Annotated in this window: 49 protein-coding genes, 1 tRNA gene, 1 other RNA gene and 1 pseudogene; 24 read left to right on the plus strand and 28 right to left on the minus strand. The window is 43.3% G+C overall.

The features are described 5' to 3' along the window. A partial coding sequence (locus IE130_RS07635) for a beta strand repeat-containing protein (RefSeq protein ID WP_189584154.1) occupies positions 1-1,634 on the plus strand: 1,634 nt, incomplete at its 5' end. Positions 1,635-1,983: 349 nt separating this feature from the next. Here the strand turns inward: IE130_RS07635 and IE130_RS07640 are convergent. Continuing rightward, entirely contained in the window at positions 1,984-2,262 is a 279-nt protein-coding gene (locus tag IE130_RS07640) for a peptidylprolyl isomerase (protein WP_010199082.1), read from the minus strand. A gap of 610 nt (positions 2,263-2,872) precedes the next feature. Then, positions 2,873-3,304, minus strand: coding sequence for an Lrp/AsnC family transcriptional regulator (locus IE130_RS07645; protein ID WP_110923720.1), 432 nt, complete (start codon positions 3,302-3,304; stop codon positions 2,873-2,875). Positions 3,305-3,472: 168 nt separating this feature from the next. Between IE130_RS07645 and ocd the strand changes: the two genes are divergently transcribed. The 3 genes from ocd to IE130_RS07660 all read left to right on the plus strand — a co-directional run bounded on the left by ocd (position 3,473) and on the right by IE130_RS07660 (position 7,275). Further along, on the plus strand, positions 3,473-4,573 hold the full coding sequence (gene ocd / locus IE130_RS07650) for an ornithine cyclodeaminase (protein WP_189584157.1): 1,101 nt from the start codon (positions 3,473-3,475) through the stop codon (positions 4,571-4,573). A gap of 243 nt (positions 4,574-4,816) precedes the next feature. Beyond that, the gene (locus tag IE130_RS07655; RefSeq protein ID WP_189584160.1) at positions 4,817-5,776 is read left to right on the plus strand and encodes an arginase; all 960 of its coding nucleotides are present in this window, start codon (positions 4,817-4,819) and stop codon (positions 5,774-5,776) included. A 95-nt stretch (positions 5,777-5,871) separates the two neighbouring features. Beyond that, positions 5,872-7,275, plus strand: a complete 1,404-nt coding sequence (locus tag IE130_RS07660) for a YjiH family protein (RefSeq protein WP_189584163.1) — start codon at positions 5,872-5,874, stop codon at positions 7,273-7,275. A 364-nt stretch (positions 7,276-7,639) separates the two neighbouring features. On the opposite strand, the gene IE130_RS07665 is transcribed toward IE130_RS07660, so the two are convergent. Then, positions 7,640-8,557 (minus strand): EamA family transporter, encoded by a 918-nt coding sequence (locus IE130_RS07665; protein ID WP_227676166.1) that lies wholly within the window; start codon positions 8,555-8,557, stop codon positions 7,640-7,642. Between the two features lie 148 nt (positions 8,558-8,705). Between IE130_RS07665 and IE130_RS07670 the strand changes: the two genes are divergently transcribed. After that, positions 8,706-9,161 (plus strand): Lrp/AsnC family transcriptional regulator, encoded by a 456-nt coding sequence (locus IE130_RS07670; RefSeq protein WP_189584166.1) that lies wholly within the window; start codon positions 8,706-8,708, stop codon positions 9,159-9,161. 89 nt (positions 9,162-9,250) lie between these two features. Here IE130_RS07670 and IE130_RS14395 read toward each other — a convergent pair whose 3' ends face one another. From IE130_RS14395 to IE130_RS07690, 4 genes and pseudogenes are all read right to left on the minus strand, one after another. Then, positions 9,251-9,673 carry a transposase gene (locus tag IE130_RS14395; RefSeq protein WP_373299642.1) on the minus strand — a complete coding sequence of 141 codons (423 nt, stop codon included), beginning with the start codon at positions 9,671-9,673 and terminating at the stop codon, positions 9,251-9,253. 38 nt (positions 9,674-9,711) lie between these two features. Further along, entirely contained in the window at positions 9,712-10,491 is a 780-nt protein-coding gene (locus IE130_RS07680) for a transglutaminase-like domain-containing protein (RefSeq protein WP_189584172.1), read from the minus strand. Positions 10,492-10,719: 228 nt separating this feature from the next. Next, positions 10,720-10,860 (minus strand): annotated as a pseudogene (locus tag IE130_RS14400) (IS3 family transposase); the annotation flags it as partial. A gap of 229 nt (positions 10,861-11,089) precedes the next feature. Next, positions 11,090-11,166: transfer RNA gene (locus IE130_RS07690), tRNA-Val, on the minus strand. A gap of 300 nt (positions 11,167-11,466) precedes the next feature. Here IE130_RS07690 and IE130_RS07695 point away from each other — a divergent pair. Continuing rightward, positions 11,467-12,444 (plus strand): glutathione S-transferase family protein, encoded by a 978-nt coding sequence (locus IE130_RS07695; protein WP_189584175.1) that lies wholly within the window; start codon positions 11,467-11,469, stop codon positions 12,442-12,444. A gap of 127 nt (positions 12,445-12,571) precedes the next feature. Here the strand turns inward: IE130_RS07695 and hemB are convergent, their stop codons facing one another. The 5 genes from hemB to IE130_RS07720 all read right to left on the minus strand — a co-directional run bounded on the left by hemB (position 12,572) and on the right by IE130_RS07720 (position 22,311). Beyond that, entirely contained in the window at positions 12,572-13,579 is a 1,008-nt protein-coding gene (gene hemB, locus IE130_RS07700; protein ID WP_189584178.1) for a porphobilinogen synthase, read from the minus strand. A gap of 551 nt (positions 13,580-14,130) precedes the next feature. Continuing rightward, complete coding sequence (locus IE130_RS07705; protein ID WP_189584181.1) at positions 14,131-15,945, minus strand: efflux transporter outer membrane subunit; 1,815 nt, start codon at positions 15,943-15,945, stop codon at positions 14,131-14,133. Next, positions 15,945-19,175 carry an efflux RND transporter permease subunit gene (locus tag IE130_RS07710; RefSeq protein WP_189584184.1) on the minus strand — a complete coding sequence of 1,077 codons (3,231 nt, stop codon included), beginning with the start codon at positions 19,173-19,175 and terminating at the stop codon, positions 15,945-15,947. The genes IE130_RS07705 and IE130_RS07710 overlap by 1 nt, the downstream gene beginning before the upstream one ends. A gap of 35 nt (positions 19,176-19,210) precedes the next feature. Then, entirely contained in the window at positions 19,211-20,614 is a 1,404-nt protein-coding gene (locus IE130_RS07715) for an efflux RND transporter periplasmic adaptor subunit (protein WP_189584186.1), read from the minus strand. A gap of 671 nt (positions 20,615-21,285) precedes the next feature. Beyond that, positions 21,286-22,311, minus strand: a complete 1,026-nt coding sequence (locus IE130_RS07720) for a polyprenyl synthetase family protein (protein ID WP_189584189.1) — start codon at positions 22,309-22,311, stop codon at positions 21,286-21,288. A gap of 568 nt (positions 22,312-22,879) precedes the next feature. Between IE130_RS07720 and rplU the strand changes: the two genes are divergently transcribed. From rplU to lolA, 3 genes are all read left to right on the plus strand, one after another. Further along, the gene (rplU, locus tag IE130_RS07725; protein ID WP_010199185.1) at positions 22,880-23,191 is read left to right on the plus strand and encodes a 50S ribosomal protein L21; all 312 of its coding nucleotides are present in this window, start codon (positions 22,880-22,882) and stop codon (positions 23,189-23,191) included. 91 nt (positions 23,192-23,282) lie between these two features. After that, positions 23,283-23,540: a 50S ribosomal protein L27 gene (gene rpmA, locus IE130_RS07730; protein ID WP_010199200.1), complete on the plus strand. Its 258-nt coding sequence runs from the start codon at positions 23,283-23,285 to the stop codon at positions 23,538-23,540. A gap of 373 nt (positions 23,541-23,913) precedes the next feature. Further along, the gene (gene lolA / locus IE130_RS07735) at positions 23,914-24,615 is read left to right on the plus strand and encodes an outer membrane lipoprotein periplasmic chaperone LolA (protein WP_189584191.1); all 702 of its coding nucleotides are present in this window, start codon (positions 23,914-23,916) and stop codon (positions 24,613-24,615) included. Between the two features lie 175 nt (positions 24,616-24,790). On the opposite strand, the gene scpB is transcribed toward lolA, so the two are convergent. The 8 genes from scpB to mrdA form a co-directional block, all read right to left on the minus strand. Further along, entirely contained in the window at positions 24,791-25,336 is a 546-nt protein-coding gene (gene scpB / locus IE130_RS07740) for an SMC-Scp complex subunit ScpB (protein ID WP_189584194.1), read from the minus strand. Positions 25,337-25,361: 25 nt separating this feature from the next. Then, on the minus strand, positions 25,362-26,240 hold the full coding sequence (locus tag IE130_RS07745) for a segregation and condensation protein A (RefSeq protein WP_373299656.1): 879 nt from the start codon (positions 26,238-26,240) through the stop codon (positions 25,362-25,364). A gap of 104 nt (positions 26,241-26,344) precedes the next feature. Then, positions 26,345-27,445 carry a tryptophan--tRNA ligase gene (locus IE130_RS07750; RefSeq protein ID WP_189584197.1) on the minus strand — a complete coding sequence of 367 codons (1,101 nt, stop codon included), beginning with the start codon at positions 27,443-27,445 and terminating at the stop codon, positions 26,345-26,347. Between the two features lie 121 nt (positions 27,446-27,566). After that, positions 27,567-28,658 carry an LpxL/LpxP family acyltransferase gene (locus tag IE130_RS07755; RefSeq protein WP_189584200.1) on the minus strand — a complete coding sequence of 364 codons (1,092 nt, stop codon included), beginning with the start codon at positions 28,656-28,658 and terminating at the stop codon, positions 27,567-27,569. 238 nt (positions 28,659-28,896) lie between these two features. Beyond that, positions 28,897-29,283, minus strand: coding sequence for a 30S ribosomal protein S9 (gene rpsI, locus IE130_RS07760; RefSeq protein WP_010199221.1), 387 nt, complete (start codon positions 29,281-29,283; stop codon positions 28,897-28,899). 10 nt (positions 29,284-29,293) lie between these two features. Then, on the minus strand, positions 29,294-29,722 hold the full coding sequence (gene rplM / locus IE130_RS07765) for a 50S ribosomal protein L13 (RefSeq protein WP_010199223.1): 429 nt from the start codon (positions 29,720-29,722) through the stop codon (positions 29,294-29,296). Between the two features lie 213 nt (positions 29,723-29,935). Beyond that, complete coding sequence (gene rsmD, locus IE130_RS07770) at positions 29,936-30,628, minus strand: 16S rRNA (guanine(966)-N(2))-methyltransferase RsmD (RefSeq protein ID WP_189584203.1); 693 nt, start codon at positions 30,626-30,628, stop codon at positions 29,936-29,938. A gap of 28 nt (positions 30,629-30,656) precedes the next feature. After that, positions 30,657-32,648 (minus strand): penicillin-binding protein 2, encoded by a 1,992-nt coding sequence (gene mrdA, locus IE130_RS07775; RefSeq protein ID WP_189584206.1) that lies wholly within the window; start codon positions 32,646-32,648, stop codon positions 30,657-30,659. A gap of 673 nt (positions 32,649-33,321) precedes the next feature. On the opposite strand from mrdA, the gene IE130_RS07780 reads away from it, so the two are divergent. From IE130_RS07780 to adk, 6 genes are all read left to right on the plus strand, one after another. Continuing rightward, the gene (locus IE130_RS07780; RefSeq protein ID WP_189584209.1) at positions 33,322-34,656 is read left to right on the plus strand and encodes a DUF445 domain-containing protein; all 1,335 of its coding nucleotides are present in this window, start codon (positions 33,322-33,324) and stop codon (positions 34,654-34,656) included. Between the two features lie 254 nt (positions 34,657-34,910). Then, a complete protein-coding gene (locus tag IE130_RS07785) occupies positions 34,911-36,941 on the plus strand; it encodes a heme lyase CcmF/NrfE family subunit (RefSeq protein WP_189584212.1) in 2,031 nt (676 codons plus the stop codon). 1 nt (position 36,942) lies between these two features. Continuing rightward, complete coding sequence (locus IE130_RS07790) at positions 36,943-37,581, plus strand: DsbE family thiol:disulfide interchange protein (protein WP_189584215.1); 639 nt, start codon at positions 36,943-36,945, stop codon at positions 37,579-37,581. A 35-nt stretch (positions 37,582-37,616) separates the two neighbouring features. Next, entirely contained in the window at positions 37,617-38,198 is a 582-nt protein-coding gene (locus IE130_RS07795; protein ID WP_373299657.1) for a cytochrome c-type biogenesis protein, read from the plus strand. Next, complete coding sequence (ccmI, locus tag IE130_RS07800) at positions 38,195-39,475, plus strand: c-type cytochrome biogenesis protein CcmI (RefSeq protein ID WP_189584218.1); 1,281 nt, start codon at positions 38,195-38,197, stop codon at positions 39,473-39,475. Before IE130_RS07795 ends, ccmI begins: the two co-directional genes overlap by 4 nt. 217 nt (positions 39,476-39,692) lie before the next feature. Continuing rightward, positions 39,693-40,361: an adenylate kinase gene (adk, locus tag IE130_RS07805; RefSeq protein ID WP_189584221.1), complete on the plus strand. Its 669-nt coding sequence runs from the start codon at positions 39,693-39,695 to the stop codon at positions 40,359-40,361. A 202-nt stretch (positions 40,362-40,563) separates the two neighbouring features. Here adk and secB read toward each other — a convergent pair whose 3' ends face one another. The 4 genes from secB to rsgA form a co-directional block, all read right to left on the minus strand. Beyond that, complete coding sequence (gene secB, locus IE130_RS07810; RefSeq protein WP_010199239.1) at positions 40,564-41,016, minus strand: protein-export chaperone SecB; 453 nt, start codon at positions 41,014-41,016, stop codon at positions 40,564-40,566. Between the two features lie 215 nt (positions 41,017-41,231). Beyond that, positions 41,232-41,495 (minus strand): glutaredoxin 3, encoded by a 264-nt coding sequence (grxC, locus tag IE130_RS07815; protein WP_010199242.1) that lies wholly within the window; start codon positions 41,493-41,495, stop codon positions 41,232-41,234. 302 nt (positions 41,496-41,797) lie between these two features. Then, positions 41,798-42,253: a rhodanese-like domain-containing protein gene (locus IE130_RS07820; protein WP_010199245.1), complete on the minus strand. Its 456-nt coding sequence runs from the start codon at positions 42,251-42,253 to the stop codon at positions 41,798-41,800. Between the two features lie 141 nt (positions 42,254-42,394). After that, positions 42,395-43,498, minus strand: a complete 1,104-nt coding sequence (rsgA, locus tag IE130_RS07825; protein ID WP_189584224.1) for a ribosome small subunit-dependent GTPase A — start codon at positions 43,496-43,498, stop codon at positions 42,395-42,397. 228 nt (positions 43,499-43,726) lie between these two features. Between rsgA and orn the strand changes: the two genes are divergently transcribed. Next, complete coding sequence (gene orn / locus IE130_RS07830) at positions 43,727-44,314, plus strand: oligoribonuclease (protein WP_037033272.1); 588 nt, start codon at positions 43,727-43,729, stop codon at positions 44,312-44,314. A 115-nt stretch (positions 44,315-44,429) separates the two neighbouring features. Here the strand turns inward: orn and IE130_RS07835 are convergent, their stop codons facing one another. Both IE130_RS07835 and IE130_RS07840 read right to left on the minus strand, forming a co-directional pair. Then, positions 44,430-45,272 (minus strand): UDP-2,3-diacylglucosamine diphosphatase, encoded by an 843-nt coding sequence (locus IE130_RS07835; protein ID WP_189584227.1) that lies wholly within the window; start codon positions 45,270-45,272, stop codon positions 44,430-44,432. 115 nt (positions 45,273-45,387) lie between these two features. Beyond that, positions 45,388-45,903, minus strand: a complete 516-nt coding sequence (locus IE130_RS07840; RefSeq protein WP_189584230.1) for a peptidylprolyl isomerase — start codon at positions 45,901-45,903, stop codon at positions 45,388-45,390. Positions 45,904-46,243: 340 nt separating this feature from the next. On the opposite strand from IE130_RS07840, the gene IE130_RS07845 reads away from it, so the two are divergent. The 5 genes from IE130_RS07845 to IE130_RS07865 all read left to right on the plus strand — a co-directional run bounded on the left by IE130_RS07845 (position 46,244) and on the right by IE130_RS07865 (position 51,939). After that, entirely contained in the window at positions 46,244-47,983 is a 1,740-nt protein-coding gene (locus IE130_RS07845; RefSeq protein WP_189584233.1) for a glutamine--tRNA ligase/YqeY domain fusion protein, read from the plus strand. 146 nt (positions 47,984-48,129) lie between these two features. Continuing rightward, positions 48,130-48,876: a phospholipase D family protein gene (locus tag IE130_RS07850; protein WP_189584236.1), complete on the plus strand. Its 747-nt coding sequence runs from the start codon at positions 48,130-48,132 to the stop codon at positions 48,874-48,876. A gap of 247 nt (positions 48,877-49,123) precedes the next feature. Beyond that, positions 49,124-49,762 (plus strand): peroxiredoxin, encoded by a 639-nt coding sequence (locus IE130_RS07855; protein WP_010199256.1) that lies wholly within the window; start codon positions 49,124-49,126, stop codon positions 49,760-49,762. Positions 49,763-49,992: 230 nt separating this feature from the next. Next, complete coding sequence (locus IE130_RS07860; RefSeq protein WP_189584238.1) at positions 49,993-50,655, plus strand: glutathione S-transferase family protein; 663 nt, start codon at positions 49,993-49,995, stop codon at positions 50,653-50,655. Between the two features lie 369 nt (positions 50,656-51,024). Next, positions 51,025-51,939 (plus strand): META domain-containing protein, encoded by a 915-nt coding sequence (locus IE130_RS07865; protein ID WP_189584241.1) that lies wholly within the window; start codon positions 51,025-51,027, stop codon positions 51,937-51,939. Between the two features lie 118 nt (positions 51,940-52,057). Here IE130_RS07865 and ruvC read toward each other — a convergent pair whose 3' ends face one another. Then, positions 52,058-52,642, minus strand: coding sequence for a crossover junction endodeoxyribonuclease RuvC (gene ruvC, locus IE130_RS07870; protein WP_010199263.1), 585 nt, complete (start codon positions 52,640-52,642; stop codon positions 52,058-52,060). A 259-nt stretch (positions 52,643-52,901) separates the two neighbouring features. On the opposite strand from ruvC, the gene IE130_RS07875 reads away from it, so the two are divergent. Then, positions 52,902-53,522, plus strand: coding sequence for an FxsA family protein (locus tag IE130_RS07875; protein ID WP_189584244.1), 621 nt, complete (start codon positions 52,902-52,904; stop codon positions 53,520-53,522). 140 nt (positions 53,523-53,662) lie between these two features. Here the strand turns inward: IE130_RS07875 and ssrS are convergent. Beyond that, a non-coding RNA gene (ssrS, locus tag IE130_RS07880) (6S RNA) lies at positions 53,663-53,858 on the minus strand. A 248-nt stretch (positions 53,859-54,106) separates the two neighbouring features. Between ssrS and gpmI the strand changes: the two genes are divergently transcribed. Next, positions 54,107-55,762 (plus strand): 2,3-bisphosphoglycerate-independent phosphoglycerate mutase, encoded by a 1,656-nt coding sequence (gene gpmI / locus IE130_RS07885; protein ID WP_189584247.1) that lies wholly within the window; start codon positions 54,107-54,109, stop codon positions 55,760-55,762. Positions 55,763-56,175: 413 nt separating this feature from the next. Then, positions 56,176-57,627: a S41 family peptidase gene (locus IE130_RS07890; protein WP_227676168.1), complete on the plus strand. Its 1,452-nt coding sequence runs from the start codon at positions 56,176-56,178 to the stop codon at positions 57,625-57,627. Positions 57,628-57,671: the final 44 nt, after the last annotated feature.

Genomic DNA, 57,671 nt, shown 5'->3' on the forward strand with positions numbered 1-57,671 from the left:
CTGGCGCTACTGAACTACAAGACACATTAAGTGTTGCAGGCCAATCTAGCACCAATGGTTTGGATAACACCGGTCTTCTAGCCAACACTGGTAATTTAACCAACTCAGGCACGCTAACGAACACTGGTGCAACTACCTTGCAGGACACGCTAAGCGTGGCAGGCCAATCTAGCACTAATGGTATTGATAACACCGGACTTCTAGCCAACACTGGTAATTTAACCAACTCAGGCACGCTAACCAATACTGGCGCTACTGAACTACAAGACACATTAAGTGTTGCAGGCCAATCTAGCACCAATGGTTTGGATAACACCGGACTGCTTGCCAACACTGGTAATTTAACCAACTCAGGCACGCTAACCAATACTGGCGCTACTGAACTACAAGACACGCTAAGTGTTGCAGGCCAATCTAGCACCAATGGTTTGGATAACACCGGACTACTAGCCAACACAGGTAATTTAACCAACTCAGGTACACTAACGAACACTGGTGCAACTACCTTACAAAATACGCTAAGCGTAGCGGGTCAAACGACCACGAATGGTATAGCTAATACAGGTGCTATCAGTACAGACAGTCTGACTACTACTGATTTTACAGCAACAGGCCAAACGACTACTAATGGTATTGCTAACACCGGTCTGCTAGCCAACACTGGTAACTTGACCAACTCAGGTACGCTAACGAACACTGGTGCAACTACCTTACAAAACACGCTAAGCGTGGCAGGTAAAACGACTACGAAGGGTATTGCTAACACCGGTCTTCTAGCCAACACTGGTAACCTAACCAACTCAGGTACTCTGACCAATACGGGTGCGGCTACATTAGGCAATACGTTAAGTGTGGCAGGTCAAACGACTACCAATGGTATTCGTAACACCGGTCTGCTAGCCAACACTGGTAACCTAACCAACTCAGGTACTTTAACGAATACTGGTGCGGCTACATTAGGTAATACGTTAAGTGTGGCAGGTCAAACGACTACGAACGGTATTGCTAACACAGGTGCTATCAGTACAGACAGTGTGACGACGACCGATTTGACAGCAACAGGTCAAACGACTACGAACGGTATCAATAATACTGGTGATATAAATACGACTGGTAACCTATCAGTAACGGGCACTGTGACTGCCAATGAGTTAGTTCTAACCAATACTTTTAGACCTGATGATATCAGTACGCAAAACCTAGATACGCAAACCTTAGAAGTATCGCAGTCACTCACTGTTAGTCAGGGTGCTGCAGTTAATATGGGCGGTAACGTGGTACGAAATGTAGGCGCAGGTCAGCTCTCTGCTACTTCAACTGATGCCGTGAACGGTGGTCAATTGTTCCAAAGTCAGGCTGAAGCATTTGGTTATACAGATCGTGAAATCAATGCATTAGAGGATCGTCAAAATAAGGCAATAGCATCATCATTAGCATTTGCTGGTCTTAAGTATTCAGACGTTCCAGGTAAGTTTAGTGTTGGCTTAGCAGGAGGTACTTGGTCTGGTGAGACAGGCTATGCGCTAGGGGTTAACTATACGACGCTAGATGGTAAATTTGGATTAAATAGTGCTTTCGGTGGTAACAGTGGTGATCAAGGTGGTAATTTAGGCTTATCATTCCTTATCAATTAATAGTTATATTTCTTGATTAAATAGTTGTGCTTAGGATGTGATTCAAGTACGAATTTTCCTTCTACAGCGCACACTTTACAGACAAAAAAAGCCCCAATCTTAAGATTGGGGCTTTCTGGGTTTGGTAAGCATAAGCAGACTCGAAATGCTGACCTCTACTCTGTCCATAATATCTTAGATGATAGTTAGCGGGGCTATCCTAGATAAGTAAAAAAATCTAGGATAGCCTCTTATGTTATTAGCTATGACACTGACATTAGATTGTAAGTTGTTTTAGATCATATATGAGTCAGGACAATGTTTAAGGCATCTTTCAGTCAGCTACCACCAAAAGCTCCGGCGCTAGTGCTTACGTCCTGTAAAGCACTTTAACCACGTGCCAGCCAAATTTGGTTTTCACTAAATGTGGGGTGAAGAGTTCGCCGCTGAAGCAGACTTTGTCAAATGGCGGTACCATGTCACCTTTTTCAAACTCACCTAAGCTGCCGCCTTTTTTACCTGATGGGCAGGTTGAGTGTTTTTTAGCCAGTACATCAAACTTGGCGCCTTTTTTGAGCTTGGCAATAATGTCTTCAGCCTGCTCTTTGTGTTTTACTAAAATATGCAATGCGCTAGCTGTACGAGCCATAATGTAAACCTTTCATAAAATATCGATAATTGGGACATTATATCACTACTTGCCTTGGTTGCTAACGGCACTTGTATGCCCTGCATCATCAAAAATCATTGCCTACACAGGCGTGACAATATGGATGAGAATCGGTGCCTCTTGAATATCGCTGTCAGTACATCACTGTATTGTTTTTATTGCTTATTCTCTGCGTATAACTGATAAAAATATGAAGCGTATTACCTGTGTTCATGCGCATTCAAATTAAATTCACTGAAAATGAAGGTCATACACTTGCAACTGTACCTTTAAAAAATTGTACCTTTAAAAAAAGATATGAGTTTTTATTGGGTTGCCAGTACTGAAACATAGTTTAAATAGTCAGCGGTGAATCACTCCGATCATTGAAGCGTAGGAGTTTTAGAGGTCTATACTTTAATGATTACCTAATAACCTAGTCAAACACCATCAAGCCAATTGAGTAGATTCAGATGTACACTAATTCAATATAAAAGCCTATACCCATTGGAATTACGTGGGCTACAGCCAAAGGCTCAAATCCTCATTAGGGAATTGCATCCTTAGAGCGTGACTGACACCGTATCCAGTTTATAGAGGATTGACTATATTACAAACTCGAAAGCAGAACACTGGTTTCGCTATTAAGAATGCCATCAATCTCTCTGACTTGACGCAGCACTTCATCAAACTCTCTCAAGCTTGTGGTGTGTATCTCTCCTACCAAGTCCCATGCCCCATTGGTCGTATGTAGCTTAATCAGTTGTGGGATACCTCGCAGTTTCCTAATCACTTGTGACGTAGACTTTCCTGTTACTTCAATCATCATCATCGCTTTGACGGTTTCTTTATCTAGTGCCTCATGCACTCGAATCGTAAATCCTAAAATAGCGCCGTTATGCATCAGTCTATCCAATCTGTTTTGGACAGTGGCACGAGAGACTTTGAGTTTTTTAGCAAGGTTTGAGATGGTTGCTCGACCATCTTGTCGAAGTTCAGATATCAGTTCGCTATCTAAAGAATCATAAGTGTAGTACGCCATAAAAACGCTTCCTTCATTGAATTTTGACATTATGCTAAGTAGTATCTAACAATATGTCAAAAATAGGCCCATATTTAATAACTTATTGACATTTTAACTGACAATTATAGTTGGTAGGATATTAATTGTCGGTTCAATAAACAATATTCATGAAAAGGAACAGCATTAATGTCTAAATTTATCGTACCACCCAAGGAAGGGGTTCCATTCGTTAGTGTACAAGCGATGGCTAAAATGATTCATGATTATGGCGTTGAGCAATGTATTACAGATCTAGTGGATGCTTTAGAAAAAGATTATCTTCGTTGGGATCAATTTGAAAAATCTTCTCGCTTTGCTTCGCATTCCAAAGACGGTGTCATCGAGTTGATGCCAGTCAGCGATGGAGAGATGTTTGCTTGCAAATATGTCAATGGTCATCCAATCAATACCAAACGAAACTTACAGACCGTAGCGGCGATGGGCATCTTGTCTGACGTCGAAAATGGCTATCCTATTTTGCTGACAGAGATGTGTATCCTGACGGCATTACGTACGGCTGCCACATCAGCTATGTTGGCCAAACATTGTGCCCCAAAAGGCGTTACAAAACTGGCGTTAATAGGAAACGGTGCTCAGTCTGAATTTCAAGCATTGGGTATGAAAGCCATAATGGGTATCTCAGAAGTTCGTTTGTATGATGTTGATCCAGCGGCCTCGCAGAAAACGGCTGATAACCTTTCAGACTCAGGTTTGAAAGTGATTATTTGTCGCACATTAGAGGAAGCTGTTTTAGGGGCAGAGATCATTACTACCTGTACGGCTGACAAAACCAACGCCACTATTTTACGCGACGATATAATCAAAAAAGGTGTTTATATCAATGCGATAGGCGGTGATTGTCCTGGTAAGACAGAGCTGGACAGCAATATTTTAATGCGAGCAGATCATGTGATTGTGGAGTTTGAGCCTCAGACACGCATTGAGGGGGAAATCCAAAATCTATCAAGCGACTTCCCTGTTACTGAGTTTCATCGCATCCTCAAAGGTGAAGTGCAAGCTCGAACGTCAGATGATGATCTAGTCGTGTTTGATGGCGTTGGGTTTGCATCAGAAGACTTTACGGCATTGGTATTTTTACGCGACTTGATCAAAAAGCAGGGAGGGTATGAGATTTTAGATATGATCCCTCAGCAAGCTGACCCTAAAAATCTATATTCGGTAGTAAAAGAGCATAGCAAAGATCATAGCCTAGTGACGAATGAAGCTGAATCTGTGGCTATGTTGTAAGTGATTAATGCAACAGTAATTAATACTACAAAACGATAAGTGCTTCTAAAAGTACTTCTAATTTTGTATAAGGTTTGAAACCAACATCGTTTTTTAATTTTATCTATGTTTATCAAGGATCTTGGATAGTTATGGATATGTTTATTTTTTAAATCTATCTGCTAATTTTCAAGAGCTTTAATATATAAAAATGAATTTAATTTAAATGATGTAAAAATTATTTTATTTAATAGAGACAAAATCATGACTGATATGATGAAAAATATAAGAATAGTAGAGGTTTATTCAGATATCGCAGGATATAAAAAAGGCGCCTCTTTAGGAATTGATGCATTAAAAGCGTCATCGAAAGAGCTTAATGCAGATTATTTTGAAAAATTGCAATTCGACAGTATTGAGGACGATAGTAATAGTGAAGGGGAATCACAATTTGCGCATGCAAAATATGCTGATGTGATTGAACCGATTATCTCTAAGTTAGCACATAAAATAAAAGATATCAGAAATGAGAATAAATTCCCCATCGTTTTAGCTGGAGACCACTCTAGCTGCGCAGGAACGATGCATGGCCTAAAAATGGCGCATCCTGATGCTGAAATTGGTGTGGTCTATATAGATGCACACGCTGACTTTCATTCACCCTACACCAGTGGCTCAGGAAATATGCATGGTATGCCTTTGGCGATGGCTTGTGCGATCGATAATTTAGAATGCCAGCGCAACGAGCTTTCTGAAAAAGAAAAAGAGTATTGGGAGAGATTGAAATTCATGGCTTCTGATGAACCCTCAATCAAGCCAGAGAATGTGGTTTTCTGTGCCGTTAGAGACTATCAAGAAGAAGAGATGGATTTAATTAGAAGACACAAGATCCCTTTATATAGCGTTGCTGAGATAACTCAAAAAGGCATCAGTTCCACAGTAGAGGAAATCTTTAAGAAACTAGAATACTGCGATCACATTTATGTCTCATTCGATGTTGACAGCGTGGACCCTTTGTATGTGCCAGGAACCGGTACGCCTGCAATGAACGGTCTGTCATACGAACAAGCCATGCAACTTAACATAGAGCTAATCAAGAATAAGAAAGTATGCTGTTGGGAAATGGCAGAAATCAATCCTTTGTATAACAATTCAAAAGATGACTCAACCAGAATATTTAAAATTTTAGAAAAAGTGACACAGTCTCTTTTAAAGAATTACTAATATTAAATATTTAAAATAAGTTAAAGCATCTAACCTAAATATATGTATTGAAAATATTTAGGTTAGTTAAAAAATGGACTGCGAGTAACAATAATATGGACATTATTAAAGCTAGTTCTTCAAGTCAAGATGTTAGCAATATCAATATCAAACAATTTTTAAAATTCTTTATACCCTCTATAATAGGTTTGATGCTTTTCGTATTTCCAATTCCCTATGTAGATGGTAAATTTGTATCATATGCAGAAGGATTCACCATTCCTATCTCTGTGTTAAAGGATTATATACAAGGGTACATGGGTGATATTTTACCATTGCTTGTTGTAATCTCAATTATGATTACACTGTGTTGTACGTTGTATACTAAAATCATGAAACCTTCATTGATTTTGAATAATGCATTTTTAAACAACTTACTGAACGTCACAACCCCTTGGCTTATTATTAGAATGCTTGGTGCGTTTTTTGTTGTCGTTACCTATTTCAAATTTGGGTTTGAGGCAATATATTCAGACAATATTGGCGGCTTAATATTATATGAACTAATGCCAATACTTTTTATCGTATTTTTCTTAGCTGGATTATTGCTACCATTACTACTTGATTTTGGCTTATTAGAGTTTTTTGGTGTTTTATTAAGTAAAGTAATGAGACCTCTATTTGGTTTGCCCGGTAGGTCCTCTGTAGATTGTCTAACCTCATGGTTGGGTGATGGCACTATTGGTGTATTATTGACCGATAAACAATTGGAAGGCGGATTTTATACCAAAAAAGAAGCAGCCGTTATTGCGACAAGCTTTTCAGCAGTATCGATTACATTCTGTTTGGTTGTCATCTCTCAAGTTAAGCTAGAAACTTACTTTCTCAATATGATTGGGGTCGTGGCTTTATGCGGGATCGTTTGTGCTTTAATAGTACCAAGATTACTGCCTTTATCTAGAATTGAAGATACGTATGTAGTAGAAAACAGTGATAGAGATCATGAAACCATCCCTGAAGGAAAAACATTATTTACCCATAGTTTACATAAAGCCGTTCACAAAGCAGAAAAAAGTCCAAGCTTTTCTACTTTCTTAAAGGATGGGTTAAAGAATATTTTGGATATGTGGATCGGAATATTACCTGTCGTTATGGCAATCGGGACGATGGGCTTAATCGTTGCAGAAGAAACACCTGTATTTGATTATTTAGGTATGCCGTTTATCCCCTTCTTAGAGTTATTGAATATACCTTTTGCAGCAGAAATGTCAAAAACCATTATGGTCGGTTTTGCCGATATGTTTTTACCTGCTATTATCGGCTCTTCAATAGAATCAGAATTAACTCGGTTTGTCATCGCTTGCTTGTCAGTATCTCAATTGATCTATATGTCGGAAGTAGGCGGATTGATTTTAGGAACAAAGATTCCAGTTAGTTTCTTACAGTTATTAGTGATTTTCCTATTGAGAACTATTATCTCATTACCGATTATTGCACTATGTGCTCATATGATTTTTTAATCTGTCTCGTTCTAAAATAGATTGATGGTTTTCAATGAGCTAGATGCCTTATGCATCTGGCTTTTTTGTATTAAGCCGAGCATGAATAACTCTCATGTATAGTCAATCCTATATAAATCAGATACGGTGTCAGGCAGCTTAATTCTATTTATTAGGTGTCTTAAGTTTGGGAGGGTTACCTGGGCACTGTAGTACACATATTCGATGAAACTCCTCCCGTATACTTACTTTATACTAAGGCATGTTAGCAATTCGAATAATAGTAATCTAACTGGGATAGAGGTGGCTAAATTCTGCCAAACAGTGTTTGACGGTAATTTATTTCTTTTTTATCTTCATCTTTAAAATGAGGACATGTCCTCATTTATTTTGCCCGATTAGACAAAATGACGCCAATTGTGCTTAACGCTATGCCGCATATCATTGCGATTGATAAGGCTTCATGAAGTACCAACGCTGCGAGTAATGCGGTTAATCCGGGAGACAGGGAACCAAGTAACAAAGAGCGAATAGAACCAAGTTTATTGACCGCATAAGAAAATCCAATGGTTGAGATAACACCAACGCCAACACCTTGTACTAAGATAAAAGGTAGGGCGTCGTCAAAAGAAATCACCCCTAGATTTGTCTTCAAAATACCAGATAGTACCATCACCAATGTCACAAAAAATGAAGTATAAGAAAGTACGATAGCAACAGCTATTGGACTCAATTTCGTATTTTTTAAGCCTAAGGTGTAACCCGCCCAAACCAGACTCGCTATCAGTAAAAAGGCTGCGCCATGTAGAAGACTGTCAGGTATTGACCTTGCATTCCCGACAATCATAGTGGCTATGCCAAAGAGAATAAGAAGAAATGCCAAAAATTTACTCAGCGAGATTCGTTGACGATAAAAAACAAAGGATAAGAGAGCAGCAAAGAATACTGGCGTCCCTGTCAAAATAGTGCCAACGTAAGCTGCAGGAGCAGTGCTCGCGCCAAAAGTGGCTAGCAAGAGAAAAGGAACACCGCCAAGCATAATAAACGTGATGTCAGACCATTTAATATTTTTGATTTCCTTCAAACTGGACAATACCCATGGCGTCAATAAAAGTAGGGGCACGCTAAATCGAATTAACATGACATCAGCAATGCTTAACGACGACGCACCAACAGCTCGAACAGTTAATGCAAAGCCTGACCAGATAAATAACACAATAATCATAGCCACATAGCCTTTCATTAGCGGCGACATTATGAATAAGGGTTTTTTACGTGGTGAGGACTGAAATACTGTATTCATATTGATTTCTTATGCTTATCTTTAAAAACCAATTATCAATCAAAAGCCACGCCTTTATCTCTGTTTATTGATTGCAATTTCACAGTTATTTGATGGATAATGCTAAATAACTGTAAAATTTTGGCTGAAAACGCTAGAGAGGTGATTTATGGATAAAATTGATCGTCATATTTTGGAAGTGCTTCAAAAAGAAGGACGCTTATCAACGGCTGAATTAGCCGAGCGAATAGGGTTGTCACCCTCACCTTGTGCCAGGCGCTTGAAACGTTTAGAAGATGAGTTTTATATAGAGGGCTATCAGGCGAACGTAAACAAAGCTAAAGTTGGTATTACGATGAGCTTTTTTGTAGAAGTTAGTCTGAGCAACCATCAAGAAGAATCAATTATAGCCTTTGAAAAAGCGTTATCTGAGATGGATGAGGTGATTAATGGACATGTTGTTTCGGGCTCTTACGATTACTTATTAGAGGTAGTAAGCCCAGATCTCAACGGTTATGAAGAATTTACTCGTAAGCTACATAAGCTTACTAGCGTTAAAGACATACATACCCACTTATCAGTTAGACAAGTGATCCATAAAACGACGTTGCCTACTTTTATGTGATCTTTTTTGAGTGCAATCCAGTTCGCTAAACTACAATGTCAATTGAGCTATTCTGAAGAAATTGTAGAAAATAACATGGGAGGTTTTAATCAGACAGCTCGATCATAATGACTCATGCTGTCGATTTTATAGTCATTAAGTTCATATCTAACACTAGCAGTGCGATGCCTGTATAGTGCATCGAACATATACTGATAAATCATTGAACGAATATACCATTTTGAAAATGGGTTTAGAGATTGAATAGGGATCAGTCCTAAAAAGGCAGCAGCCTGAGACGCTTTAGTAAAGTTTTTATCGTGCATGAGGGACAGTATCTGTCTTAAGACAATAACACCGACGCCGTTACTCGTTTGTAGTAGATCTTGGTCTTGCTTATTCTTGGACACGCAACATGTCATGCCTACCTTGTCCTTGATTCGTTGAACGAAGACCTTGATCCGCAGGGTGAAGAGCGCGAAACCGATTGAGCAAGACCACTGCCGCCTCCCTCCTGTTATGGCAGCGGTCATTGTCTCAAATGCAGACCCGCATGCCTAGGGTCAGGATACTAAGCTTGTCTAGTCACGGATATCGATTGGTTGACCAATTCTATGGATCCGAACGAGGTTAAGAACGCGACGCTGGAAGCGTCAGATCCAACACCGATGCGTGCCATCGTGTCGGCATCTGCCATGCCGGTCGGATCAATGAGGTGCCAGCTTCCCCCGAGATAGACTTCGGCCACGGCATGGAAGTCCTGTGGCGTCACATCAGGCGCATAAACACTCGCAAACCTAGCGGGTATCGACGACGCACGCGCTAGTGTCACGAGAACATGCGCAAAATCACGGCATACGCCCTGACGTTGAACAAAGCTGTCGAGCGCGGTGGTTTGTGCGTGGCTTGATCCGGGCACATAGCTAAACGCCGACTCGATCCAATCACGCATCGCGGCAATCCGTGCGCCGCCAGCGAGATCGCCAAACTCGGCGTCCACGAAGGCTTGGAACTCGTCTGACGGGCAATAGCGAGACGGCATCAAATGTTTGATCGTCTCTCCGGGCAAAAGGTGGAGTGGCGTTTGGGGCAGTGCCGATATGTCCAAGATAGGACGATCAACGGCAATTTCTGCGATGTAAGTGCAGCTAAAATCCCCTTCGGCGCGGATCCAAATCCGCTCTCCTATGCCATCATCGGCGGCGACCCGTGAAAAATGCGCAACGTCTGATGTCCAAATCTCGGTCGAACGCACCCGCTGATCCACAAGATCGGCGGCTTCGATCTGAAGTAAAAGGTCCATCGGCGCGGAGAGTCGATAATGGAGTTTGACGTTAAGTTTCAGGATCATGTTCGAATTCCCTAAGGGTAGTGATCTGTCGGGCTATATCGGAGACTGTTTACTTAAGTCAATCAGCAATGCCTGACAGGGCTAAATTATCATAATACCGCTTTTCAAACTCAAAAGGTGAGACATAACCAATTGCACTATGCAGTCGGGCTTTATTAGACCTGAGAAACGTTAAAAATCGATTAACTATCGATTTAGCTTTGCAAGACGAGAGTGTGCTCGAAGTGCCACCCATTCAAGGGTTGCCAGTTCAACATCGTTCACCCCATGCCACTGCTCTTTTAGGTACTCAATCATCTCAGACTTATATAGCCTGTTGATGATTTCAGCCAAGGCATTATCGTATGAATCGCCTGTTGTGCCACTTGAGAGTGTTTTAAATAATTTAGGGTAGAGGTCGAAAGTGCTACTCTGAAAGATAGGCAAAATAGAGAGCAGGCGCAACTTAGGCACAATTTAGGCACACACGTTTTTTGATGACGTTTGCTGAAAGTGAAAAAAAGAAAATTTGAATCTACGTATAGTTTCATTTTCTTCTACAGCCCATATTTTACGGACAAAAAAAAGCCCCAATCGTGAGATTGGGGCTTTCTAAATTTGGTAGGCATAAGCAGACTCGAACTGCTGACCTCTACCATGTCAAGGTAGCGCTCTAACCAACTGAGCTATACGCCTATTTAGGTTGAGCATTTTAGCAAGTTTCACAGACTTTGCAAGTCTTTTTTATCATAATCTTGCCTTATTATTATTATATTTAGAATTGAAGTCTATATTAAGCACTACAGAATATTTTTTTGTGTATATTTACTAAATATATCATTTAATAAGTTTAGTTTTTATTGTTAATTATAATGAATAAGAGCCTATAACTGGTATGATATCTCTCTAACTGAAGTGAGAGTCATAATAGTAATGACTTAGATTCAGTCATGCCTAACAGCGTCAAATGAAAATTAGAAATAGTCGGAGAATAATATGGGCTTATTGGTAGACGGACAATGGCAAGACAAATGGTACGAGACAGAAGCCAATGGTGGACGTTTTGAGCGTGAAGACGCAGGCTTTAGAAACTGGGTGACCGTGGATGGCAGGGCAGGGCCAACAGGTATTGAGGGCTTTAAAGCCGAACCTGACCGTTACCATCTATATGTGTCGCTTGCGTGTCCTTGGGCGCATCGTGCTTTGATTTATCGTAAGCTCAAAGGTTTAGAAGACCTCATCCCAATATCCGTGGTTAATCCCTATATGGGTGAGCACGGTTGGACATTTGCAGATGGTGCAGGCGTCGTTGCTGACCCAGTTATCCATGCAGACTATGCGTATGAGCTTTATACCAAAGCAAAGCCAGATTATACAGGCCGTGTCACAGTGCCGATTTTATGGGATAAGAAGACCAATACGATTGTGAGTAATGAATCATCTGAAATCATTCGCATGTTTAATTCAGCTTTTGATGATGTGGGCGCAGTATCAGGTAACTTTGTGCCAGCGGAGTTATTGCAAGAAATCGACGATATCAATACCTTTGTCTATTCTACGATTAATAATGGGGTATATAAAACTGGGTTTTCGACCACACAAGAAGCCTATGAAGAGGCAGTGATTGAGCTGTTTGCGGCACTAGATACACTTGAGGCGCGCTTGGCACAGCAGCGTTATCTAACAGGCAGCACCATAACCGAAGCCGATTGGCGACTGTTTACCACCTTGGTGCGTTTTGATGCCGTTTATGTTGGGCATTTTAAGTGTAATCTGCATCGCATTGTTGATTATCCAAATCTGTGGGGCTATCTGCGTGATTTATACCAAGTGCCAGGTATTGCAGAGACGGTGAATATGACTCACATCAAGCAGCATTACTACACCAGTCATGCCAATATCAATCCCACTCGTATCATACCTGTTGGTCCTGCTATTGATTTTACGACAGCGCATAATCGTGAGCAGTTATAAATATCGATACTTCGTAAGCACAATAAAAATCTTTTGCCTCATATAGAGTTGCAGTATAAACAATCGCCCCAGCGACTATGAAGCAGCTGGGGCGATTTTTGCGATATAAAAGGCCATTTAATTGCTATTAAGCATTGTTTAATTGGCGGGCAGCCTCAAGTGCAAAGTACGTTAAGATGCCATCAGCACCAGCACGGCGGAAGCCAATTAATGACTCTAGAATTACCGCATCACTCAACCAGCCGTTTTGGATAGCAGCCATATGCATGGCATATTCGCCAGAGACCTGATAAGCAAAGGTTGGTACACCAAAGGTATTTTTGACTTCACGAATCAAATCTAAGTATGGCTGACCGGGTTTTATCATGACCATATCAGCACCTTCGTTAATGTCCATGGCGACTTCATGCAGTGCTTCAGCACGATTGCCAAAGTCCATCTGATATTGTTTCTTATGCCCACCTTTTAGATTGCCAGCACTACCGACAGCATCACGGAATGGACCATAATATGCAGAGGCATACTTGGCTGAGTAGGCCATAATCGCGGTATTCACAAAACCTTCTGCTTCGAACGCATCACGCATGGCTTTGATACGACCATCCATCATGTCACTGGGAGAGATGATATCAGCACCTGCGCGGGCGTGTACTAACGCTTGCTTGACCAATACTTCGATGGTTGCATCGTTGATGACATAGCCACTGTCATCGAGCAGGCCGTCTTGACCGTGTGAGGTGTAAGGATCTAATGCCACATCGGTCATGACGACCATTTCTGGCACAGCGTCTTTGACCGCCTTTATCGTACGTGCAGTCAGGGCATTTTCATCATAGGCTGCTTTGCCATCAGGCGTTTTTAGTGAGTTATCAATGACAGGGAAGATGTCGATAGTAGTGACACCTTCTGCTAATAATTCCTTGGCATAATCAATCAGCAAATCAACTGACAGGCGTTCAACACCCGGCATACTAGCGATGGTTTCGCGCTGGTTGTTGCCTTCTAAGACAAATACGGGGGCGATGAAATGCTTAGGATGTAGCTCTACTTCACGAATCATAGCCCGTACATTATCATTATAACGTAGGCGGCGCAGGCGAGTGGCAGGGTATTGGCGGTTAAAGGTATAGGTCATAATCATTCCTTACGATCGTTTTAATGGTTATCGCTTCATGTCATTGGAGTATAGGTGCTGATATAGTTAGTTCAATATAAAAAAGAGACAGCGAAACTGATATAAATTTTTTGTAGCCTCTGTCTGCGTAGGCACAGCAAGCAAGAAGAATTTATACCAGTCACGCATCATAACGTCGTGTATCTATTTTATTTAGCATCGACTATAGATTTAATATTTGAAAATGGTCGCTAACAAAATGGCCGCTAGCCTAGGGCGTGTCTTCAATTCACTCGATAGTCATCTGAATGGGCTAAAAATGGATAAATCTTGCCAAACATCGTCAAATAGCTGGTTAATATCCCGATATTATCTGCACTATTTTTCTTGTTTGACGGCAATTTATCTCATTTTTATCACCATTTTTGAAATGAAGACACGCCCTAGTGATTCAACTATAACCAAAGACAGCTGATAAAAGCAAAAAGCCCTACCAAGTCGGCAGGGCTAATGGTACTTATCAACTGTCAATACAAGGATACTATGATGTCACGATTTTAAGATCGAACCATTTAAGGCTCAACAATCTGTGTGACGGGCACTTGCTCAACACTATTTTCATTGAAACGCGTCTCTTCGGTAATCACACCCACTGCAGCATCTGTTTTACCATCGCTATTGACATCGACGATAGCAGTCGGCTCAAAGGTAGTGGTTTCTGACGGCTGCGCTTGTTTGATTGCGATGGCTTCTTGTACAGACGCCACACGTGCTGAGCTCGCCGCATCAATCGCGTTAGCCGCTTTTACCTTGTTGCTATAGGCAGGTAGGTTAACGACTTGAACCAAGTTGGTATATTGCGGCACAGGGATGACCGTTGGCACGTCAAGGTTAGCACCGCCACCGAGCGCTTGGTACAACTCAATTTGGCTGACAAGTTTTTGTAATTCTAAATCCAAAATTCCCTGCTGGGTTGAGAATAACGAACGCTGGGCATCGAGGACATCTAGATAGTTGGAGACACCCGCTTTAAAGCGTGCATCGGCAATTTGATAGGTTTGCTCAAAGTTATCTTGTAGGCGATACTGGGATTCTAACTGCTCACCCAAGGTGGCGCGCGTCGCTAACACATCCGACACTTCGCGGAATGCGGTTTGGATAGAGCGCTCATAACTCGAAAGCGTCTGCTCACGCTCGATTTTGGCCACATTGTACTCAGCATCCAAACGTCCTGCATCAAAGATTGGGACACTAATAATTGGGCCAAAAGACCAGCCGACTGCACCGCTTTTGAACAGATCATCTAAGCTACCGCTACTGACACCAACACTACTTGCTAAGCTAATAGAAGGGAAGTAAGACGCACGTGCCACTTCGATATTGGCACCCGCAGCTTTTAGGTTGTATTCCGCTTGTAGAACATCAGGGCGATAGCGTAACAACTCACTTGGTAAGCCGGCATTAAAGAGTTGCTGGCTAGTAATATTGCTGACTGCCGGTGTTGGAATCAACTCGTTTGGAATAGAAGCACCAATCAAATATTGCAAGGCATTACGTGAGGTCAAGATACTGCTTTGTGCCCGTAATACGGCAAGCCTAGCATTTTCTAAAGAAGCACTGGCTTGAAGTGAAGGCAGTTTAGGATCAATGCCTGCCTCAAAACGTTTGCTCGCAATAAACAATGATCTGTCACGACTCTCAACAGTAGCTTCTGCCAGCTTAAGCTGTGCCAAGCTATAGCTTAAATTGGCATAGCTTTGGGCAATATTACTGATTAGACTAATTTGAGTCGAATCCTTCGCGGCTGTAGTCGCCAAAAAATTCTGCAACGCTTGATCTTTTAGGCTAGAAATCTTACCCCAAAAATCCAGCTCGTAGTTGGCCAATCCTAGGTTGACGTTATAACTACTGTTGGGGTTTTTGTCGGTTCTATTCTGTGCTTGGCGCGTGTAGCCGCCACTACCATTGATGGTTGGCAAATCGTTAATATCGGTGATTTGATATTGCGCTCGTGCTTTTTCAATGGCTAAACGGGCACTTTCAAAGTCTTTATTGTTCTCAAGTCCTAAAGCAATCAGCCCTTTTAGACGCTCATCGCTATAGAAGTTTTGCCAGCGTTGACCCGCAATACTTGGCTGTGACGCGTTACTAGCCGTTTCCTTGTCGAACGCCCCGTAGGCTTGTTCAATAGAGATATTGGGCTCAGCAAGTACAGGGCGAGTATCGGCTTTTGGAATGGTGTTACAAGCCGCCATACTCATCGCTAAAGCAGTCAAGCCGATTAAACGACCGCTGTTCTTGCGCATGCGTGATAGAACTGGGCGCGCAAGGGTAGCTGAGGCTACCACCGCTGTAGTATTGGTTGTACATGTTTTTTGAGCACTCATTATGTATTGTCTCCAAGGCTTGCAGGCTGATAACTCTCTGAGGGAGTTGGGTTCTGAGGAGCAGGCGTACCATTGTCGCCATCGCCTTTATCATTTGGCTTGTTGTTGTCATACTTGTGAGGGAACACACTGCGTATCCAAATGTAGAACATTGGGATAAAGAAGATGCCTAAGAGGGTCGCCGTTACAACACCGCCAACCACACTGGTACCAATGGCATTTTGACTGCCTGAACCTGGACCGCTCGCCAAGAATAATGGCACAACACCTAGACCAAAGGCAAGTGAGGTCATGATAATGGGGCGCAGACGTTGGCGTGCGGCTGTCATGACTGCCTCTTTTAGACTATAGCCTTCCTCTTGATGCTCTTTTGCAAACTCAATGATCAAGATGGCGTTTTTGGCCGATAGACCAACCACCGTCAGTAGACCTACTTGCAGGTAAATATCGTTGGCGAAACCTCGCAACCACGTAAATATGACTGCGCCCAATACGCCAAGTGGAATCACGAGTAGTACAGAGAATGGAATAGACCAACTTTCATAGAGGGCTGCCAAACATAAGAACACGACTAAGATTGAAAGCGCGTAGAGCATCGGTGCTTGAGCGCCTGACTTTTGCTCTTCTAGTGACATACCTGTCCACTCGTAACCGATACCTTCAGGTAGCTTCTCAATCATGGTTTCCATCGAGCTCATGGCTTCACCAGTACTTAGACCGGGCGCAGCACTACCTTGGATGTTCATAGACGGTAAGCTGTTATAGCGGGTCAGACGTGGTGAGCCTGATTGCCATTCACTGGTCGAAAAAGCATTAAATGAGATCATATCGCCCATTTCATTTCGCACATACCATTTACCAATATCATCAGGATTGGTACGGCTACTCGCTTCACCTTGAACAAAGACGCGTTTAATACGACCACGATCAATGAAGTCATTAACGTAGCTTGAGCCCCAAGCGGTGGAGATAACGCTATTGATATTACCTAGTGACAAGCCATAAGCGGCGGCTTGCTCTTGGTTGATATTCACCTTAAGCTGCGGTGAGTCTTCCTGACCGTTAGGACGTACACCTGCGACTTGATCGTTTTGCGCTGCCATGCCTAGCAGCATGTTTCGTGCTTCAAGTAGCCCATCATGACCAAGGTTACCATTATCTTGGAGCATCAAATCAAAACCACTGGCGTTACCAAGTTCAGTAATGGCTGGCGGTACAATCGCAAAAACTTGCGCTTCATTTAATTGGGTAAAGAAGTAACCCATTGCTCGACCAGCAACAGCCTGAGCAGTGTTCTCATCACCGGAACGCGCTTCCCAATCTGACAGGCGAACGAATGCCAGTCCCATATTTTGCCCTTGACCTGCAAAGCTGAAGCCTGCAATGGTAAAGACGGAGGCAATGTTATCGGTTTCTTGAGTGTCGTAATAGTTTCTTACTTTATCGAGCACTTCTTGTGTTTCATCTAACGTCGAACCGGCAGGAAGCTGAACCAAAGTAAACATAATACCTTGATCTTCTTCTGGTAAAAATGAGCCGGGAATACGTAAGAATACCACCACCATGACGCCAATAATGGCCGCATAACCAATCAAATATAACCATTTGAAGCGAAAGCTTTTACCGACAAAGCCTTCGTATGAACGACTAAGCTTAAAGAATGAGCGGTTAAACCAGCCAAAAAAGCCTTTTTGCTTTTCTTCGTTGCCTTTTTCATGGCTCTTGCCACGTTTTAATAAGGTCACGCATAGCGCAGGGGTGAAAACAAGGGCGACAATGGCTGATAACACCATAGCAGTAATCAAAGTAATGGAGAACTGACGGTAAATTACGCCCGTTGAACCACCGAAGAAGGCCATCGGTACAAATACTGCTGATAGAATCAAAGCAATACCGATAACAATCTTACTAATCTCACCCATCGATTGAATGGTCGCGTCTTTAATAGAAATATGAGGATCTTCTTCTAAGATACGTTCAACGTTCTCTACCACAACGATCGCATCATCGACCAGTAGACCGATGGATAGTACCATCGCAAACATGGTCAGCACGTTGATACTAAAGCCCGCTACATAAAGCACTGCAAACGTGCCCAATAAAACGACAGGTACGGCAAGCGTTGGAATAATAGTTGCACGCCAGTTCTGTAAGAAAATGAACATGACGATAAATACCAACACAATCGCCTCAATGAGGGTCATGACGACTTGTTCGATAGACAAGCGTACAAATGGCGTGGTGTCATAAGGAACGACTGAGGCTAGACCAATTGGGAAGTTTTTTTCTAGCTCCGCCATACGTGCGCCAACGGCTTCACGAGTCTCAAGCGCGTTAGCACCACCTGCGAGTGAAATACCCAAAGCGGCAGCTTCTTGACCGTTATATAGCGATACTACACTATAGTCTGCACTACCGATTTCGACATCTGCCACATCGCCTAAGCGTACTTGGGCGCCTGAGGTATCCGTTTTCAACAGAATATTTTGGAATTCTTCAGGTGTTTGTAGATAGCTTTGCACTGTAACGGTGGCATTGATAACCTGTTGATCGGTATCAGCAGGTGCTTGACCTAGCTGACCAGCAGATACTTGCGCGTTCTGCGCTCGTATTGCATTGACGACATCAGACGGTACCATGTTATAGCTGCGTAGGCGTGAAGGGTCAAGCCATACACGCATCGCATAGGTAGAGCCGAAGACTTGAACTTCACCCACACCCTCTACACGACTGATCGAATCAACGACATTGGAGTTAATGTAATCGGCAATATCTGCTCGATCCATAGTGCCATCTTCAGAAATAAATGCTTGCACCATCAAAAAGCTGCTAGACGATTTATTGACGTTGACGCCCTGACGCTGAACAGACTCAGGCAAGGAGCTCATCGCGGCTTGCAGTTTGTTCTGTACTTGTACTTGTGCGGTATCAGAATCAGTACCATTCTCAAAGGTAAGCGTCACTGAGGCGCTACCATTTGACGAGCTCGATGACGACATATACATCAGACCATCAAGACCCTTCATACGTTGTTCAATGATCTGTACGACTGAGTTCTCGACAGTTTGTGCGTTAGCACCAGGATAGCTGGCACTGACTGAGATGGTCGGTGGTGCAATACGTGGATACTGTTCGATCGGTAGGTTAATGACCGATATCACCCCGATGAGCATGACTAAAATAGCCATAACCCATGCAAAAATAGGGCGATTAATAAAAAAACGTGACATAGTATATCCCTAAGTCTTCCTATCTTTGAATGGAATTAGTTAGCAGTGGTTTCTGTAGGTTTCTTAGCAGAAGTTCCGTTACCAGCTGGCTTATCCACCGTTTTTGCAGCTTGCTGAGGCGTTTTGGCGTTTGGCGTGCCTTGTCCTTTTGCAGATGGTGCTGGATTTGCGCTTTCTAATGGCTTAGCGACTACCTCTTGATCAGGTTTGACTTTTGAGCCACCAATAATCACGACCTTATCACCTGCTTTTAGACCGTCAGTAACTACCCATTGTCCGTTATAAGTACCATTAATAGTGACTGGACGTACTTGGATTTTGTTGTTTTCATCAACGATATAGACTTGCGTCTCACTCTTAGGCGTACGTGACACTGCACTTTGCGGCACTAGCGCGGCATTGGTAATGACGCTTTGGGTCAAGCGTGCAGTGACATACATACCCGGCAGCAAGATGTTATTGCTGTTCGGGAAGATGGCACGCAAGGTCACAGCGCCAGTTGACGCATCAACCTTTGCTTCAGATAATGCAAGCTTGCCACGTACAGGATAGACTGAGCCATCTTCTAGAACCAATTCAACCGAGTTCATACCGGGTTGTGCTTTGCCTTCAGATATTTGCTGGCGTAATTTGAGCAGCTCAGACGATGATTGGCTGATATCTACATAGATAGGGTCTAGACGCGAAATCGTCACCAGTGGACTGGCTTGACTGGCGCTGACTAAAGTACCCGCAGTCACATTCGAGCGCTCTGTGCGCCCTGAGATTGGTGCCCGTACAATCGTACGGTTAAGATCTAACGTGCTGGACTCCAATCCTGCTTGAGCCGTTTGGATACCTGCTTTCGCGCTTTCGATACCTGCTTGTGTCTGACCGACCGCCGCACGCGCACTTTCTAATGAAGCTTGTGCCGTACGGACTTCTGTCTGTGCTTGATCGTATTGTTGTTTAGAGATAGCGTCGATCTCTACAAGACCTTGTAGTCGCTGAAAATCATTGACCGCTTGGGCTAATGAAGCTTGGCGACTGGCCAATTCAGCTTTGGCATTGGCGTTATTGGCCAGTGCAGTCTGATAATTGGCTTGAGACTGAGCAACTGCTGCTTCACCGCTGGTGATAGAAGTGGCATAGTTATCAGTATTGATACGATAGAGAGGCTGGTCTTTTTTGACGTTACCGCCCTCACGGAACAGTACCTCGTCAATGACGCCATTAACTTGTGGACGAACGTCAGCGGTTTGATAGGCCGCAGTGCGTCCAGAGAATGTTTGTACTTGGGGTACAGTATCGAGAGTGACAGTCTGAACGTTGACAACCGCAGGCGGCATCTGCTGCTGTGCGGCATCTGCGCCAGCGGCGTCCTCGTTTTTGTCACAGCCAATCAGTACAGCTCCAGATAGTACAGATGCTATTACAAGCGCAAGAGTAGAGTGCTTCATCAATGTCCTCGGCAATAGGTATAAAATAAATAGTGACAGTATAAAAAATTTATAAGTAAATAAATCTTAACGTATGAAATTTTAAAGGTATTAAATATAGGGGCAGTCTTAACGCTAAGTACACGCCATATCTTGCTCAAATCACTTTCGATAACATCAGTTTTAATAGAACCAATTTTAATATCACGTAATGACTAGAATGCCCAGTTCTTACGTTTGTATGATGAATCATGAGGCAAGGTTTTTAGCATCATAGATGTAGGCAAGCCACAGAGTTGATTAGTAAATTTAATCAGTTATTATAAACTAATGGGGTTACCCCACAGTCAAGTACTTTAGGAGAGGGAAGGCGGCAAAAAGCGGCAATATTACGTTTTATGAATAAACGAGGTGCCGCTATAGTAAGCCTCACCTCAGTTAACCGCTAATAGGGTGATATACAACCTACTATCAAAACATATTGTAAACTTTTGTTATATTTATAAACCACATAATCATTGAGGCTTTTAAACAATGAAAATTTGGGTTTGTAAACAAAATAAAGAATTTATCAACTACTAATTATGACCATAAAAATAGCGCTCAATAGTCTCTACTATGCATAGATCAGTATCACAATAGAAACGCGAATCGAGACTAATAACCGTTAAAAAACGATGCTGCTACACTATCTACACTAAACGTGCGCTAGCAAGCTCGGTCAGTTGATGTAAACCTTGACGATAGCGATTGTCTGGTAGCGTGCTCAGTGCTTGTTGCGCCAATTTGGTTTCTTCCAAAGCACGCTGTTTGCAATAATCTAATGAGCCTGAGCGGCGCACCAACTCAATAAGCTGTTCAGCGTTAGGCGTTTTCCCAGTTTGTACGGCAATGCGGAGCTGCTCATAGCCTTCTGTATCGCTGTTTTTTAGCAACTCAAGCGCTTTGATCGTTGGTAAAGTAGGTTTGCCTTCAGCAAGGTCGTCGCCTAGGTTTTTGCCCATCACTTCGCTATCGCCACTATAATCAAGCACATCATCGATAATCTGAAAGGCATTGCCAAAGTGTTGTCCGAAATCACCCAATGCCGTCATATATTCTGTTTTATCTTGCAAGATGGCGGCACCTTGGGTCGCCATCATAAACAGACGTGAGGTTTTACCATCGATAATGCGCAAGTAGTCTTCTTCTGTCGCGGCAGGGTTATGCTGATGCTGTAACTGCAACACTTCACCTTCAGCAATATCACAAGTACCATCCGAGAACACTTGCAACAATGGCAAGCTTTGAAAACCGACCAAAAGATTGAAAGCTCGGGCAATGAGGTAATCACCGACCAATACTGCGGTGGCATTGTCCCATGTGGCATTCGCCGTTGGCTTACCGCGGCGCTGTCCTGACTCATCAATGACATCATCGTGGACGAGGGTAGCAGTATGCAGCATCTCAGTGATGGCAGCTAAATGCATGGCTTTTTCTGATGGATTGTCATTGAACATACGGGCACATAATAAGGTAATCAGTGGACGCATACGTTTGCCACCAGCATTGATTACATGCTGCGAGACGCTCATGACGAGCTGTACTTTTGAGTTGAGACTACCAAATACTTGCTTGTCCATGACCTCAAAATCATCAGCGACGATACTTTGAATATCAGCATAGCTAGGCATGGATTGAGTCATAGAAGAGGTATTAGTTGAAGAGGTAATAGTCATAATAAATAGTCATATTAATAAGAATAAAGAGAGTTTTTATAACCTTGACTTTATCTATCTATAGGTAAGGTATCGTTTTGCTTATAATAGCATAGCTGTACGTTTAAATTGTGGGTTAAAGTATATAGCAGAAGTAGAACAAAAATGTTTTATACACGCTTTACTGCGCGGGTTAACAAGAATAACAACTGTAAAAACCTCTTATATTTTGAATATATGTTCCCTAGCTTATTTAAAATTTTTTAATCACATAAATGACTCATAAAAGGCTGTAAGTAACTGATTGCATAAGTTATAATAACCGCTGTTGGGCTTAATCCATCATTCGTCATTGCTGTTTTGTATGCTCATATTAGAATTGTTGTCTATGACGCTCTTATAATAAGCAGTAGATATAGCAGGATGAGTGATTGTCATTAGTGTAACCACCTTACAAAAACAAGAGGCGCGGCTTGCTTTTATGAGCAAAAAGCCGTAAAATCTTGCCTTTAATTTTTCCCTGTCGTGTTCGTCGTAAAAGCGTTGGTATAACATCAGCCACGGCACACGGGTTAAACGGAGTCATACAATGTACGCAGTAATCAAAACTGGTGGTAAACAGCACCGTGTAGTCGTCGATGAATTGCTTAAAGTTGAACTACTAAAAGCAGAAACTGGCGCTACAATCAAATTTGAAGACGTATTGATGATTGTTGACGGTGAAACTGTCAAAATCGGTCAGCCTATCGTTGAAGGTGCTAGCGTTGAAGTTGAAGTTGTTGAGCATGGTCGCGGCGAAAAAATTCGTATCGTCAAGCACAACCGTCGTAAGCATTATCACAAAGAGCAAGGTCACCGCCAATGGTATACCTTGTTAAAAATCAAAGCCATTAATGCCTAATCACCCATTTAGCAATTATTGCTAAACAGCGCACTAAATGCTTAAGAGTTGTCGCATTAGCGATAAGTCACATTAACAAGGAGATTTTCTCATGGCACATAAAAAAGCTGCCGGCTCGTCACGTAACGGTCGTGATTCAAACCCAAAAATGCTCGGCGTAAAAATCTTTGGCGGTCAAGCCATCGTCGCTGGTAACATCATCGTTCGTCAACGTGGTACAGAATTCCACGCAGGCGAAGGCGTTGGCATGGGTCGTGATCACACTTTATTTGCACTGAATGACGGTGTTGTAAAGTTTGCGACCAAAGGTAAATTCAACCGTCGTTATGTTATGGTTGAAAGTGCATAATTGCCCATCTGAATTGTTTTATTCTCTGTGAATAAAATAATCTGATGACTAGAAAAGCCTCTATTACCGTATGGTAGTGGAGGCTTTTTTATATCCATACTTTATAGTAGGTTTGCGTTCGTGAGCCATAAAAGTCTTTAAAACCCTATCTAAAAACCTTGACGTACTGTGTAACAGAGTTGGTTACAAGCGTGTATGGCAGGCGTAGTAATGATTGCAAATCATGACTAGGCGCGTAATGAAAAAACTGGCACACTGTGCGCATTGCTTAATGACACTGGTTTTATCTGGTGAGTTAAACATTATCGAAAACAAAAAATTTAATAAGAACATTTATTTTTTAGCGATTACGCACTTTAAGAGAGAATTAATAATGACTTTACTAAACAAGCAAACGATTGAACAGACAACCACTCTAAAACAAAAAATAATGAGCGGTGCTTTAGCGGGCGTATTAATGACTTCGCTTGGTGTTGCAGCTCCAATGATGGCATTGACCCAGTCTGCTACCGCCGCGCCTGCTGACAATCTAACAGCAGCCACACGTTTGAATAAGCTGTTAACAAACACAAAAAGCATGACAGCCAACTTTAGCCAAACGACAAAAGGCGCTAGCAGCGGTACTTTTTCTGGCTCTATGAGTGTGCAGCGTCCAAACAATTTTCGCTGGGAGACAAAATCACCCTCACAGCAGCTGATCATTGCTAATGGTAGCTCTATGTGGGTCTATGATAAAGATTTAGAGCAAGCGACCAAACAAAACGTCGATAGCCAAGTGGGCAACACCCCAGCACTGTTATTGTCAGGTGATCCAAGTAAAATTGATCAAAGCTTTAAAATCACCCAGCCGTACGATAATAAAAACTATTATGTGCTGTATCCAAAGTCAGATAGTGCCAGTTTTAAGAGTTTATCAATGAGTTTTAGCGGTGGCAAACCAGTGATGATGGTATTAAATGATACTTTGGGTCAAACCACTACTATCAAATTCAGCGGTATCAAGCTGAACCCAAGCATCAGCAGCAGTAAGTTCAAATTTACTCCGCCAAAGGGTGTTGATATTATTAATCAGTAATCAGTAATCAGTAATCAGTAATCAGTAATCAGTAATCAATAATCAGTAATCAGTAATCAGTAATCAGTACTGCTAATTGATGACACACTCAAGCTGTATTGGTTTACACCAGTCAGCTTCGAAAAAAAGGACAGACCTAATGAGGTCTGTCCTTTTTTTCGAAGCGATATAAACATTAGGCCATGGTCTTGATGGCTGCCATATCTGGCATTGGCGGTAACTCATCTAAATCACTCAGTCCAAATGCATCTAAGAATTGCGCAGTGGTATGTAGCAATGCTGGTCGACCCAAAGTCTCTTTATAGCCCTTCTCTTCAATCCAACCTTTATCAAACAATTGGCGCAATATATTGCTCGATAGTGTGACACCGCGCACGTGCTCGATATCACTGCGGGTCACTGGTTGTTTATAAGCAACCACACTTAAGGTTTCAAGTAGGGCTTGGCTCAGTCGCTCTTGGCGTTGCGGGAACACGCGCTGGATCAAGAGGCTGTAGCTATCTGCGATTTGCAAGCGATAACCACTGGCAGTTTCATGTAGGCTAAGGACGCCCGTATCTAAGCGTTGTCTTAGTAGTTCTAAGGCTTGTTTTAGCTCTTTACTAGACAACGACAGGTGCTTCTTTAAGGCATTAGCAGGGAGTGGTACTTCAGATGCATGCAACAGCACTTCGATATGCTTGCTTATCTCTTCAAGATGTTGACACTGAATATCTGTCATTAGAAAAGCTCTCTTCTGAAAATCATTAAGCCAACCACTGTAAGGTCAATGGTCTCATTTGCTCGTTTATAGCAGATTGATTCGTATCTATTGAGGTCTCATCACTGTCAGAAGCAGAATTTACCACAACACCAACTAGTTGCCGCTTCATCAGCTCGAGCACGGCGACAAAGCTGACTACTACACCTATTTTACCTTGCGCTTTGTCTAGTAGCTCATAAAAGGAGCGTGCACCATCGGTACTCAGCTGTCGACTAATACTGGCAATGCGATCAGCAAGTGGAACGGTATCGACCTTGATGGAATGCATTTGATAGTCTGGCTGTAGCTGCATTTTGAACAAGCTATCAATCAATAAATTCGGTGAGTAGTTCGGCAGCTCGGCATTCATGATGTCTTGACTGGGCATACTGACCATCGCCAAGAACACATCACGCTCAAGACGTACCAGACTATCCAAGCGCTGACTGGCTACTTTAATTTGCGCATACTCTTCGAGGCGCTCAATCAGCTCAGCTTTTGGGTCGCGCTCATCGGTAGGCGTTTCGGGCTTGGGTAGTAACAGCTCGGTTTTAATCGCAATCAACGTTGATGCCATCAATAGATAATCACCAGCCAACTCAAAATGCTCGGTATCTAATTCGCTGATGTAAGCCAAGTATTGCTCAGTGATAGGCAGTATTGGCATTTGCGTCAGATCAACGTTGTTTTTTTTGACCAGATATAATAAAAAATCTAACGGTCCGGCAAATTGCTCTAACCAAATAGCAAATGCTTGTGGCGGTACGTAAAGGTCTTCTGGCAAATGCTGTACTGGCGTTTGATAGATGCGTAACGACGTATCACGGATAGTTGAGTGGTCTGTAACACTTGTAGCGTCATGACTCGTTAGAGATTCAGACATTTGATCGGCATCTATGGACAAGACAGCTTGAGATACAGCTGCTTGTCCATACTGTAGGTCAGTATCCACGTTTTATATCCGTATTGGTGACCATCATTAAATGACTATTTAAGTTTGGCAAGTGGACGAATACCAATGGCGCGGCGAGTCTTGTCTAACTGTTTACGGCTATGGCGACGGGCTTTTTCTGCACCCATTTGTAAGATTGCTTCCAACTCTTTTGGATTGGCCATTAGCTCTTGGTAACGCTCGCGAAATGGGGCAATCTCAGCATCTATTTTCTCAAATAATGCTTGTTTGGCATCGCCCCAGCCAATACCAGCGGCAAACTGCATACGCATGTCGGCGATTTCTTGCGGCGTAGCAAAGGCTTTATAAATCTCAAAGATAGCAGAGTCGTCAGGATCTTTCGGCTCTTCAGGCAGCTGTGAGTTAGTGACGATCTTCATGATGGCTTTGTGCATTTGTTTTTCGGCACTGACTTGCGGATTAGACTCACCAAATAGCGGAATAGTGTTGCCATAGCTTTTGCTCATTTTGCGCCCATCAAGACCAGTCAATAACGGGATATTGTCGTCAACGACGGCTGAAGGTAGCGTAAATAGCGGCTTATATTTATGATTAAAAGTTCCGGCAATATCACGCGCCATTTCAATATGTTGAATTTGATCACGTCCTACTGGTACGTGAGTAGCATTAAACATTAAAATATCCGCAGCCATTAATACCGGATAGCCAAACAGACCCATCGTGATACCTTGATCGGGATCAACGTCAGTTTTTTCGTTATTAATATCGACAGATGCCTTATAAGCATGAGCACGATTCATCAGACCTTTGGCACATGAACAATTTAAAATCCAAGCTAGCTCTGATATTTCTGGCACATCTGATTGACGATAAAAAGTCACACGCTCAGGGTCAAGACCGCAGGCAATCCAAGTCGCGGCAATGGCTTTGGTCGATTCATGGATGACGGCAGGGTCGTAACAGCCAATAATGCCATGATAATCTGCTAAAAAGAAAAATGCTTCATCATCACTGTTTTGGATAGACTGAATTGCTGGACGAATAGCACCAACGTAATTGCCTAAATGTAGCGTACCAGTTGGCTTGATACCAGTTAAAATGCGTTTGGCTTGCGTTGAGCTATTAGATATTTGGCTATCAGAGGTCTGATTATCAGAAGTACGGTTGTTACTCATGGGAAATCCATTATTTGGTTTATCAAATTATTATAAATTTATGGTTAGTTTTGCACAGTTAATGGCAAAAATATTAGCCTCAAAGTATAGCAAATTTTACTTATATTTTTGGGAATAAAGTCTATTTATAGATATTTGTGCGACCTGTCGGCCCATGTTTAAAGCGCCGATGAAACCACATCCACTGGGTGGGATCGATACGAATGAGTCCTTCTAAGACTTCATTCACCTGAGTGGCGTCAGCAACCTCATCATTGCTTGGATAATTATGCAGCTCAGGCGTAATGGTCAGATGATAATGCGGGCGTTTACCACTCGGCAAGTTATCTGGCGTTTGCCGATAGGTATGCAATGCCATGACAGCAGGCGGGTGCGCCTTGCTGCCCAATTTTGCCATGCGTCTTGAGGCAGTGATAGTGGCTGCAGGCACACCAAAGAACGGTGCCATGACACCTTGCTTGAGACCATAGTCTTGGTCAGGAGAATACCAAATGACATGCCCGGCTTTAATTGAACTCACCAAGCTACGCATATCACGACTGGAGATTTGCTTACCGAAGATATTGGTACGACCGTTATAAATGAACCAATCAAGTAGCGGGTTATTCTGTGTACGATACATACAGTCTAAGGCAAAAAATTGCGCGCAAAACAATCCACCCAAATCAAGCATCGTATAATGTGCACCTAGCAAAATGACCGGACGATTTTCGTTTTGAGCATTAACTAAATGCTGTAGTCCTGAAATAGAAACGGTGCGAGTAAAGATATTTGGACGGAACCAAGCACACAAGGTTTCAAATAGACCAATACCTTGATTGACAAAGACCTGCTTTGCCATCAGCTCACGTTCAATTTCCGGCTTTTCTGGAAAGGCCAGTTTTAAATTAATGAGCGTATCACGTCGCCGCGAGCCTACAACTTTGTAAAACAAGATACCCACTTTGCGCCCTAGCCAAAATTGCCATCGTAAGGGCAAATATATCATTGGCAACATCATCAAGAACAATAGCCAAATTGCCCAATATTTAGGCGATAAGAACTGCCATTGAAAGGGCTTTTTGTCTGCTTGTGTCGTACGTTTATGAGTTTGGGTAATCGTTGGCGTGCCGACGGGAATGGCGGGCGACTTATCCGACCGCTGCATACTCAGTGGTGGTATGCTATTTTTTGATGGCGGTTTGCTGGGGTCGTATTGTTCGGGCGCTTTCATAATATCCTTTTGTAGCACTGTTTATAACGTCGGAGCTAATGACAAAAAGTTATTATAATGATGGGGTAGTCGCTACTGGTTTGCAAGCTGGTTTTCGACACTTAATGAACAGCCATAAAAAAACCTCATAAACTGTGACCAGCTTATGAGGTTTTGCAAATCTATTCTTTTGCTTAATACTGTTAAATCGACTCTGAGAAAAAGGCGATAACCACAAAAAGCAAAGAAGTAGCTTTGATTAACGTTTCGAGAATTGTGGACGTTTACGTGCTTTACGTAGACCCAATTTCTTACGTTCAACTTGACGTGAATCACGAGTCACAAAACCAGCTGCTTTTAGAGCAGGTTTGTTGGCTTCGTCAAGCTCAATCAATGCACGCGTGATGCCGTGACGGATTGCGCCAGCTTGACCACTAATACCGCCGCCTTTTACAGTGATGTAAAGGTCATAAGCAGTAGGGGTGTCAAGTAATTCTAAAGGCTGACGAACAACCATGCGCGACGTTTCGCGACTGAAATACTCATCAAGTGGTTTGCCGTTAACAACAATGCTACCAGTACCTTTCGCTAAAAAGACACGAGCGGTAGAAGTTTTGCGGCGACCAGTTCCGTAATTGCGTTCCATAAGTATATCCTTAGATGTCTAGTGCTTTAGGTTGCTGTGCTTCATGTGGATGTTCAGTACCCGCATAAAGTTTCAGCTTCTTGATCATCGCATAGCCAAGAGGACCTTTTGGAAGCATACCCTTAACCGCTTTGTGTAGAACATCTTCAGGCTTATGTGCAAGCAGTTTACTGAAGTTGGTTTCTTTGATACCACCTGGGTAGCCACTGTGACGATAGTACTTTTTATCTTGCGCTTTTTTACCCGTTACCGTGATTTTGTCAGCGTTGATGACAACAATAAAGTCACCAGTGTCAACGTGCGGCGTAAAAGATGGCTTATGCTTGCCACGTAAGCGAGTAGCGATTTGAGTGGCTAAGCGACCAAGGGTTTTGCCGTCAGCATCTACGACATACCAGTCATGGGTCACTTCAGCTGGTTTTGCACTAAGTGTTTTCATGATAAAACCTTAAAATTAGAATTCGTTGAGAGTTTAGCTGGGAAAACGGGGCTCTCAAAAAACAGACTGCACATTATAAGCAGTAGCGCCTACGCTTGCAAGCTGCATTGGGGTTTATTTTCGCCTTATATACATTAAACTGCAGCGTTGGCCAGTTTTTTAGCGGTTTTAAACATTTTTAAAATTTATTAACGGCTTTCATTAACCCGACAATTATGACGATGATAGGCGAAAAAGTCCAGCAACAACTTGTCCAACTTTGGTTTGTTTTAAGCATTCAAAGTTAATTGGTTGCTGAATAACAGATGGTTGAGTCACCATACTATTATTAATAGTCTCTTCTAACTGCTCCAATTGTGTCGCTAAGTCTCTATCCGCTTCTAAATAAATAAGCGTCTCGGTGTTGATTAATGCTTGGGTAATAAGTGTCGCTAGAATAGGCTGCCATAAATCCTCAGCATAAGGCGGATCGATAAATACGACATCGAAAGGGCGTGGGACGATATGACTTTGCATCAATACTTGCTCTGCTGTGCCATTGATAATTTGATAGGTGTCAGCGTTGAGCCGCAACTGCTCAGCACTTTGGCCTAGCATTTGACTTTGCCCACGATTCATCTCAATAAAAGTGCAGTGTGCTGCGCCACGAGACAGCGCTTCAAAGCCCAAGACGCCGCTACCAGCACAGCTATCAAGCACGTATGCACCATGGATGTCGGCAAGTAGCCAATTGAATAGTGTCTCCCGCAGGCGATCTGGTGTTGGGCGCAGACCCTCAGCATCAATGAAACTGACGCTGCGACGTTTAAATTGCCCACCGATAATACGTACCTGACCGGCCGTCGATGATTTTTCCTGATGAGATGTTTTCTGTTTGGTATTACGCGATGCTGCTGTTTTTTTCATGGCCACTATTCTTTTTCTTTATTGGTTTTTATTCGGTCGCTATCGTGGTTTCTGCTTGTGCGACTGCTTGTGCGGCTGCTTGTTCTGCTAGTGCCTCTTCTTTATCGCGCAGGGTGTCACGCATGATTTTTTCAAAGGCTTTTTGACGTTTGATGACTTTTAGCTCATCAGCAGAGGGTGGCAGAATAGGATCGTTTTTGCGTTGTAATACCCAATAATCAAACAGCGCGCGACCAATAGGTGCTGCCACGGCACTACCGCCGCCACCGTTTTCGACCAACACGGCAAGAGCGATTTGTGGGTCTTCTACCGGTGCAAAACCATTGAACCACGCATGATCCCAGTGGCGTTTGTCTATCGCAGACTTATCATAACGTTTGCCTTGAGCGATGGATTTTACCTGTGCTGTACCAGTCTTGCCCGCGATACGATAGCGCGGGGTATAGATACCGCGTCCCGTGCCATCTTTAACCACACTTTCCATCGCATCGTGCATACGCAGCCAATCAGAGGGTTTGCCATTATAGTCAATTTTGCCATCGGGTTTGGTGATGACATTGACCGCTGCTGCACCATCGCTGCTTTTTAATAGATGCGGGGTGATGTGATAGCCTTTGTTCGCAGTCATCGCTGTCGCATTGGCGATCTGTAACGGTGTTGCTAAGAAATATCCTTGACCGATACTGACTGAAATAGTCTCACCCGGCAGCCAGCCTTTATCATAGGTATCTTTTTTCCATTTAGGCGATGGCATAATTCCTGATTTTTCATTGGGCAAGTCAATGCCTGTTTTTTCACCAAAACCAAAGCGTGCCATCCAATCATGCAAGCGCTGAATGCCCATCTCATAAGCGAGCTTATAATAATAAGTATCGACTGATTCTATGATAGATTTTTTTAAATTAACCGTGCCATGACCACCACGCTTCCAATCGCGAAAACGATGTGAATCTCCAGGTAGGCTGAAATAACCAGGATCATAAATAGTGGTATCCCAATTACGCAAACCGTAATGAATACCGCCTAAGCCTTCAAAGGGTTTAATGGTAGAGCCGGGTGGATAGGTGCCTTGTAGCGCCCGATTATAAAGTGGCTGATCGAGATCTTCACGCAAATCACCATAATCTTTAAACGAGATGCCGGATATAAAGGGATTGGGGTCGTAACTTGGGTTACTGACAAAGGCCAGTACGTCACCGTTTCTGGGATCTATCGCCACAATAGCGCCGCGACGACCATCGAGCTGCTGCTGAGCAACGGTTTGTAAACCATAGTCCAAGCTCAAAGTAATATCGTTGCCAGCGACTGGTGGCTTAGTGTCTAGTTGACGTATGATATTGCCGTGGGCGTCCGTTTCTACCGATTGGTAGCCCGGTTGACCCAATAATATGTTTTCGTAAAAATCTTCGATACCAATTTTGCCAATAAGATCCGTCCCGGCATAGCGGGCTTTATCAATACGCTTGCTTTCTTTGTCATTGATGCGTCCCACATACCCAATAACATGAGCGAAAAGCTCGTCATAAGGGTATGAGCGTGTCAGTTTGCTCTGGATGCTAACACCGCGAAAAAAGGGTTTACGTTCACTAAACTGTGCCAATTGAGCATCGGTTAAATCAATCTTGATGGTCACTGGATCATTTTTGCTTTTGCTAAGACGTGCCAAAATATCGGTAATGTCTTTATCAGTTAGCTCAAAGATTGGCGCGAGCAAATTTAAGGTGCGCTCTGGGTTCTCGACCTCGTCAGGGCTTAGCATGGCAGTAAATACAGGCTGATTGTCCGCAAGAATGATCCCATTACGATCATAAATATAGCCACGGCTTGGTGGTGCAGATATCAGCTTAATGCGATTGTTATCCGCCTGTGTCGTGTATTTATCATGAGCGTAAACTTGCAAATAACCATAGCGCAGTAGCAAACCAATCAGACCCAAAAATATCAGTAGCCCAAAGATAATGATCCGGTGTGCAAAAACACGGTTGACTTGTTCGGTGTCGGAAGCTATCGGTTTGTTCATATAAAATCAGTACTCAGGCAGTCGGTGAGGCATTAAAAGCGGAACAAATGGACAAGATATTCAGTCTAAGCGTGGCGGATGTAAAGAATAAGATAAAGGATTTCAATTGGATACAGTGATATAGGTAACCATTAAGTTACGATGGTTGATATGCTAGATTTCGCTGCAAATTATAGCAGAACAAATGCGAGGGCGCAGTATTCTACGATTTATTTTGTCATTAGCATCAAGGGTGGTCGAGTTAAATATTATTAAGGTTTTTACCATTAGGAGGATGATTTTTTTATGATTACTTTTATAAGAAAAGCTAGAGAATAAAACTTGTCACCTCTAGTCACAACTTGACTAGGGTCGACGTGTGCTAATGAATAGCAAGTATGCTAAAATCAGGCGATTTATTTGACATAGTCAATCCTATGTAGATTGGATACGCTGGCGGATTCGCTCAGTTTATTATATGGTTTTACTTGCATTGATTGTACTTTCATCGATAGCACTTGCCTGCCTTGTGTTCAAAATATCTTAAACCAATGAAAAATATTTTAAATTAATTAAAAGTATCTTAAACCGACTGGTTAGTAGCTATTTAGGGTGAACGTCTTTTTAGCGTTCTTAATTTGCTAAGCATATTTTATTAGCAACGACAATCATTACGTCAAGGACAAAGAAAGTCATGGACGCAACTTCATTGTGGCAAACGATAGCTGAGCACCCAGAGTTTTTTGCCATGCTGACCATTCCACCAGTGACGGCATTCGTCACTTGGATACACGTATGGATGGCGCTCAAAATGCTGTTTTATCCGATCAAGTTTTGGGGTATTCGTATTCCGAACTTTCCATTTTTTGGTCTACCGGGTATCGGTTGGCAAGGTATCGTTCCGCGAAAAGCGGGCAAGATATCTGGGGTGATCGTAGATCAGACGCTCTCTAAACTGGGATCGCTTGATGAGTTCTTTAAGGCGATGGAGCCGGATCAGATGGCAGTATTTATCACTGATACGGTGGATAAAAACCTTGAGCCACTGATTGATGAGATTATGCTGGATCACTCGCCAGCACTGTGGGGCAATCTGCCTTATGCGTTAAAGCGTCGCGTTTATGCGCAAGCGCATCAAGAGCTGCCCAGTATCATGCAGTCTCTGGTTAACGATTTGACTTACCATGTCGAAGATTTGGTCGATATGCGTAAAATGATTGTTAATACAATGGAAAATGATCGGCGCTTAATGGTTGATATGTTTTTGAAGGTAGGCCAAAAAGAGATCAATTTTATCTGGCATATTAGTGCGCTGATTGGCTTGATTTTCGGCATCGTGCAAATGTTTATTTTTTTGGTGGTGCCGCAGCATTGGACCGTACCTTTCTTTGCTGCTATTTGGGGATTTCTCACCAACTGGATTGCCATTTGGATGGTGTTTAATCCAGTAGAGCCACATTTTATTCCTTATGTAAAGTTTTTTGCGCTGCAACGTCACTTCCCATTTATTAAGCCGCAATTGCCGCATATTGGTCAGTATCGTTTTCAGGGCGGCTTTATGAAGCGTCAAGAGGAAGTTTCTGAGGTTTTTGCTGAGATTGTGGTAAAAGATTTGGTAACGCTTGAGAACATCATGAATGAGATGATGTATGGTGACAGTGCTGTGCAAACGCGTGAGCTCATGAAATCGCACCTATATAAGGTATTAGAATCTCCTGTGATTAGCACGACTTTGCGCGTAGGGCTTGGTCGCCGTGAGTATGGGCAGTTAAAAAATACCATTATTGATAAGTCGATTGTCGCAACGATGGTGCCATTGCGCGATCCTGAACTGAATGAAAGCCGTGCCAGTAAAATATTTGGGCTGTTCCGAGATCGTATTCGTGCATTATCGCCAAATGAGTTTCAGAACTTATTACGTCCCGCGTTTCGGGAAGATGAAATGACGCTTATCGTCTTGGGTGGACTGACTGGGTTTTTGGCAGGGTGGTTGCATTTGGTGTTGGTATTTTTCCCAGCGATGCAGTAATAGGAATGTTTTATCGCTCTTTATACACATCGCATACAGAGTGGATACAGAAACGTCACAAGTTGACGCTAATGTACCAAGCTGCATACGTTACAAGCTATAATAGCTGATGTCGATGATCAATTAATGATAGCAGCAAAAAATACTATCAGAAGATATTCGAAAGTCACGAATACTCGATACTTTCGAATATCTTGAAACACCAATCTCTAAAATAAACAATGACCGCATTAAGGTAAACAAGGTTAGACCGTATGTTAATCACAGAATTGGGTTATTTTGCTTTGCTAGCCGCCTTTATCTTGGCGATTTTGCAGGTAGTATTACCAACCATAGGCGTTATGCGTGACCATGTTGCTTGGCAGCGTTTGGCGCCAAGTTTGGCGTGGGCGCAGTTTGCCGCCATGATTACCTCGTTTGGCGCTTTGATGGCAGGCTTTTATTATAATGATTTTAGCCTTGTCTACGTGTCGCAGCATTCTAACACCTTGTTGCCTTGGTACTATAAGCTATCAGCAACGTGGGGCGGGCATGAAGGTTCGCTATTGTTATGGATGACCATCATGGCCACATGGTGTGCGCTGGTTTCTTACTTCAGCCGTGGTTTACCGTTATCTATGCGGGCGCGGGTACTGGTAATTTTGGCTGGCGTACAGATGATGATGCTAGCGATGCTGATTTTCACCTCGTCGCCGTTTGATCGTACGCTACCTAATTTGCCTGTTGATGGCGCTGACTTAAACCCTCTTCTACAAGATTTTGGTTTGATTTTTCATCCACCGATGCTGTATATGGGTTATGTGGGTATGGTGGTGCCGTTTGCTTTTTGTATGGCTGCACTGTGGGAAGGGCGCTTGGATGCCGTTTGGACACGTTGGTCGCGTCCATGGGCACTCGCTGCTTGGGGTTTCTTAACTATTGGTATCGCGCTAGGCTCTTGGTGGGCTTATTATGAGCTTGGCTGGGGTGGTTGGTGGTTCTGGGATCCAGTAGAGAACGCCTCACTGATGCCATGGCTTGCTGGTCTTGCTTTATTACATTCGCTAGCAGTAACAGAAAAGCGCGGTGTCTTTAAGGCTTGGACGATTATGCTGGCAATTTTTGCCTTTGCCCTCAGTCTGCTCGGTACTTTCTTAGTTCGCTCTGGGGTCATTACGTCGGTACATTCGTTCGCAGCCGATCCAACTCGCGGTCTGGTTATTTTGGTTATTTTGGGTGTTATCGTTGGCGGTGGTTTACTGATGTTTGCTATCCGCGGCTGGAGCTTGACGGTTGAGAGTCAGTACCAGCTCATCTCGCGTGAGTCATTCTTAGTTATTAATAACGTCATCATTTTGATTTCGACCTTGGTGGTGCTGCTTGGCACGCTATATCCTATCATTGCTGATGCTTTTAATTTGGGTCAAGTGTCCGTTGGTCCTCCTTACTTCAATGCGCTATTTGTGCCTTTAACGTGGTTGTTGTTGATTGCAATGGGTATGGGCTCCAATATCCGTTGGAAAAAAGACAAGCGTCCATTACTAGGCGTTGGTATGGTCATTGCGGTTAGTAGTCTGGTGCTTGCGGCCATTATTACCTACTTTGTCCATCCTTCTTCTATGCTCAATATTGGCGTTACTTTGGCGGTTAGCTTTTGGGTATTGTTCTGGATGGTGGTCGACTTCAAAGACAAAACCAAAAATGCACCGAGCCTTTTAAAAGGCTTAAGTCAATTACGTTTGAGCTACTGGGGTCAGCAAACGGCACACATTGGCGTCTTAATAGCGGTTATCGGTATTGCTTTTACTAGCAGTCTGAGCATCGAGCGAGATGTGGCGCTGGGACCAAACGATAGCGTCCACGTGCAAGGCTATGACTTTACCGTAAAAGGCTTTAGCGAAGTCAAAGGCAGTAACTTTGATGCGACACAAGCCGAGGTATTAGTAAGCAAGGACGGTCAAGATGTGACTACCTTGTACCCTGAAAAGCGTAACTATATCATTAGTATGATGCCGATGACTGAAGCGGCGATTGATGCCAGCCTCATGCGTGATGTCTATGTGGCACTTGGCGAACCTATTGCTAAAGACAGCAACCAATGGGCGGTACGCATCTATGTGAAGCCGTTGATTCGTTGGATATGGCTTGGTGCTATTATTATGGCTCTAGGTGGGTTGCTAAGTATGTTAGATAAGCGCTATCGCATCAAAAAACCCAAGACTGTCAGCCAAAATGTGATTAATGCTGCAGGTTTTGCAACAGTAGCAGATGTAGAAGTACCAGCAGCAAAGATGGGGGACAAATAGTATGACTAGGTCAAATAATACCTCTAATCAGAACGGCAACAAGACCATAAATAAAAAGCAGTTAAAGATATGGTTTGTCATTCCGCTCATCGTCTTTGCAGGCTTCGTGGTTATGCTCTACATGCGCTTAGGTCAGCCGACTGAGATCGTTACCAATACCGCGCTTGAGCGTCCAGTACCTGCTTTTGAGCTGCCATTGTTATCCGATACTAGCCGAATTATGACCAATGACAATCTGCCTGATCAACCGTTTTTGCTGAATATTTGGGGTTCTTGGTGTCCCACTTGTATTATCGAGCATCCTTTTTTAATGCAGTTAGAAGAGCGCGGTGTCAATTTGGTTGGCGTCAACTATAAAGATGAGATTGGTGATGCCCTCAGCTACCTCAACCGTGGTGGTGATCCATTCTCGATGTCTATTCAGGATTTATCGGGACAGTTTGCTCTAGACTTAGGTTTGACGGGTGCGCCTGAGACTTTCATCGTCGATGGTGAAGGGGTGATTCGTCAGCATATCATCGGTGAGATTAATGAGAGCAATTGGCAAAGTCGTATCACGCCTTGTCTCATGGTACTCAACGAAGCCAATGAGCGTAATGTCAGTCCTGACGCTACTCAGGTCAAGGAGGCGTGCAAATGATGACGATGTCTATAACGACTATGCTTATAAAAAACATGAAGACTCTGAGCACGACATTCGCCAGCTTTATATCTGCCTGTTTGTTAAGTATAAGTCTTGCTATGGGCGTAAGCATGACCGCTTATGCCGCCATTGACGTTTACGACTTTGACTCTATACAACAAGAAGCCCAGTATCGTGGTCTCATCGAAGAGCTGCGCTGTCCCAAATGCCAAAATCAAAACCTTGCAGGTTCTGATGCGCCAATTGCCCAAGACCTAAAGCAAAAAACCTACGATATGGTCAAAGATGGTCGTAGTGATACCGAGATTCGCAGTTATATGCAGGAGCGCTATGGTGACTTTATTAGCTATAAGCCACCTGTCCGTCCTTCGACGTGGATACTATGGTTTTTCCCGCCGTTATTACTGGTTTTTTTAATTGTTGGTTGGTTTTGGCAGAGTAAGCGCCATCAGCGTATTGCCAGTGGTCAAAGCGGAGTGACGGTGGACAGTGGCGCGGCTGCGTTGACGGCAGCAGAACAAGCTGAACTTGATCGCCTGTTATCACGCGCCGATAGCAATAATAGCGTCAATAGAACGGATCATGACATCACCAGCCTCGAGGACAAAAAATGACCCTATTTTCTACCGTTGGCTTATTCATTGCTCTAAGCTTATTTATCGCTTTGATCCTTGGTGTTATCGCCATCATGCCGTGGTTAAGAGCCTCACGCGCACCAGATAAACCCGTGGACAATCAGCTACTCGATATCAATATCGCTGTCTTTCGGGCGCGTCTAGCAGAACTAAAATCGGATAAGGATGCTGGCACGATTGATGATAGCCATTATCAAACCCAAAAGCTTGAGCTTGAACGTCAGCTTTTAGATGCACAGCGCGTTGTAGCACCGATGGTCGTACCGGGTATCAAAAGCCGATTGATTATTATAGTTTGGGTGCCGGTCTTGGCTGTCATGGCATATCTGATGATTGGTGATCGCACGCCTGTTTTTGAATTGTGGGCTGCCGAGGATAAAGTTGGTCAAGTTGCTGATGATTTACTCACAGGTAAGATTGACCAGCCGCCAGCATGGGCCATTGAAGATGGGCAGCAGCTGATTAGCGCTATGCAAACCAATGTCTATCGCCACGCTGATGACTACAATCGCTGGATGCGCTTATCAGAGTTATTCTTATCATTAGAGGCGACGGACTCGGCACTAGAAGCATTGTCGCGCGCCTATCGATTGTCGCCAGATAACGAAGAGATTGCGACGACGTACGCACAGATTAGTTTTTTTGCCAATAAAGGGCAGTTGGATGATAATAGTCGTCGTGTTTTGGAGGCGGTTTTAGCCAAAAATCCACAGCATGAGGGTGCGCAAATGCTCATGGCAATGGGTGAGGCACGCAGTAGTAACTTTGATCAAGCACAAGGCTGGATTAAGCGTTTGCGCGCTAGTATTGCGGCCAAGCCTGGGGATCATACACAAGCGCTGGCCAGTTTGGACGAGTTGAGTGCTAATGTGACGACTCAGCAACAACAAGCCTCTGAAGGTATCGACGTCACAATAACGATCAATGCCAGTTTGTTACCGCTGGTCAAAGGCGATGATGTTTTGTTTGTAGCGATACGCGATGTCAAAGGTGGTCCGCCGTTTGCTGCTAAGCGTTTGCCAATTAGCGTGATTAAGCAAGGTGAGGTCAATATCAGTCTAAGCGATCTTGATGCCATGATGCCGACAAGAACGCTAAAATCTGCCCGTGCGGAAAAAATACAGTTGGCCGTCATTGCCCGTATTAGCCATAGCGGCAATGCCAGTGCAGAGTCAGGTGATTTATCGGGTAATCCTGTGGTGATTAGCGCTGAGCAAAATCAGGTCAACGTTGATATCAATCAACAGGTTCCTTGATATAATTCCCTCACACCATCAGTTTTTAATACCATTGCTGTTGCCCGTCGGAGTCACGCGCAATAGCATTATATGAACAGATAAGTCATGGCAACTTATCACAGTAATAATGAAAATACTTGAGCTTTGCAAAGCCACAAGGTAAGGTAGCTTTGCAATCAACCAATCCCTGATTTTTATTTGTCCCAAAATCCCATTTATTAAGGAGAGTCGTGTAATGATGCGTATTATTTTGCTAGGTCCACCAGGCGCCGGTAAAGGTACCCAAGCCCAGTTTATCTCTAAAGAATATGATATTCCGCAGATCTCAACGGGTGATATGCTGCGTGCAGCAATCAAAGAAGGTAGCGAGCTTGGCAAACAAGCCAAAGACATTATGAATGCTGGTGGTTTGGTTTCTGACGATCTCATCATCAACCTAGTGAAAGAACGTATCGCTAAGCCTGACTGTGCTAATGGTTGTATCTTGGATGGTTTTCCACGTACGATTCCTCAAGCCCAAGCACTTGCTGATGCAGACGTTGCGATTGATCATGTGATTGAAATCAGTGTGCCTGATGATGAAATCGTCAATCGCCTATCTGGTCGTCGCCAGCATCCAGGCTCAGGTCGTGTATATCATGTCGATCATAATCCACCGAAGCAAGAAGGCCTTGATGATGTGACTGGCGAAGCGCTTATCCAGCGTGAAGACGATGAAGAGTCTACCATTCGCGACCGTCTGTCTACTTATCATGAGCAAACATCAGCGCTCGTTGGTTTTTATCAAGACAAAGCCAAAGAAGGCGGCGATGTTGGTAATGCAGCGCCTAACTATGACAAGTTTGATGGTACCCAAGGCATCGATGAGGTTAAGCAACAAATTTTGTCTGCACTAAAAGGCTAGCTATCGATTGTAAATGATAGATGTAGTCAGTAAAAACCCTGTTCATTAGCAGGGTTTTTTTATGTCCAAAAATTGATAGTGATAAAACTGCCTTAACATTATGGAAACCAATCCATAAAAAAAGCCGCTCACTCATCATGAGTAAACGGCTTTTTTATCAAAATATATGACTTATAAAGTCAGTACATTTCTGATTTAAAACTTATGCGTTACCTTCAGCATCTACTTGCGCTTGTTGCTGGCTTTGCGCGTAAGCTTGATCAAAATTTACGGGTGCTAGCAATAACTGCGGGAAGCTACCACGCGTCACGATGTCGCTGATGACTTCGCGAGCGTATGGGAATAGCACGTTAGGGCAGTATGCACCTAAAATTTGACCAATTTGGTCTTCTGGAATATCTTTTAATAAGAAAATACCGGCTTGATGCACTTCAGCGATAAACGCCGCTTCATCTGCGTTTTTAGCCGTGACGCTTACCGTCAAAATCACTTGATAATGATCGTCGTCAAGTTTTTCAGCGTTACTTGATAAGTTGATATCCAGCTCAGGGTTCCACTCTTTGGTGAATACGCCAGCGCCTGGTACTTCAAGTGACATGTCTTTGACGTAAATGCGTTCTAGTGCCAATTGTGGTTGTGCTTGTTCTTCAGCCATGATAATTCCTCTAAAAGTTAATCAAATGAGTGGGCAAATAATAATTGTAATATAAATCGAGACTATGTTTCGAGGTTATTTCGAAGTTATTTAGACATTATCTCGATATTTTTTTACCAATTTTTTATTCTTGCCGTTGTTGATCTTCGAATATCAAATCTTTACAAACGCAAAGATAGCACAGGTAAAGAGTGACAGTAAGCAAAGTTAACAGATTAACCTGCTAATAGCTCGTCAAGTTTGCCCTGTTGGTTCATTTGATTGAGCTCATCAAAACCACCAACGAAAGTCTCACCGACGAAAATTTGTGGTACGGTGCGATAGTTATTGGTTTTTTGCATCAAAGCACGGCGCTCATCGCTGCTCATGTCATGCATACCGATTTCTTCATAGTCAACGCCTTTAGACTTTAGCAGTTGTTTGGCGTTTGAGCAGTAAGGGCAGATAGGAGTGGTGTAAACTTTAACAGATACAGTCATGGTAAATCCTTATTTATCAGTTTATGCGGCAACAGTTTTATTATAAACACTCATGTTATAAAAAATATTATAATCCGTCACCAACGAGTAAATTACAAACGTAATTGGTTATGCTCATTATAAAGTGGGGATGGGTAGCATAAATTCAAGCTGGCTAAGCCCAAAAGGTGTGACAGTAGCGTAAATGCCACACAAAAAAAGACACCCAATGAAGAAGTGTCTTTTTTCTAACTTTGCGCTGCTAGCAGTGAGAACGAGCGTGTAGCCTGAGCAAGCTATTTGATTAAGTAGATTTAAGCAAGCTACTTATGCAAGCTCGGTTTTGCCTTACCTTTATTCTTAGATTTGGCATCTTTTACACCGACCAATGGCATGCCAGCACTTTGCCAACCGCCAACACCGCCTTCTAAGCGGTAAACACTGTCTTTGCCAATCATTTGGATGGCTGCGCCTGCTTGCACGCCCATATCGCAAATGATGATGACTGGATGCTCAATCGCACGAATCTCTTCGATGCGGTCTTTGAGATCAGTAAAAGGTATGTTGCGGCTGCCTTGGATATAACCGGTCTCAAACTTCTTTTTGGCTCGAATATCGATAAGCTGCGCGTTTTGCGAGTTCACCATCATCCCAAGGGTATTGGGTGATATTTTCTTACCGCTACGTTTGTTTTCGATGGCAAAGAACAGTACGGCAAGTACGGCTAATATGCCAAATAAAAACGGGTGGTTACCCACAAATTCTAGCGCACGATCCAAAACATACCTCCAAAAATGAGTGTTCTGTTAAGCTGAGAAGACAGCCTAACGATATTGAACAAGGCGCTATTATACCGATAAGGTCATCTATAGTAAACGTGTGATGCTCAACCTAACGTTTAACAGTTAATAAGGCAACGGTTAATAAGGTTTGGTGTCAGCTTCTTCTCTTAGCGTCACCAAATTTTCAACGCGGCGTTGCAGCACTTCACCGTCAGCAACGGCTTGCCATAACGCGCAGCCTTTGCTGTTGTGAGTGTGGCGACAATCACGGAATTGACAGTCACCTGACAGTGGTGCAAGCTCAACGAAGCCTGAGATGATATCATCCGGCGTCAAATGCCAAATACCATATTCGCGAATACCCGGCGTATCAACGATACCGCCTTGGGTTAAATCATCAGGGTTGAAGGGTAACAGACGGCTGGTGGTGGTGGTATGTTGACCAAGCTTTGAGTTCTCAGAGATGATATTGACGATCTGCCCAGAGTCTGGCAATAGCGCATTGATTAAACTGCTTTTACCAACGCCCGATTGTCCGGCAAAAATAACCAGCTTTTTATCTATGTAGCGCTTGAGCTCATCCAGTCCTTCTTGTTCATCGCTATCTGCGACGTTTTCTGGGCAATCAACTGAGGTTAATACGCTCTCATAACCAAGGGCAGCATACTGTGCCAACAGCTCACTGGTATCGACGCCGTTTTCTGCTGCTAGTAAATCGGCTTTATTCAGCACCAATAGTGGCTTTACACCAGCATGATGACAGACGACCAAATAGCGATCGATTAAGGTTGGCGCAGCAGCAGGCAACGGCGCAAACACAATGGCGAGAATATCGACATTGGCAGCAACGGGCTTGAGCTTGTGATAGCGATCAGGGCGTGAGACGAGAGACGTGCGCGGCTTGACTGATTCGATACGTCCAAAGCCCGTATTAGAATCGGCGCTCCAGCGTACTTGGTCACCAGCGGCCAGCATCGGCAAATTGGTACGTACATGACAGCGCCAAATATCACCCAATTCAAGCGTTTGCCAAAACGGCTCAGGATCATCAGGGGCAACTTCTGGCTGCGCTGGGATGACCGCTGGCAAGCTGGTGACTTGTACTTCTAATTGCTTACCATAGTGCGCCATGACCACGCCATCCATCAAACTCTCATCGATGCTGTCTTGACTGATCAGCTGTTGTTTGTCGATGCGCCGAATCTGTTGTTTGGTCAGCTTGCGTTGCCGGATTAATGCCATGAGAGTGTGACCTATTAAAAAAATATTGCTAAGTGTAGCGTGAAAATTTGCTAACATACAGCCTAAAGCGCCTGTGCCAGACAGTGGTTTTGTAATGTTTAAGTTTTTTTGGATGTTATGAACCACCAAGCGCACAGCAATGCCATCTGCGCGTTGCCAGCTGGTGATGATTTACGTAAGTAATACTGCGCCAAAGTTGTTCCAAACTTTTTGACCATAGGACAAAATATGAGTACCGATGACCATCCCAATAAGATTAAAATCAGAAACCAAGGCAAAAAAGGGCTGGTATGGATTGACCTAGAAATGACCGGACTTGATACCATCAATGACGAGATTATCGAGATTGCTACCGTGGTGACGGACGAGGATCTCAATGTCCTTGCTGAAGGACCTGTATTCGCTATCAAAGTGTCTGACCGTATTTTAAACGGCATGGATGATTGGAATACCAAGCAGCATGGGCAGTCAGGGTTGGTGGATCGTGTGCGCCGTAGTACCGTGACATTGGCAGAAGCAGAAGCTGAGACGATTAAGTTCCTCAATAAATGGGTCGATAGCGGCAAGTCACCCATGTGTGGCAACTCCATCTGTCAAGATCGTCGCTTTATGGCGCGCCAAATGCCTGAGCTTGAGCGATTCTTTCACTATCGCAACCTTGATGTGTCATCAATCAAAGAGCTGTGTTTCCGCTGGCGTCCTGATATTCTCAGAAACTTTGAAAAAGGTGGCAGTCATTTAGCATTGGATGATATTCGCGATTCTATCCGTGAACTAAAGCATTATCGTCAGCATTTCTTTAAACTCATGCCTTAGGATAATGGTTAGCAGAATAGCGATTCGCAGAATGTGAAATGGTATAAAAAAGGGTCTGTTACTTATGCAACAGACCCTTTTTCTTTTAAATGAAAAGTACTTAATGAGGCGCACCCTACACTAAATAACTAAACTCAACCAAATCAAATTCTGTATGGTCGTTTTTTACGCTTACCTCTGTCACAACTGCGCCAATCACCGCACTGACTTTGGATTGGCGTTTTTCTTCATCGAGCAAGCGCCAATCCCCAAGGACATAACGTATCTTATCATTATCCCTGTGATGAACATCTGGACGATGAGTATGTCCATGTAATAGCGCATCATTGTTATTCACTGCGGCTGCCACAGCTTTGTCATTAACATCCATAATATGCGCGGCTTTATTGGCATTGTTCTTTTGACTTTTTTTACGCATGTTATCGGCGATAGCCAAGCGCTTCTCTAAAGGTTTGTTCAGCAAATACCATTGGGTCATAGGATTGCGCATTATTTTGCGAAAAAACTGATATTTTTTATCATCAGTACACAAGGCATCGCCATGCTCTAAGCGGTAGTCTTGTTGACCGACTTTTAAGGCGTAAGGCTCAAAAATAAGCTCGCCACCAAATAAATTGCAAAAAGGCTGCCCCAATAAAAAATCACGGTTGCCATGCATGACTAAAATCTCGCAGCCAGCTACGCGTAGTTTTTTCAACTTAGTAATAAGTGGGGTAAGCCAATGACTTTGTCGCTCATCTTCTGATAAGGACAAATACACATCATCACCTAGCCAAACTTCGAACCAATCGCCCAAAATGAATAGGCGCTTAAGCGCAGGCAAGGCAAGGCAATCATCTAGTAGCGCCAAAAAAGCCTGCACTAAGGCAGGCTCTTCAGGCGATAAATGCAAATCGCTAATCAATACTTGCCGCACCTCATGAGGGCGGGTGGTAATTAGATGGTCAAAACTTTGCATTTATCCTTATCCTCGTGACTTGTCATAAGCTTCTATCGATAATGCTTATATCTTGACTATCACTTAATAACCATTACTTATTAAATGTTACTGAGAAGCCATTTTTTAATAACTATTACTGAGTAATGATGGTCGCTGAGTTGATAACGACTGGCTCTTTTGGTACGTCAGCATGCATGCCGAAACGACCAGTAGGAACGCCGCGCATTTTTTCGATCACATCCATACCGCTTGTCACTTTACCAAATACAGTGTAGCCCCAGCCCTGCATGTTTTTGCCAGTATGGTTTAGGAAGTCGTTGTCTTTTACGTTAACGAAAAACTGACTGGTTGCTGAATGTGGATCTTGGGTACGCGCCATCGCAATCGTACCAGCATCATTTTTTAGACCATTGTCTGCTTCGTTTTCAACTGGAGCATTGGTTGGCTTTTCATTCATTTCAGCGTCCATTCCGCCGCCTTGAATCATAAAACCATCAATGATGCGATGAAAAATCGTGCCATCATAATGACCAGATTTTACGTAGTTTAAAAAGTTTTCTACGGTTTTTGGCGCTTTTTCTTCATTGAGTTCGATAACGATCGCACCCATATTGGTTTCAAGCTCTACTACTGGTGGCATGTCTACCATAAGATATTCCTTTTTGATTGCAGCGCCTAAAATGACGCTGTTAAGTGGTGGATAAAAAGTTGGTGGTTAAAAGTTATGGCTAGTCTAACGGCTTTTTTATCCCGTGTCATGTATCTGGCTGTTAATGCGTTTGCAAAAGCTGATAGAATAACGCAACTTTCCATTTTTAATGATTTTTGAACGCTGATTTTAACAGCGCCAATTTTAACAATTGGGTTTATGATCATCCATTTTTAGTAGCTTAGTTTTAGTAAATTGGTTTTAATAGTTTGGTTTAAGTTTTCATGAGGCGTGATGGCACGCTGCATGAATGGACAATTTGCGTTAGGAGCAATGCCCGATGAGTGAGCACTCAAGCAACAATGCACAAAAAGATGAACAAAAAAACGACTTTATTCGTAATATCATTCGTGATGATGTCAATGCGCAAAAATACCAGCAGATTGTGACCCGTTTTCCGCCTGAGCCAAATGGCTACTTGCATTTGGGTCACGTAAAGTCTATTTGTCTAAACTTTGGCGTCGCTAAAGAGTTTGGTGGTATCTGTCATTTGCGCTATGACGACACCAACCCAACGGCCGAAAAGCAAGATTACATCGATAATATCAAAAACGATGTGCAATGGTTGGGCTTTGACTGGGCAGGCGAGGCGCTGCATGCTTCTAGCTACTTCGACCAGCTATATGTTTGGGCGGTGCAGTTGATCGAGCAGGGTGATGCATACGTTGACCTACAGACGCCTGAGCAAATCAAAGAAAATCGTGGCTCATTCAATGAGGCAGGCAAGCCGTCACCGCAGCGTGATGCCAGCGTAGCAGACAATTCAGCATTGTTTGAAGACATGAAAAACGGCAAATATGCAGACGGTACTGCCGTATTACGTGCCAAAATTGACATGACTGATGCCAATATGAATATGCGCGACCCAATTATCTACCGTGTGATGCATCAAGAACATCATCAGACCGGTGATAAATGGTGCATTTATCCTATGTATGATTTTGCCCATCCGTTGTCAGATGCCTTAGAAGGCATTACTCATTCGCTATGTACCCTTGAGTTTGAAGACCATCGTCCGTTTTATGATTGGATTGTCAATAAAATCGGCTTCGAGCAACCGCCGCATCAGTATGAGTTCTCACGCCTCAATGTTGACCATACATTGACCAGTAAGCGTAAGCTCAAGCAATTGGTCGATGAAGCTATCGTCGATGGCTGGGATGATCCGCGCATGCCAACCGTCGCTGGTATGCGTCGTCGCGGCTATACGCCTGAAGGCTTGCGTGATTTCTGTGATCGCGTTGGTGTCTCCAAAGCGGATGGTGTGACCGATATGCGTTTGCTAGAATTTAGTATTCGTCAGTCGTTAGACAATACGACAGCACGTGGTATGGCAGTGCTTAAGCCATTAAAAGTGACTATTACTAACTTCAGCGATGCGGTCAGTCAGTGGGAAATGCTAAAAGCGGACAGCGTCAATGCGCGCTTTGACGCTGAGGCACAAACCTTATGGTTGACGCAGCCAAACCATCCTAATATTGATATGGGCGAGCGTGAGATTCCGTTTACCGAGACCCTTTATATCGATAAAGGCGATTACGAGATTGAACCGCCAGCAGGCTATAAGCGTCTATCACCTGAAAAGCCAGAAATTCGTTTGCGTAATACTTACGTATTGGCCGTGACCGAGCATATTACCGATGATAGTGGCAACGTCGTGGAGCTAAAAGCGACGATTGATCCGACGACCTTGGGTCAAAACCCTGAAGGCCGCAAGGTTAAAGGTGTGATTCATTGGGTATCGGCGAGCCAAGGGATTCCAGCCACCGTGCGTCTATACGAGCCGCTATTCAGTGTCGAAGATCCGAGTAACGTCAGTGACGTCCATCAAGCATTGAACCCTAACTCATTGACCGAGCTGAATGCCGTGGTTGAGCCATCATTGGTCAATGCTGATGCTGGCACGCGCTTCCAGTTTGAGCGTGAAGGCTACTTTATCTCTGATAGCGAAGAGCACAGTAGTGACCAGCCCGTGTTTAATCAAATTGTCAGCTTGCGTGACAGTTATAAACCAGCTTAATCTGTGTCAGTCGTAGCCTTATCGATAGCATTTTAATCTGATAATCAACAATAGTAGTTTGCAATGTTGCCCATTTCTAGTACGCTAGGGATGGGTTTTTTTGTGACTACGCAAAAATTTTGATAATAGATGTTGGGGGCATTAGAATGGCAAAGTTTTTAAATAGCAGTGGGACGACTTATCATTTAGAAGAGTTGATTAAAAACGCGTCTGACAGATTGATTATTATCAGCCCCTATTTAAAACTCAATGAGCGCATCAAAGAGCTATTAGAGGATCGTAACCGTCTTAAAATCGATATTCGCATTGTCTATGGCAAAAATGACTTGCACCCCGAAGAGATTAATTGGCTGAAAAACCTCACTTTTATCCGTACCAGCTTTTGCAAAAACTTGCATGCCAAATGCTACCTTAACGAAAATGAGTGCATCATTACCAGCCTGAATCTCTATGAATTTAGCCAAGTCAATAATAATGAAATGGGCGTGCTGATTTACCGTAACGAAGACGCCAAGCTTTATGCCGACACTTATGAGGAAGCTCAGCGTATTATTCGTATCAGTGATGAAGTCCGCATGTCCCTTGAAAAAGTAAGCGAATCTGATAACAAGACTGACTCTAATGCTAAAACAGCAAGCGCTACAGTTCAAGCGACGGCTATCGCCACTACAGAAGCGGCAACGCCTAATTACTCCAAACTTACTACGGCGAAGCTGGCGAAAGAATTAGGCTTGAAGACGCAAGAATTAAACGATAAGCTCCTTGCCGCAGGCTATCTAGTAGAGCAAGAAGGCGAGTTGGTATTGACGGATATTGGACGTACGGCTGGAGGTACTAGCAAACGTGGTAAATTTGGCGAGTTTTGTTTGTGGGATTCAGGAATGGTGGTTTAAATAGAAACTCTATCACCTGTTATTTTTTTAAACCCAAATGGTATAACCGCATTACAATCCGTCACAAGACATTGATAATCAGTTTGTTAAGATAAAGTAAGTTTTTCCTGACGTGTAGCCAGTCCTTTCTTATGACGGCGCGCGTCAATGATAATAATAGAGCGCGTGATTTTCTTTATATGCTAATGCTTAAACATTGGCTTTTAGAGACCAGCGCTCATCACTAACAATAGCTAAGGAATTAAGCATGGCACATTTACGTTTAGGTGATAGCGCACCGAATTTTGACGCCACTACGACAGACGGCGACATCAATTTTTATGATTGGGCAGGAGATAGCTGGGTGGTTTTCTTTTCACATCCTGCAGACTACACGCCAGTATGTACGACTGAGCTTGGTCGTACCGCGGCATTAGGTGGCGAGTTTCAAAAGCGCAATGTGAAGCCAATCGCTTTATCAGTTGATGGCTTAGAAGATCACAAAGGCTGGGTTGGCGATATTGAAGAGACTCAAGGAACTGCTGTCAACTTTCCAATCATTGCTGACTCTGAGCGCACCGTGGCCAATCTTTATGACATGATTCATCCCAATGCGGATAATACAGCGACGGTTAGAAGTGTCTTTATTATTGATCCTAACAAAAAAGTACGTTTGACCTTAACGTATCCAGCCAGCTGTGGTCGCAATTTCGACGAGATTATTCGCGTTATTGACGCTATGCAATTGTCGGACAAATATAACGTCGCCACTCCCGTCGACTGGAAAGACGGCGATGATGTCATCATTCCACCAAGCGTAAAAAATGAAGATATTGCAGCCAATTATCCTAAAGGTCATACAGAAATTAAGCCTTATTTGCGCACCACGCCAGCGCCTAACAAATAAAGTGCGCGTTTTTATAATTGCTTAAAAAATAAAAACCCTATAACTTACTGTTATGGGGTTTTTTACTATTCATATCACAAGCAGCGACAAGGTTTTGCTATGATAAAAAAACCAATAGTCACTGCGCTAAGCGAGCAATAATAAACTTCTGTGCTTTGATAATACAACGGAAATCATAAAAATTTACCGTTATCGTTCTTTTCGGAAATAATACTTAAAAGGAATTTGCCATGAAAAAACTATATATAACCCGTACTGCACCCAACCCTCGTAAAGCCCTTATTTTGCTTGCATCAAAAGGCATTGATGTCGATGATATGGATGACATCGACGTGATAGACATTGATTTTGCTGCTAACGAGCAGATGTCAGAGGCTTTCACTCAAATGAATCCGATGCAGACTGTACCTGTTTTAACGTTAGATGATGGTACGATGCTCAATGATTCGCAGGCGGTTTGTGAGTATCTTGATCGCGTTTATGGTGAGCGCTCAGTGATGGGTAACGATGTGGTACAACGTGCCCAAGTTTGTTCTATGCGCCGCATCGCGGAGTTTGAAATACTGTACAATTTGATGCTGGCATTTCAGCACAGTCATCCGTTAAAGGCACAACGTGTTGACCAAGTACCAGAATTTGTAGCACCGTCCATTGCGCGTGCTGTCAAAGCCTTGGCATATTTCGAAGCAAGCTTAGAAGGTCATGAGTATCTAGTCGGGGATCAACTGAGCTTTGCAGATATCGTACTATATCTTGGTTTGGACTTTGGCAAAGCATTAAAAGTAGACCCCAAGGCTCATGGCGCGAATCTTGCGCGGTTTTATGAAAAAATGCATGAGCGTTTCAGTATTAAAAAACTGGCAAAAGCAGAGCCTAAAGCGACCAATGAATAGTAGACAGTAATTAAATCTGACTTTTTCCGTGCAATTAGAACAGGTTACATTGTCAATTGTGCTTTAGGTTTTAGTGATTTGAAGTGTTAACTATCAACTGTGTAAATAGCTGTATTGAACACCCAAATAGGGATGGTTAACTAGAACTGTTAGCCATCCCTATTTTTTGGAAACTCACTATGTTTATTTATTAAAATATCATTAATAAAATGAAACGTTTCATTACATACGATAATAGGATCGAGGTTATAGTGGTTAAATTGTATCGGATTGCTGCTATTGGTTTTGTTTTATGAATAGCTATAAGAATCCTTATAAGTTAATACAGTCGTAGCAGGCATCAGATAAGCTTAGTAAGAGAGGCGTAGTATGGTAGACATAAAAAGGCAACCAATCACAAAACTACTGTTATTACCCAGCGTATTGGCAGTCAGTCTGACACTAGGTGCTTGTCAAAAAAACGCCCCATCTACGGAGAGCGAAGGGACAGATGCTACGGCAAGTGCAGAGATGAGGGCTACTCTAGCAAACACAGAAGCTGAGCCTGATGCTAATGAGGCAGTGGCGGCATCTGAAGTAACTGAGCTCAGCGTTGAACAACAGATGATTGGCAATCTTGCGCGCCATCGTTGGACACTGATGACTGCCAAAGGTGCGAGCGATCAACCATTAGCGCCCCTGATAAATATTAAGGATCAGGTGACGCTGTTATTTAATCAAGGTCAAGATACCTTAAGTTATAGCGTTGGCTGCAATACGATGAGCGCTGCCTATGAATTACAAGCTCAAAGGTTAACGATAGAAGATAGTATGAGCACTAAGATGTCGTGTGGCAATCTTGATAGCGCAGAGAGTCTTTTAAATACGCTCATGCAAGGTAGTAGCGAGTTAACTGTCACTGAAGGTGAGACGCCACTATTGACGCAAGTGACTAATGATTCGATGACCTTGATTTGGACAGGTAGGCTCACTTCACAAGCCAAATATAATAGCAAAGGCGAGACCGTCTTTTGGGCAGTGAGTAGCGAAAAAATCGCTTGTGGTGATGCTGACTCTAGGATGTGTCTGCAAGTCAAGCCTGTTACTTATGATGATCAGGGCCTGAAAACCAGCGAAGGCAAGTGGACAGCATTCAAGGGTGACATTGATGGCTATCAACACGACGGCATGCATGAGGAAGTACTACGCCTACAGCGCTACCATATCGACAATAACGAGAATGCAGAAGGCGAAGAATATGCTTATGTGTTAGATGCTGTGATTGAGAGTGCCGTCGCAGAGTAGACGACGGGTGAAGCGATTTTATTATTATAGTTAAATGATTGAGATGATTGAAAAAAAACACGCGCCATTTGATCGCGTGTTTTTTTTATGGTTGTTTGCTGTATTTTGGCTTCTTATCTTATCGTAAATTACCTAAATCTTCTTCCGTCAAACGCCAGCGACCTTTTTTCTTAGACGCACCGCGTCCACGCATGGCGCTATTTAGGAGCAACTTGTTCATTGAATGGCTTGAATGCGCATGACAAATAGCGCAGGCAAGACCATCAGCGGCATCTTGTTGTGGTACGACATCTAAAGACAGTATCCGGCAGACCATCTCTTGTACTTGCTCTTTGGCTGCGGCACCATAACCGCACACAGCTTGCTTGATCTGGCGTGCGGTATATTCTGATACTTCCAAATCCAGTGCCACCATCGCTGCAATGGCTGCGCCTCGTGCTTGTCCAAGTTTAAGCGCAGAATCTGGGTTTTCTGCCATAAATACTTGCTCAATTGCGGTATAGATAGGCTCTTCTGCATATTTTAGATGATGCTGGGTGATACGCGTCAAGCCATTAAAGATGCGCTTTAGGCGCTCAGGCATCTCTTTAGTATCCGTACGAATGGTACCCGCGTCAATATAGGTCAGCTTATCGCCCGTTTGTTGCACGATACCATAACCCGTCATACGTGAGCCTGGGTCAATCCCGATAATAATTGCCATAGTATTCCGTCTTACTTACATTTTGTTTTATATTCAATCCTATATAAATCGGATACGGTGTCAGACTCGCTTAGCCTACTACTCGTAGTACTTTCACTCATCTTCCTTGTATCCAAATTATATTGCCCCGACTATATGGCTTAAAAATACGCCTTAAGTTTGATAGTATAGCAATCAATCCCCATATACATCATATGTTAGCCATCTTAATTTGTATGGCGCTCAATTTATTGGTTTTTATTTTATAGGACGACACTTTATGGGTCAGATAGTTGGTATTGCCATCGTTTGGTTTATTATCGAGATGCTACTGTGGTATTTAATTGCCCAGTTTATGAGCGGTTGGTGGGTATTCATGTGGTTTATTATCGCCGCAGTTATCGGTATCACCCTTATTCGTAAGGGTATGGCAGCGCTCAATCCGATGGCTCAGCAAATGAAAGCGGGCGGCATGATGAACCCAGCGATGCGTCCACAAGAATCAACCATGCTTAAAAGTGTGGCCATGGCAGCGGCTGGTATTTTGCTACTTATTCCAGGTGTGCTTAGCGATTTGCTTGCACTGCTTGTGGTGTTACCGCCTGTGCAAAAGAAGCTTAAAGACTTTGCTAATAATTACGTCATGAACAACCAGCAAAAAATGATGGAGATGATGGCCAAACAGATGGGCGGCGGTCAAAACCCATTCGGCGGCGCAGGCGGTATGGGTGGACAAAATCCATTCGGCGGAGCAGGCGGCACGAATGGCCAAAATCCATTTGGTCAGCAACAACAAAACCCATTTGGGGATGTGTTCAAGCAGCATACAACCGTTGACGGGACTGCCAAAAACATTCCTAAAGATGTCAAAAAGATTACCAAATCTGCTAATGATGAATAAAAATAGCGAAAAATTGACATAAAAAAAGCCCCTTACGTCATTGACGAGAGGGGCTTTTTGTTGGTTATTATGAACCTCTTATAAACTTATAGGTTATTAATAAACCTAGTGAATATAAATAGAGACATGACTAACCGAATATAACAACCGAAATGCCGCCGTAAGATGGTGACCCATGAACCGTGAAGTTCAGGGCGGATGCGTCACTGCCTCTGCAGGTTTCCTGATACACCGCAAGCGGTGCAGGCATACACAATGAAGCAATAGGTACCACATCCTGGTAAAGCATTATCGGCTCAGGGAATAAACATCTACTAGCCAACACTTCAGAATAGATTTATCTTAACTAATGGCATAGCTGATTGCAAGCTCGGTTTACAGATTAATACGTCTTTTTAGAAAAGAACAGCAATAATAGCAACCATTTCCATAAAATAAATAACAGAAAAAAAGGGTCGAAAGCATTGAAATAGCAGGATAAACGCGCAGTTTTTCAGCAATTTCAAGATGTATGCTAATATAGACAACTTTCGACATCCTAATATAGCAGTATAGGCGTTCATTCACTTGAGGAGCGGTAATCTATGACCAGTACCCAGCAACAATCTGAATCTATTGACGACAATCAGGCGCAGCTTGATAGCAAGCAAGATAGCGCACAGCATAAAAAAACACCGCATGTCTTAATGATATTGGACGGCTTTGGTCATCGTGAAGAAGACAAGGATAACGCCATTGCTGCGGCTAATATGCCGAATCTAGATAAGATCTATCAGAAATATCCGCATGGATTGATTTCTGCGTCGGGTGAAGATGTTGGTTTGCCAGATGGTCAGTTTGGTAATTCTGAAGTGGGACATATGAACCTAGGTGCTGGTCGTGTGCTATATCAAGACTCAACCCGTATCTCAAGTGAGCTTGCCAATCGCGAGTTCTATAAAAACGAAGCCTTGGTCGATGCTGTCAAAGCGGCTAACGAAAAAGGGGGTAATGTTCATATTATGGGCTTGCTCTCTGATGGTGGCGTGCATTCGCATCAAGACCATATCGAAGGAATGTGTCATTCGGCATTGGTTCACGGTGCCAAAAACGTCTTTGTTCATTGTTTTTTAGATGGTCGTGATACGCCGCCCAAATCTGCTGATAAATACATCAATCGTTTGCGTGAGTATCTTAATAAACTTAACGCCCATTATGAAGGTCGCGTACAGATTGCCAGTATCATCGGTCGCTATTATGCGATGGATCGTGACAATCGCTGGGATCGAGTACAGAAGGCTTATGAGCTTATTACGGAAGGTAAAGCCGATCGTCTATCTACCCGTGCTGATGGTGCTGTTCAAGCCGCCTACAAAGCCCGTGAAACTGATGAGTTTATCAATCCGACTACCGTGATTGAGAGCGGCGACACGCCCTATACCGTCGACGATAATGATGCACTTATCTTTATGAATTTCCGTGCTGACCGTGCTCGTGAGCTAGCGCAAGCGTTTGTGCTGCCAGATCATGAGTTTTCAGGTTTTGCCCGTCATAAACAGCCAAAACTGGCCGCGTTTGTCATGTTGACCAAGTACTCAGATATTTTAGCGGATAGCCCGAAGACCAGTATCGCTTATTATCCGACGTCTTTGACCAATACGCTGGGTGAGTATTTGCAAGAACAAGGTAAAACGCAACTGCGTATTGCCGAAACTGAAAAATACGCGCACGTGACGTTTTTCTTTAGTGGTGGCCGCGAAGCAGAGTATAAAGGTGAGACACGTATTCTTGTGCCATCGCCAGATGTCGCCACTTATGACTTGCAGCCAGAAATGAGTGCTCCTGAAGTGACCGATAAGTTGGTGGCTGCTATTGAGTCGGGCAAATATGATGTGCTAATCGTCAATTATGCCAACGGTGATATGGTAGGCCATACTGGTATCTTTGAAGCAGCCGTGCAAGCGGTAGAGGCGTTAGATGTCTGTGTTGGCCGTATTGAATCGGCAGTACGAGCAGCTGGCGGCGATATGCTCATTACCGCTGATCATGGCAATGTTGAGCAAATGCAAGACTACGAAAGCGGACAGGTACATACCCAACATACCACCGAACATGTGCCTCTGATTTATATTGGTGAGCAAAAAGTACAAGTGCGTAGTGGCGGTAAGCTTAGCGATATCGCACCGACCATCTTGTCATTGATGAATATCGATGCGCCAGAAGAAATGACGGGTGAAAACCTATTGATTCCAGTATCGTGATTTAGTCATTCTGACACTTTCGCATGCTGGCTATTATAATGCCATAAGCACAGCTGAAGCAGTCAGCGAATGAAAGATAAAGGGAAGAGTATCTATGCTCCTTCCTTTTTTTAGGATAGGTTTTTAACTTATACCATTCACAAAAATTAGAGCAGCAAGGAAAACGAGTATAAGTGCTACGCATTGTAGACTAAACGAGTTTGACACAGCTAATCGTACTTTTTGGGTTTGGTATTACTTGCAATACTACCCTAGTCTTGGCTGTGATCTTGATGCTACCTTACACGATATCATTCACTAATTACCCGATAACAATAACTTTGCATGTTTTCTTTTTATCTAGGTGAGTTTTTATGCATCCCATCTGTCTTATACGTTCGTCGGCGTCTAAACGACCAGAAAAGCCATCAATGATGACCGCATTGATAACGTCGACCGTCTTTAAACCCGTACTCATGGCCAGTTTCATAGGGTTGAATGTCGTTGGTATGCAAGCACAGGCTGCGACGAACAATGAAAGCAGCCCGACGGCCAGCCTACAGCTTATCAGTCTCGATGCTGATGAGATATCGGCAGAAAACGGTGCAGATAATTTGTCTGATATTGCCGATATGTTGGATGCTGCTGACGCGTCTGATGATGCGATAGACAGTGTTGCAGATGAAAGTGCTTTGACTGATGAGGCAGATGATATCAATACGGATATCCCCGCTGAAGTAGGCCAAGTGTCATTGAATGCTATTTCCCCTGAAACTCTAAAAACGTTTGTTGCGGTCGTGGATCTAGTACGCCGTGAATATGTAGACACGGTCAATGACGAAGAGTTATTTAATAATGCGATGAGTGGCATGTTGACCAAGCTCGATAGCCACGCTGAATTTTTGGATGCTGAGGCCTACGAAAATCTGCGGGCTTTTACCGAAGGGGATGTCGGCGATATTGGTATCAAGGTGGTCTATCGACCAAAGGCTGGCTATTGGGTCGTCACAGAAGTTCTTAATGACTCACCTGCGGATAAAAAAGGCATCGCAGTCGGTGACTATCTGCATCAAGTTGATGAATTCAAATTAGATGACGACAAACAAACTAATGATGTTGAACAGCTTTTAACCGGTATTGCGGGTACACAAGTGGATATTGTGACTTCTAAAGCGGGTCGCCGCAAACATACCACGACTTTACAGCGTAACAATAACCACCCGCAAGTCATTGAGACACGGCTTGTTGATGGTATGGCGGTGATGAAACTGCCCGCTTTTCAAAACAACAGTCGTGAAAAGCTGCTGCAAGGTCTTATTAGCTTAGAAGCACCGATATCCGGTATTTTGTTAGACATGCGTGATAATCCAGGTGGTGTTTTAACCTCAGCGGTGAGTGTGGCTAGTTTGTTTATGGCGGACACTGATGTGGTACAAGTGAAAGGTCGGAAAGATGACTCTCGTGTTTTATCGACCCAAGGTGCTTCAATACTCAAGCCATTGCCCGTAGTGGTATTGCAAAACCGTTATTCTGCCTCCGCTGCCGAAGTATTAGCAAGCAGCTTGCAAGCGCAAAAACGCGCCACTATCGTCGGTGAGGTGAGCTATGGCAAAGGCTCGGTACAGTCGGTGATACCTGTGAATGACGAGCAGGCCGTTAAGCTAACCGTTGCTAATTATGTGACGGCGGCTGGCAATAAGATAGATGGTATCGGGGTCGAGCCTGATGTGGCTCTACTGGGTAATGAGAATACATGGGAGCAGCAGGCACTTGATTTACTCAGGGCAAAAGCGCTCGCTTCGGGTATTCGCTTTGTGAGAAATTCAGCTGTAGAGGATAATATTCTCGAAGATCAGACAGACGAAAAGCAGATAGACGAAAAGTAAATAGGTATCGATAGCCCTAAGCGTACTTTACTTGCCCAGCACCA

It is taken from the genome of Psychrobacter glaciei (assembly GCF_014652895.1).
GTDB lineage: Bacteria > Pseudomonadota > Gammaproteobacteria > Pseudomonadales > Moraxellaceae > Psychrobacter > Psychrobacter glaciei.

Bases quoted from the DNA above. Each gene is read 5' to 3' on its own strand.
- IE130_RS07640 (WP_010199082.1), bottom strand. From the start codon at position 2,262: ATGGCTCGTACAGCTAGCGCATTGCATATTTTAGTAAAACACAAAGAG.
- IE130_RS07645 (WP_110923720.1), bottom strand. From the start codon at position 3,304: ATGGCGTACTACACTTATGATTCTTTAGATAGCGAACTGATATCTGAA.
- ocd (WP_189584157.1), top strand. From the start codon at position 3,473: ATGTCTAAATTTATCGTACCACCCAAGGAAGGGGTTCCATTCGTTAGT.
- IE130_RS07655 (WP_189584160.1), top strand. From the start codon at position 4,817: ATGACTGATATGATGAAAAATATAAGAATAGTAGAGGTTTATTCAGAT.
- IE130_RS07660 (WP_189584163.1), top strand. From the start codon at position 5,872: ATGGACATTATTAAAGCTAGTTCTTCAAGTCAAGATGTTAGCAATATC.
- IE130_RS07665 (WP_227676166.1), bottom strand. From the start codon at position 8,557: ATGAATACAGTATTTCAGTCCTCACCACGTAAAAAACCCTTATTCATA.
- IE130_RS07670 (WP_189584166.1), top strand. From the start codon at position 8,706: ATGGATAAAATTGATCGTCATATTTTGGAAGTGCTTCAAAAAGAAGGA.
- IE130_RS14395 (WP_373299642.1), bottom strand. From the start codon at position 9,673: ATGACCGCTGCCATAACAGGAGGGAGGCGGCAGTGGTCTTGCTCAATC.
- IE130_RS07680 (WP_189584172.1), bottom strand. From the start codon at position 10,491: ATGATCCTGAAACTTAACGTCAAACTCCATTATCGACTCTCCGCGCCG.
- IE130_RS07695 (WP_189584175.1), top strand. From the start codon at position 11,467: ATGGGCTTATTGGTAGACGGACAATGGCAAGACAAATGGTACGAGACA.
- hemB (WP_189584178.1), bottom strand. From the start codon at position 13,579: ATGACCTATACCTTTAACCGCCAATACCCTGCCACTCGCCTGCGCCGC.
- IE130_RS07705 (WP_189584181.1), bottom strand. From the start codon at position 15,945: ATGAGTGCTCAAAAAACATGTACAACCAATACTACAGCGGTGGTAGCC.
- IE130_RS07710 (WP_189584184.1), bottom strand. From the start codon at position 19,175: ATGTCACGTTTTTTTATTAATCGCCCTATTTTTGCATGGGTTATGGCT.
- IE130_RS07715 (WP_189584186.1), bottom strand. From the start codon at position 20,614: ATGAAGCACTCTACTCTTGCGCTTGTAATAGCATCTGTACTATCTGGA.
- IE130_RS07720 (WP_189584189.1), bottom strand. From the start codon at position 22,311: ATGACTATTACCTCTTCAACTAATACCTCTTCTATGACTCAATCCATG.
- rplU (WP_010199185.1), top strand. From the start codon at position 22,880: ATGTACGCAGTAATCAAAACTGGTGGTAAACAGCACCGTGTAGTCGTC.
- rpmA (WP_010199200.1), top strand. From the start codon at position 23,283: ATGGCACATAAAAAAGCTGCCGGCTCGTCACGTAACGGTCGTGATTCA.
- lolA (WP_189584191.1), top strand. From the start codon at position 23,914: ATGACTTTACTAAACAAGCAAACGATTGAACAGACAACCACTCTAAAA.
- scpB (WP_189584194.1), bottom strand. From the start codon at position 25,336: ATGACAGATATTCAGTGTCAACATCTTGAAGAGATAAGCAAGCATATC.
- IE130_RS07745 (WP_373299656.1), bottom strand. From the start codon at position 26,240: ATGTCTGAATCTCTAACGAGTCATGACGCTACAAGTGTTACAGACCAC.
- IE130_RS07750 (WP_189584197.1), bottom strand. From the start codon at position 27,445: ATGAGTAACAACCGTACTTCTGATAATCAGACCTCTGATAGCCAAATA.
- IE130_RS07755 (WP_189584200.1), bottom strand. From the start codon at position 28,658: ATGAAAGCGCCCGAACAATACGACCCCAGCAAACCGCCATCAAAAAAT.
- rpsI (WP_010199221.1), bottom strand. From the start codon at position 29,283: ATGGAACGCAATTACGGAACTGGTCGCCGCAAAACTTCTACCGCTCGT.
- rplM (WP_010199223.1), bottom strand. From the start codon at position 29,722: ATGAAAACACTTAGTGCAAAACCAGCTGAAGTGACCCATGACTGGTAT.
- rsmD (WP_189584203.1), bottom strand. From the start codon at position 30,628: ATGAAAAAAACAGCAGCATCGCGTAATACCAAACAGAAAACATCTCAT.
- mrdA (WP_189584206.1), bottom strand. From the start codon at position 32,648: ATGAACAAACCGATAGCTTCCGACACCGAACAAGTCAACCGTGTTTTT.
- IE130_RS07780 (WP_189584209.1), top strand. From the start codon at position 33,322: ATGGACGCAACTTCATTGTGGCAAACGATAGCTGAGCACCCAGAGTTT.
- IE130_RS07785 (WP_189584212.1), top strand. From the start codon at position 34,911: ATGTTAATCACAGAATTGGGTTATTTTGCTTTGCTAGCCGCCTTTATC.
- IE130_RS07790 (WP_189584215.1), top strand. From the start codon at position 36,943: ATGACTAGGTCAAATAATACCTCTAATCAGAACGGCAACAAGACCATA.
- IE130_RS07795 (WP_373299657.1), top strand. From the start codon at position 37,617: ATGAAGACTCTGAGCACGACATTCGCCAGCTTTATATCTGCCTGTTTG.
- ccmI (WP_189584218.1), top strand. From the start codon at position 38,195: ATGACCCTATTTTCTACCGTTGGCTTATTCATTGCTCTAAGCTTATTT.
- adk (WP_189584221.1), top strand. From the start codon at position 39,693: ATGATGCGTATTATTTTGCTAGGTCCACCAGGCGCCGGTAAAGGTACC.
- secB (WP_010199239.1), bottom strand. From the start codon at position 41,016: ATGGCTGAAGAACAAGCACAACCACAATTGGCACTAGAACGCATTTAC.
- grxC (WP_010199242.1), bottom strand. From the start codon at position 41,495: ATGACTGTATCTGTTAAAGTTTACACCACTCCTATCTGCCCTTACTGC.
- rsgA (WP_189584224.1), bottom strand. From the start codon at position 43,498: ATGGCATTAATCCGGCAACGCAAGCTGACCAAACAACAGATTCGGCGC.
- orn (WP_037033272.1), top strand. From the start codon at position 43,727: ATGAGTACCGATGACCATCCCAATAAGATTAAAATCAGAAACCAAGGC.
- IE130_RS07835 (WP_189584227.1), bottom strand. From the start codon at position 45,272: ATGCAAAGTTTTGACCATCTAATTACCACCCGCCCTCATGAGGTGCGG.
- IE130_RS07840 (WP_189584230.1), bottom strand. From the start codon at position 45,903: ATGGTAGACATGCCACCAGTAGTAGAGCTTGAAACCAATATGGGTGCG.
- IE130_RS07845 (WP_189584233.1), top strand. From the start codon at position 46,244: ATGAGTGAGCACTCAAGCAACAATGCACAAAAAGATGAACAAAAAAAC.
- IE130_RS07850 (WP_189584236.1), top strand. From the start codon at position 48,130: ATGGCAAAGTTTTTAAATAGCAGTGGGACGACTTATCATTTAGAAGAG.
- IE130_RS07855 (WP_010199256.1), top strand. From the start codon at position 49,124: ATGGCACATTTACGTTTAGGTGATAGCGCACCGAATTTTGACGCCACT.
- IE130_RS07860 (WP_189584238.1), top strand. From the start codon at position 49,993: ATGAAAAAACTATATATAACCCGTACTGCACCCAACCCTCGTAAAGCC.
- IE130_RS07865 (WP_189584241.1), top strand. From the start codon at position 51,025: ATGGTAGACATAAAAAGGCAACCAATCACAAAACTACTGTTATTACCC.
- ruvC (WP_010199263.1), bottom strand. From the start codon at position 52,642: ATGGCAATTATTATCGGGATTGACCCAGGCTCACGTATGACGGGTTAT.
- IE130_RS07875 (WP_189584244.1), top strand. From the start codon at position 52,902: ATGGGTCAGATAGTTGGTATTGCCATCGTTTGGTTTATTATCGAGATG.
- gpmI (WP_189584247.1), top strand. From the start codon at position 54,107: ATGACCAGTACCCAGCAACAATCTGAATCTATTGACGACAATCAGGCG.
- IE130_RS07890 (WP_227676168.1), top strand. From the start codon at position 56,176: ATGACCGCATTGATAACGTCGACCGTCTTTAAACCCGTACTCATGGCC.